Here is a 57,671-nt window from a genome sequence, read left to right as displayed (position 1 = left end):
CTGCCTTTAGTACTGAAACAATAAAATTTTTCGCTAAGTCTGTAGCTTTTGTTAAATATTTAGCTGCCATCATAAACACCTCTGATCCTATGACTTGTTTGATCTGCAGGCCTTTAAGAAAAAGTCAGGCAGTTTTGCTGTAAAAATAGAATCCTCTTTAGAAAAATGATTTATAACGGAGTCGGGTTCTGCTTCCATTATATTTTCATAGGATACCTCTTCAAAGCCTACACTTTGAAAAAAATGGGGTATTGCTGTTCCTTTTACATATACCCGTTTTATACCTTTCTTATCAGCAAAATTCAGCAATGCCTTTAGGATGCCATCCCCAAGATATTCTTTTTGTCTTTTTTTTCGAACTACTACATACTGTATGACTGCTGAATTGCCATCGACGGAAAACCCAGCAGCTGCCACTGCTTCTTCACCATCATAGGCAATCATGCTATTTAAGATAATTTTGTCCAAAGAATTCAGATTAAGCCTGCTCTCCTGAAGCAATTCTCGAATCTTTACTACATCCCCATCAAAGGCCGCTCTAATCTCCAACATAACAATTCCTCCTTTTTAGGATTATTCAGTATTATTTCCATAATTAAATAATGTTATGGGAAAATATATGATTAAACTATAAAAATCACCAGAGTTTTCCATACAATTAAAGAGTCTATCAAAACTGACAGACTCTTTCAAGTGGTTAAATTGATTTTAAGTAGCGAATTTCTTCCGCTGTCAGGTGACGCCATTTACCCTTTAACAGATTTCCTAACTCAATGCGCCCCATAGCAATCCGCTTTAAATGTAAAACAGGATAACCGACTGCATCAAACATTTTTCTTATTTGACGGTTTTTACCTTCATGAATAATAATCTTTATAGAAGTAAAACGACCATCACTCTTTATTTTTTCAACCTGGGCAGGCGCCGTAACGTATCCGCCGATATCTACACCCTTTTTTAAGAGGGCCAGAGTCTTTTCTTCTGGGTTTCCTTTTACCCTGGCTATATAAGTTTTTTTTACTTCGTGTTTTGGATGTGTTAGCTGATAAGTTAAATCACCGTCATTGGTCATAAGCAGCAATCCGGAGGTATCGTAGTCCAGCCTACCCACAGGAAATACCCTTTCATGAATATCGTTTAATAAGTCGATTACCTTTGGTCGGTTAAATTCATCGGAAAGTGTAGTAACATAGCCCTCCGGTTTATGCAGTAATATATACAGCTTTTTCTCCTGGGGCTTAATAATTTGATTATCAATAGCTACCAGATCCTCTGCCGTATTGATAATAACACCCATATCCCGAACAATGGTACCATTTAGCTTAACTCTACCCTGTAGAATCATCTCTTCTGCTTTTCTTCTGGAGGCTACTCCAGAAAGTGCAATATATTTTTGTAATCGCATCTATTTCAACAACCCTTTCTTATCTTCAGTATACTCATTATATTATAGTCTACACCAACTTTTCTTCAAATATATTTAATAAATCCATTCTCTTTATTTTACTTCTCAAAACTTCCCGATCAATAGTATAGAGTCCTAAGTCCTTCATGCGTTTGAAATAGTCTGCACCGGCAAAGGTATAACGGGTTCTGATCCCATCCTCTGATTTTCTGCAGTCATTTTCGTAGGCAATCAGGTCTCCAGTTGTAAGTGCTATGGGAAGCTCTAACAGCGGCATTCCTTTAAAATAACGTACAGCATTGTGCCCGGCTAAGCTGCCCGTAGTAATCGCTTCTGTATGGCCGACGAATAATCCTGATTTCTCACCTCCGCAAAACAGGTTCTCACCGCCTGTTACTTTCATGCGGTTATCTCTTGGAGAGATAGCAAGATAACGAACAGAATTACCCATTCCGCCGGAATAGGGGTCCTCAAATCTTGCATTTTCTAATCCCTTTATTTTCCTGAGCTTTTCCATAGGGTAAAAAGGCGCCATCAATTTTGCATGCCCAGTATCCAGAAGAATAATGTTTTCAGAGTATTCTTTTAGCGCATATTGCTGACATACCTTAATATTAAGTTTTTCACTGTTTATATCATCCGGTGGAACCGGTAATATCACAACACCCTCACGGTTAAGCTGTGCTGCTAATTCTTCGCTGAGGGAATCCTTGTTCAATTTGCATGATCCGCTAAAGGCACCCAAAGAACCGTCACTTCTTTTACCAACCAGATCTTCGATACCAGATTTTTGTGTGATGCTTACCCTTGGACCGAAGGATGGACAACGTAAAATACACATTGCACATCCATTTCCATATTTCGTGCAGTTTCCCATAGGGCCTGTTGCTCCCGTAGTGTCGATAAATACATCTCCTTCAACTAGTTCGCCGTTATGAAGGCGAATTCCTGTTATTGTATTTTCCTTTTTTTCTACATCTACACCCCTTGCCATAAAGTATATTTCCGTATCAAACTCTTTTAAAAGCCTACGAACCATTGGCTCAACCTTGCATATGTCGTAAAGACTGGCATGGTTATGACCTGGAAAGTCAATATTCACATGACGGGAGGCGCGGTCAGTGATATCAAATAATTCCTTAGAACCCATTAAGATACATTCCTCAGCTGCGGTGTATCTCCCATTGTTGCGCATGATTCCGCCTACATTTCCCAGGCCCAGCAAAATATCCATTCGTTCAATGATTGTAACCTTAGCACCAGCCTTTTTAGCGGTAATGGCAGCTGCAACACCTGACCAACCGCCGCCTACAATAACTACCTTAGCCATGAACAGTCCCCCCTTGCAATATTTCCTCAACGAATGTTTGAACTTTACATACCTTTAAAACTTTGCCATCCTTTGCAAAGACACTGCACGCACCACAGACTCCTTCGCCACAGCAAATTTCACGGTTATTGGTCATTGAAAAGGCAATATTCTTTTCTTGATCTTTTGCGATTTGAAGTAAATCCTGATGAAGCAGGTCTGAACCGCTGCTAAAAATCAAACTAAATTCGTTATGCTGCAATAAATTCTTCACATGAGACAATCCCGCCTCAGATCGGACATCCATGATTATAGGTTCTAAATTCCAAAGATTAATATATTTTTCAATAAAGACTGATTGAATATTGCCCGGATCCAGTATTAACATAATATTATTCTTATTCTTATGCAAATATTTTATGACTGGAACTGCCGGAGCTTGAGCGATTCCCCTTGCTATAATCAGCACCTTCTTATTTTTAAGATTTTTCAAGTGCTCAAGGCCTATGATTCCGTTCCAATAAGGACCTTTAAGCAATACTTCCTTTTCAGATGCCAATAATGATTTTGTTTTTGCTCCGATCTCTTGCAAAATAACCGTTATTTGTGATTTTTCTTCACTGACCTCCATCACAGAAATAGGCGTATCGAAGTAGGATGGTTTTTCTGGGTTACGAAGGATAACATATGAACCTGGCTGAATTAATGCTCTACACATACTCTGCGGCACTTGCAGCGTGAGCAATATCAGATCTCGGTGAATGAATTGATGATCTACGATACGGGACAGTATTGAACCTCTACTCTTTTTCATCTGTAGGCCGTTCCAATAAAATTCATTAAATATACAGGTTCCACACCAATTGCAATCACAAAAATCATTACCATGGAGATGTGAGCACACAATACAATCCCCTGTCTCAGATAAAAAGCAGGGGCAGTACTCACTTCCCGCATCTATACATCGAATATGACTGTCCAACAGCACTACCTCCTTAATTAAGAACAAAATAAAAAACCCTATGCTAATAGGGTATTTTTATCGATAAAAAAGTGTTCCAACTCTAAAGGACTCACATATATTTTATTGTTTTTTTTGAACAAAATTTGAAATACGGTCTAAAATATTCTTTGTTTCAATATCTTCTCTGGCAACTAAAATACTTGTATATAACAGCTTATTATCTACATAGATTTTTACCCTGCCTAACTTTGTCCCGCGGGAAATAGGGGCATTTATTGATTCTGCAACCTCTAATACGGTAATAATTTTACCCTTCTCATCTTCCGCTACAGGAACGATAATGTCTTCGGGGCATACTATTTTTGTAGTTTCCTTTTTACCATTGGGAACGGAGACTGTTTTTAGAGGAATCTCACGGTCTATTACCTTCCAAGACTGATACTGATTAAAGCAATGATCCAGCAGAAGGTAAGAATCCTGAAACCAGTTCGGTGCATTCAGCACTACACAAACTAATTGCATTCCATTTCTGGTGGCTGAAGTAACTAAACACCGTCCGGCAGCCTTAGTAAATCCTGTCTTAACTCCGTCCCCACCATCAAACTCACTGAGGGTTTTGTTTTTATTATGAAAATATTTAAAGCCGTCCCTTTGGGCAACCCAGACCTTGGTTTTTGCAATCTCATTGAATTCCTGATTTAATAAGGCTTCTCTGGAAATCAACCCCAAATCGTATGCTGTCGTATAATGTTCTTTATGATGAAGACCATGGGGATTCATAAAGCTTGTATTTAAGGCACCAATCTCCTTAGCCTTCTTATTCATGAGCCGTGCAAAATTCTCAGTAGATCCGGAGATCTGATGGGCAATTGCCACTGCAGCATCATTGCCGGAGCGCAGCATAAGACCATAAACTAAGTCCTGCATTTTAAGTTCTTCATCAGCTTGCAGGTATATAGAAGAGCCTTCTACGCCTACTGCATTCCGATGAATCTTTACCAGATCATCAGGCTTGCTGTTTTCAAGGGCCAATAATGCAGTCATAATTTTGGTCGTACTGGCCATTGGCTTTTTGTCATTCATATTCTTAGAATATAGAATTCTACCTGTTTTCACATCCATTACAATTGCACTGGCTGCCGATATGTCCGGAATACTGGCATACCCGGTATTTGTGGTAATTCCAATCAATACAAGGATAGAAAGTACTCCTGCAATGATCTTTTTCCTTTTCAATGATATCACTCCAATGATTGTTTTCATAATTTTATTATCTTCCCTTTAGCGGGAAAAAATACAGAATATATACAATCATTAAAGTCAATATCCTTAAGGCAACTCTCTTATAATTTCACAACCGAATTCTTTGGCCAGCTTTTCAGCTTCTTTTAAGTCTTCCTCGCTCCAGATGGACCAGCCGCCTTTTAGTATACCATTATAGAAAATTTCTACTTTATCTTTTTTGATGATCATAACCTTGTCATTTTTTTTCTGCATCTGATCGATTTGATGATATATAGCTTCTTCAATATCTACATTCATAACCTTAAGGGCTATAAACAGGCAAGATAAAGCATCCTCCAATTCTCTTTTTGCTTCACTTTCGTCACCCTTCATAAGGGCTTTTAGTGATTCTGCTACTTCTTCATTTAAATGACTAATCGCTTTTTTAGCATCATCAGTGATATACTTTCTATTATTCCAGATCAGCTCAACAGCTTCCCGAATCTCCATGAATAGACCTCCTCAAGAATGTATGTATAATGTATATTCTATATAGGAAAAACTTTCCCTGCAAGAACAAAATTGACTCCCTCAATTATTGTTTTCCCTAGGGCGACTGTTCGACGACTGCAAGGCAGTCTGAGCACCTCTCTTACTGCGGAAGGGGATTTCATCCCCTACAACCCCTGCTTTTTTATTGTCTTAAAATGTTATAAAATTCCTTAAGCCTCGAAATTACTTTTACTGAATCTCCAGCAAATTTATACTTCCCTAGACACTAAAAAAGGACGAGATTTTTCGTCCTTTTTTAGTCATCTATTACTTCCGTCTGTATCACCGTTTTATTGCTTTTTTTTTCGCCTCTTTTTTCTGACATCGATTGAATTTTATCCAGCAGTTTTGGTGTGAAATTTATGATATTATCAATCATATTGGCATTTTGATCAACAGGAAGTAGTTTCATCTGTCCATTTCCTACTACCATAAAAGCAACTGGCTGTACCGATACACCAGCACCTGTACCCCCGGCAAATGGCATTTTATCACCAGCTTCTGTATCTTCTCCCGTTCTTCTGTTGGATTTACTAGCATGATATTCCCCGCCCCCTGAAGCAAAACCAAAAGATACTTGGGATATTGGTATTATAACCGTTCCATCAGGTGTTTCAACTGGATCTCCTACAATTGTATTAACATCTACCATATCTTTTAGGCTTTCCATTGTTGTCTTCATTAACGCTTCAATTGGATGATTTCCCATTTCCTTCACCACCTTTTTTTATAAATGATAAACCTAATTTTAATGCTGCAATTATAATATGGCCTGTTTTAATTTGAATTATACTATTAAAGTAAGTCATAAACCGTTGCTCCCGGAAGTTTGGCTGTACGAATATATCTGCTTCTTCACAGGTAACGTGGTTTTGCAGTATAGAAATAAGCATTCCCTTCATAGCCCATATCACGCCGATGAGTGTTCCTGTAATTGCAGCATCACCAGTTCCCAATATTGTTTTCCATTGGAGTGTTTTTACGGAAATTTTTTCGCCTATATAATATAAGACTTTGAAATGTCTTTCCACAAAGCCCCCGATCTTATTTTGATAATTACCAATTTCTTTAGGATCAAATAAATTTCTTTTCTTTGGCTTCTGCTGGGGTTTATCATTTTTATTAATTTTTGCATCCACTTCTAAGACGGGTTCTTTTTGCAAAGAAATAATCCAGTTTATCATTGGGAATTCCATTTTATATTTAATGAATCCAAACAGCGTTTTAAAGCTAATAGCAATACGATCATCCCGCTCATCTTTTGTTATATGAATATGAATAACTATAGGCATAAAAAAAACAGCCAGAGATATTAAAAATATAAAAAAAAGAATCCATAGATAAATCGGCAAAAAAACCACCTCAAATTTCCAATAATAAGTATATTTTTTCCAAGTGATTATGAAATTAAACCTAGGCAGAGCAGACAAAAAGCTACTAAAAGTATTGACTTTTTTTATATTTCGTTTATATTTAATATGTGTAAACAAAAAGTTTAATAAAACTAAATATAGGGAATAGTAAACTACCGGTTTATTAGAATCCTATGCCTTTTGTATGAATATTTTGGCTTTATAGAAGCTGGGGTGATGAGTATGGATATTGGAGAGAAAATTAAAAGGCTAAGAATATTGAATGAGTTAACTCAGGACGAACTGGCACAGCGCTGTGATCTGACAAAGGGATTCATATCACAGATTGAAAGAGATTTGACTTCCCCTTCCATTGCAACCCTAATGGATATTCTAGAGGCCCTTGGTACAGATATAAAAAACTTTTTTAATGAGGAGTTGGAGGTCAAAATCGTATTTACTGAGGAAGATATCTATTCTACAGAGAATGAGGATTTAGGATACAAAATATCATGGTTGATTCCCAATGCACAAAAAAACACTATGGAACCAATACTTATTACGCTTAATCCCAACAGCACCAGCAATATTGAATCTCCTCATAAGGGAGAAGAATTCGGATATGTGTTGAAAGGAACCATTAATCTATGCATTGGTAAGCAAAAATATAAGGTGAAAAAAGGTGAAAGCTTTTCCTTTAAATCCAGCAAAATTCACTATTTAGAAAACGCAACGAATAAACCGGCAGAAGTTCTTTGGGTAGCCAGTCCTCCATCCTTCTAGCAGATTAGTGGATGCACAGTTCTTAAATAGCTTGAATATACCATTGCTTTCACGGATAAAAAAAAGAATCTTGGAAATGATAGATAAAAAGAAGTCATCATGCAGCCTACTATGGCTGTTTAATAATGAAATTGAATAAAAAGGTGGGGTTATGCTCCCGCCTTTATTTATGGAAATTAAGGAGGAATAAAAATGGATTTATGGTACACTGAGAGTCACACAGATCATGTCAGATTTTCCCTTCAGGTAAAAGAACACTTATTTACCGGAGAAAGTGCATTTCAAAAGCTGGATATTCTTGATACATACGAGTATGGAAAGCTTATGACCTTAGATGGTCTTGTTATGGTTACAGAAAAGGATGAATTTGTCTACCACGATATGATCGTACATGTTTCCATGGCAGTAAATCCAGACATAAAAAATGTTTTGGTTATTGGCGGTGGAGATGGCGGAACCGTAAGAGAATTGATGAAATATCCAAATATCGTACATGTAGATATGGTAGAAATTGATAAGCTGGTTGTGGATGCTGCGAGAAAGTACTTTCCTGCTGTATCCTGTGAGGTAGATAACCCAAGAGTTACCGTTTTATATGAAGATGGCATCAAATTCATAAAAGGAAAAGAAGCTGTTTATGATTTGATTCTGATCGACTCTACAGATCCAATCGGTCCCGGTGAAGGATTATTTACAACGGAATTTTACAGCGACTGCTACGCTGCACTTACTGAAAATGGAATTCTTATCAATCAGAACGAGACCCCGGTTTATGAAAAGTTTTTTGAAGTGGGCATTAGTTCTAATAAAAAATTAAAGAAAATGTTCCCTTCCGTACATGTTTATCAAGCCAATATACCAACTTATCCAGGTGGCTACTGGCTCTTTAATTTTGCATCAAAGAAGTATCATCCAATAAATGATCTTAAGGAAGATCAATGGAACGGCTTAAATATCAAAACTAAATACTATAATACGGATCTTCATAAAGGTTGCTTTGCATTACCGAATTATGTGAAGGAGAAGATAGAGCATGGAACTTTTTAACCGTTATTGCTTTATTGGCTGCGAGAAAAGCTTTGAGGAAAGTGACGTTATCATCTTTGGTGCCCCTTTTGACGGAACATGCTCTTTTCGTCCAGGCTCAAGGTTTGCACCCAATAAAATAAGAATTGATTCTTATGGGTTAGAGACCTACAGTCCCTATTTAGATAGAGATCTATTGGATAGAAAAATCCATGACGCCGGAGATATTGATTTGATCTTTGGTAACAAGTATGCGGTGTTGGATACCATTAAAGAATATGCACAGCATATTATGAATCATCAAAAGAAGCCACTGATGATTGGGGGAGAACATTTGGTAACCCTACCTGTCGTATCTGCTCTGTTTGAAAAACACCCAGACCTGGTATTGCTGCACTTTGATGCGCATACAGACCTTCGTGGGGATTATATGGGCGAAGAACTATCCCATGCTACTGTCATTAAGCAGATTTGGGACTTTTTAGGTGATGGAAGGATATATCAATTTGGTATTCGGTCTGGTCTTAAGGAAGAATTTTATTGGGCTGAAAAAGAAGGCCATACCTTTATGAATAAATATGGATATGATCGTTTAGATGAGGCTGTGCAGAAAATTAAAGACAAACCGGTTTATGTAACCATAGATTTAGATATTCTAGATCCTTCTATTTTTCCGGGAACCGGTACGCCGGAACCGGGAGGCATTACCTTCAAGGATATGTTAGATATTTTACAAAAGCTGGATGGGCTGAATATTGTTGGCGCCGATGTTGTAGAACTGGCTCCTGACTATGATCCAACAGGCGTATCTACTGCAGTTGCATCAAAAATTCTAAGAGAACTAATGCTCATATTATAAAGAAATCACCCCAGTTGCAGAAGCCTAGCTTTCGGTTCCTGGGGTGATTATTTCTTGAAAATCTAATTTATCAAACTCACTTATTTCAGGCAAGTCCTTTAATGAACTTAGGCCAAAGGATTTCAAAAAATTGTCTGTAGTACCATATAAAATCGGCCTTCCGGTTTTTTCCAACCTTCCGCTTTCGGTAATCAATCCTTTTTCGAAAAGCGTATTGATAGCTTTATCGCTTTTAACACCACGAATGGCTTCAATCTCATGTCTGGTAATGGGTTGCTTGTAAGCTATAATGGCTAGCACCTCTAAGGCAGCTTGTGTCAATCCTTTATTTTGCACTGGTGTACACAGAGCTTGTATAGCTTCATAATGCTTGCCATTTGTACACATTTGAAAGCTATTGTTGATTTCTATGATCTGAATCCCTCTATCCTCTTTCTCCAGATCTCTTTTTAGCTCCAGTACACACTTCCTTATATACTCCGTAGGAAGGTTGAGTGCATCTGCCATATTTTTTGCCGATAACGGATCACCCCATATAAACAGCATTGACTCAATCATAGATTTTATCTGTCGTTCCTTCTCTTTTTCTTCCACCTACTGCACCTCATTCATACATATTCTTCTTTTTACCCATATATCACCAAAAATGTTATTTTGCTGTACTACGATAAAATTCAATTTCATCAGCTCCAGTAAAGCAATAAAGGTTGCGATGATCTCACGCTTATTTAAAGCATCTTGGAATAACTCATCGAAACGCACTGAAGCTTTTAGCATAAGATAGTCTCTTATTTCTTTCATTTTCATCTCAATAGAGATTTCTTCCCGTTTAATCTCATTAACAAAAAATTTTGTTACATGGATGTTTTTTCTTTTTTGGAAAATATTATTCACAGCATTTATCAGGTCAGTGATATTCATATCCTGTACCTCATTGGATTCATATTTAATAAACTCATCCAGTTGTTCCTGAGGCTTATAAAATATTTTTCGACACTCTTCTTCCCGCTTTTTCAATTCCAGGGCAATATTTTTATACTTCTTATATTCAATCAATCGGGTAATCAAATCCTGTCTCGGATCAATATCGTCCATATCTAAAGCCAATTGCTCATCCTTGGTATTTGGTAACAGCATTTTAGACTTGATTTCTATCAAAGTAGCAGCCATCAGCAAAAACTCGCTGGCTACATCCAAATCCACCCGCTGCATTTCTTCAATATAGCCTAGATATTGAGCGGTAATCTTAGAGATAGGAATATCATAGATATCTACTTCTTCTTTTTCAATTAAGTGAAACAGTAGATCAAAGGGACCTTCAAAGGTCTCAAGTTTTACATTATAAGACAAGACATCCACCTACTCCTTTATTCAGACAAATCTTGATAGAACTTATTTTCCAATAAAGAACGGACATACGCTATTTCATCCTCATAAGTAACAATTTTATGATCGAGCTTGGCTGCTAAAACTTGCTTGAGAATAATGCCGTAAATCTCACCAGGCTTTATTCCCAGGTTTAACAGATCTTTTCCAGTGACATGCAGCTTTATATGCTGTGAATCCAGCAAGAACATCATGCAATAACGCTCAATCTGAAGATGATCGCAGGCTAGCAGCAAACACAGAATCACCTCTGTATACAGAGGTCGTAGCAGTTGATATACCTCTGCAGGGCTCAAATGTGACTGCTGAAGCGTATCCATAAATTTCTCTCTATATTCTATCATTTGTAAGACACAATGACTATATTTTTTGTCAAAGGATAATACACGCTTTATTGACTGCCAATCGGATAAACTACATGGAAAGAAGAATAATAACAGTTTTAAAAGCACTGGATCACAGGAAATGCCGGGGGACTCAAAAAGTACATTATACCTGATGATTTTATCGTCATCCATCTTTCTCAATTCATTTATTGAAAAGGATCCCTGTAAAAAAATCTCAGCCAGTACTCCCAGACGGTTTAATTCTTCCATGCATATGGCTGTTTTCTCTTCAGAGAGCACGGATAAAAAGCTGTTAGACAGCCGCTCACTGCTTAGGCTTGCCACTGCTTTCTCTGCAAGCGCTTTTGCTATAAGAGATTTCGTGTGCTTTTCTATCTTAAAATCAAGACGTACTGCATATCTAACTGCACGAAAAATACGGGTAGGATCATCCAAAAAACTGTCATCGTGTAGAATACGGATTTTTTTATCCTTTAGATCCTGAAGTCCACCGAACAAGTCATAAAATCTTCCTTTATCCCTGCCATTTAACTGAATTGCTAAACTATTTATTGAAAAATCGCGACGCTTCAAGTCTTCAATCAATCCAGCCGGAATAATGATTGGCAATGCAGCAGGCTTCAGATATACCTCTTTCCTGCTGGTGATAAAATCAATCTTTTGACCTGAAGGAAGCTGCATCGTTGCTGTTAAAAATGGTTCATAGGTTTTTACGATATAGTTAAGCTTCTCTCCAAGGCTTTTGGCAAAGATCATTCCATTGCCTTCTATGACGATATCCATATCACAGCTATCCATCCTTAGAAAGTAGTCTCGCACCGCACCACCTACAATATAGGCATTACAGCCTGCAGATTGACAAAGCGCATCTATTTCTGAGAGCAATTGTACATATTCATCCTTTTTAATATAGCTTAAAAAAAGGTTCCAATCAATACGTCTTTGGCACTGTTTGTCTGTATTAACCATCTAAATCTCTCCTGCTTATTGATATGTAACTGAGAATCCTAATGCATATTTGGAACGACGAGGGCGTCGATCCCTACATTTCTATTGAGGTTTATGTAGGGAACGGCCTCTGTGCCGTTCCGCTGAATGTTAAATTTATTAATCACATATCTATGTTAATAAAGCTCAGCTAAAGCATTATTTTGATTATATATTATACCATAACCTGCTTATAAACAAAAAGAAAGCAATTGTCTGGACAATTGCTTTCATAAACACCTTTTATTTACTGGGTTTTGAAACGCGCTTTACCATCTTTCCAAATATATCAATTAAGGATGCCTTCGGTACTTCAACATCTGTTACAATATCCATGCGCCCGATTTCCTGACCATCCTTTGTAGCGATTACTTCACCAATTTTTTCGCCTGCGGCAAAGGGTGCTTTGATTTGCTTTGGTAGAATAATTTCTTTTTGCACATTATTCTCTTCACCCTTCTTTACCAAAGCATTTAAATGATCCTTCGCAATAGCTTTTACAGTATATGCTTTACCCTTTTCAACCTGAAGTTCATCAATAACTTCTCCCTTACGGACGATAGGAACTGCGCTAAAGGAGGCAAAACCATAGTTAAGCAGTTTCTTTGCCTCAGCAAATCGAATATCTGAGGTTGGACTGCCTAAAATCACTGCTATGAGCGTCAGGTTATTTTTTACAGCAGAAGCAGAGAGACAATATCTGGCCTCAGAGGTATACCCGGTTTTGATTCCATGAGCACCTGGATAGGTTCGAATCAATTTATTTGTATTTACCAATTCAATCGTTGTCTGGCGCTTGTTGGGCAGTCCAACTTTTATATTGGACATCCAGATCGTTAACCAATCATGCACTTTAGGATACTTCAGAAGTTCCTTAGACATAATGGCGATATCATAGGCACTGGTGTAATGACCATCCTGGGGCAGCCCATTGGTATTCATAAATTGGGTATCATTCATGCCCAGCTCCTTAGCCCGCTCATTCATTCTCTTTACAAACATTTCTTCAGTTCCACTGATATGCTCTGCAATTGCAACGCAGCCATCATTGGCGGAGGCGAGGGCGATTCCTTTCATCAATTCTTCCACTGTCTTCTCTTCATTAGGCTCAAGATATAGCTGGCTTCCCCCCATTTTAGAGGCTCTCTCACTGATGATGACTTTATCCTCCAGTGAAATTTGCTTTATCTCTAAGGCTTCCATCGCCAGCAGCATGGTCATAATCTTTGTTACGCTGGCTGGAGGCAATTTATCATGAATATTCTTTTCATATAGTATTTTTCCGGTAGATGCATCCATAAGAATGGCAGACTTCGCATCTACATCAAATTCTTCACCATAGACTGGAAAAAAGACCGAGTTTAAAACAATCGTCACAGCAACAAATATAAACAATATTCTATGTAGTTTACACCTCATCACATGTCCTCCTTGCATTATCTTTTAATCTTAGCTTAACCAGTCAAGATTCCAGTTATGCAAGGAACACAATTCAATTGATGAATGTATCTGTTATAATTCCTGAATTCCCTTTTTCGTTACAACTGCCTTGATCAATTTAGGTTTTTCGACTTTTTGATCCGTGTAGGCTATAGCACTGTTCAGAATGCCCATAGCTGATTCCAGCTTACTTTCATCATTCGTGTACAATTCGGCTATAACGTCACCCATAGAAACAGGATCACCCACTTTTTTCAACATCATCACACCGGCAGCCAAGTCAATGACTGAATCCTTTGTTTCCCTTCCAGCTCCCAGGTTCAATGCAGCCAGACCAACATCATCGGCTTTAACCGCTTCAATATAGCCATCCATTGCAGCTAATACATTCTTCTTATATTTTGCTTGAGGTAGAAGCTGGGGATTGTCAATTACTGCAAGTTCTCCGCCCTGAGCTTGAATAAAGGCTTTGAATTTTTCCAATGCAGCACCAGATTCAAGCTTTTCCACAACCATTGCCTCAGCTTCAGAAAGCGTATTCGTCTTTCTAGCAAGAAGCACCATATAGCTTGCCAATTTTATACAAAGTGCCCGAAGATCCTCCGGACCCCGGTTATGCAGCACATGAATAGCCTCAAGAACCTCTAGGCTGTTTCCTACAGCGTTTCCTAAGGGTTGATCCATATCTGTCAACACAGCAATGGTTTCCCTGCCCATTGTGCTGCCGATTTCAACCATTTCTAGGGCTAAACTGGCGGCATTTTCAAAATCCTTCATGAAGGCCCCGCTTCCCACTTTAACATCCAATAAAATAGCATTTGCACCTGCAGCTAACTTTTTACTCATGATACTGCTGGCAATAAGAGAAATATTATCTACAGTTGCAGTAACATCACGCAGGGCGTACAGCTTTTTATCTGCAGGAGCTAAATCTCCTGACTGACCGATGACAGCCAGCTTGATTTCGTTTACATTACGAAAAAATTCCTCGCTGGAAATCTCCACATGAAAGCCACGGATAGACTCCAGCTTGTCGATGGTACCCCCAGTATGTCCTAGTCCTCTCCCGGACATTTTAGCAACAGGAACACCACAGGCAGCTACCAGGGGACCTACAATCAGTGTGGTGGTATCCCCTACTCCTCCGGTGCTATGCTTATCAACCTTAATACCTTCGATTTGGGATAAATCAATTTGGTCTCCCGAGCGCATCATTGCATCTGTGAGATAGAAGGTTTCTTCCTTGGACATTTTATTAAAATAGATAGCCATCATTAAAGCAGAGGCCTGGTAATCCGGAATACTCCCCTCTGTATAGCCTTTCACAAAAAATTCGATTTCTTCTTTGCTTAAGGATAAGCCCTGGCGTTTCTTATAAATAATATCATACATTCTCATGTTAACGTCACCCCTTATGATCCATCAATGGAAATTCTAAATGATAAGGTCCTTAAAGCTGACACCCACGGCGGGCTTCTCTAAATCCAGCAAATCTGCCACAGTTGCAGCGATATCTGCAAAAGAGCTCCTCGTTCCGATATTTACATTTTGCTTTACTTTTTTACCGTAAACCACAATAGGAATATATTCCCGTGTATGATCTGTTCCCATATAGGTAGGATCATTTCCATGATCTGCAGTTAATATAATAATATCATCTTCACCCAGATTCTCTAATAATTCCGGGAGCCGCTGATCAAAGGCTTCAAGTGCCAGCCGATATCCTTCAGGGTCTCTTCGATGACCATATTTAGCGTCAAAATCTACTAAATTGGTAAAAATGATGCCCCTATTTTCTTTTTTTAGATAAGCAATGGTTTGATCAACACCATCCATATTATCCTTTGTATGAACGGCCTCCGTAATACCCTGTCCGTTGAAAATATCTTCAATTTTTCCCACTGCAATTACATCAAGTCCCTTATCCTTTGCAGTGTCCAGCAATGTAGGGGCAAAGGGACTCACGGAGTAATCTCTTCGGTTGGAAGTTCTTTCAAACTTTCCGGGAGATCCAGTAAATGGACGGGCGATTACCCTTGCCACTTGAACTTCACCTACCAGCATTTCTCTTGCAATCTCACAAATCCGGTACAATTCGTCTATCGGTATTATTTCTTCATGAGCAGCGATCTGAAATACGCTGTCCGCTGAAGTATAGATAATAGGAGAACCTGTTTGCATATGCTCCTCACCCAGTCTTTCGATAATCTCGGTACCGGAAGCCGGAATATTTCCAAGGGTTTTTCTACCGATTTTTTCTTCGAATGCATCCATAATAAATTTTGGGAAACCATCAGGGTAGGTTTGAAAAGGCTGTTCAATATGAAGTCCTGCAATCTCCCAATGACCTGTTGTAGTATCCTTGCCATTAGATATTTCAGCAGCTCTGCCATAAGCTCCTAATGGAGATTCTGAGGCCTCTACCCCTTCTACCCCTTCAATATTTCCAAAACCCAGCTTTAAAAGGTTTGGAATATGAATACCACCACAGGCCTTTACAAGGTTGCCGAAGGTATTTACACCATTATCACCAAAGGCTGGAGAATCTGGCAGCTCTCCAATCCCTACACTATCTAATACAAGAATATTCACCCGTTGAATCATATGAAAACCTCCTCAATGATTTAAATAACAAGCATATTATACCCCGAGAAATGGAAAAATAACAGATTTGTTCCAAATAGAAAGAGCCCTTTAGGCTCTAGGATGGGCTTTATTATAGACTTCCTTAATCTTGTTTTTGGATAATTGTGTATAGATTTGCGTAGTAGAGATATCGGAATGTCCCAACATTTCCTGTACAGATCGGAGATCTGCCCCGTTTTGAATCAGGTGGATTGCAAAAGAGTGTCTTAAAGTATGGGGTGTAATCTTCTTGTTGATTTTCGCTTTTTGTGTATACATTTTAATGATCTTCCAAAACCCCTGTCTTGTCAAACGGGAACCATGATAATTGACAAATAAAGAGCTTTCTTCCTGATCTCGAACTAGGTTTTGTCTGCATTGGGAAACGTATTTTTCAATTGCATCTCTAGCCATACTTCCAATGGGAATAATTCGTTCTTTTGTACCGCTGCAGCATTTTATGTAGCCCATATCCAGATTAAGATGGCAGTAATCTAAGGACACCAACTCTGTGACCCGAATTCCGGTTGCATATAGCAGTTCCAGCATTGCTTTATCCCTAATCCCCTTTTCGCTCTTTTCATCAGGCTGAGCCAGGAGCAATTCTACCTCTTTTAAGCTCAATACATTAGGAAGCTTTTTTTCTGACTTTGGAGATTCCAGATTAATCGTAGGATCCTTTTCAATCATTTTTTCATTCAATAAAAACTGATATAAGGACCGGATTGAAGCTAGGCTTCTAGATATTGTGGCAGTAGCTTTACCCATTTTTTGCAGATGAAGCAGATATGTAATAACTGTTGTTTTATTGGTATCTTTAAAACTCATCACGGATTTATTCTGTAAAAAATCAATATACTGGGCAATATCTCTTTTATAGGATTCCAAAGTATTTTTCGACAGCTCTTTTTCGTGAGTAAGGTAGTGGATAAAATCATTCAATAGCATATTCATTCTACTTGTCCCCTTCGTTCCCAAATACATCTTATAACTACTAATTATTCAACATACTTATAAAAATTCCTTCATGTTTTATTAAATTAGAAAAAGAATTTACTAAATTATAACAATAGAGTAAAGAACTGTAGCAGAAAAATAACTACATATATTGAGAGATAAAACGCATAAATATTGGCGTAATATAGGCTTCGATAAATGAACCAAGGAGAATCACCAAAAAAACTGCAGCAACGATAGTACTGTAGAGTACGAATTGCCGCACCATGTCTACCTGGTAGTTTTTATTCAGCTTGCTCTTGATAAGCATTACCGAGAAGCTGACAGCAATCACAGCAATAATGATAATACCCGGTATTATAAAAAGATTTTGTGGGAGGATGGCAAAAACGCAGAAAAGGAATCCTTTTATGCCCATTTGTTCAATTAAGAATCCTACAGTAAAACCAATGATAAATCCTCTAATGACGATGATCAACAGGATCAAGGGAATACCAATAATCGTTACACCAAGAATCCAGGTAAGGATTCCCGTCTGCAGATTATTTACCAATGACTGTTTTAGAACAGAAAAAGCATCAAAGGTGCTCTGGTTTAATACTTGAAAAAAGTTCTGCATATAGCTGATCAGTTCTCCCTTATGCTGATCGCTAAGGGCTTTGACAGTAAAAGCACCTGAAGATATACCGACGACGAAAAACAGGATCACAATAAAATAAATAACAACATTGCCCTGAATATGTTTTAATAATAATTCGCGTAATTTCCTAAACAAGACAAGCTCCCCCTTCCCTGTCCACCTATACCATGTTTATGCAGATTGGATTAGGAATATGACTTGTCTTTTTTTGTTTGCAAGGGCTTTTGATCCATAGGAATATTATTGGACAAACCATCATAAGATAGAAAAAAATCTATAAGGATGTGATCAATTTGCTTAGAATTATTACTAAAAATCAAATGTTCTTTATCGGTAAAATATCTGATTTACTGGAGGTTTTAGTAGATCTGGGAAAGCAGTATACCACGGTGGAAGCGGCTATTCAAGACCAGCTGAGCATGAAATAGCTATCTGGGCAGCAGCTGCTGCAGTGATAAAGAATTCCCTGTCTTCTTCCAGTCCTCTGCCCATAGTGCTGAATTTCATTCCAGAGTGCTTTAAGATATGAAATAGAGTATCCGGTTCGATCCAATGAATATAATGCTTTTGGTGAATCCTAGCGGCTTTAACTTGTTTGCTGAGGATTTCTTTTTTTTGTCCATCAAAACTGGGAATTCCTAAATGTACTTTTGTTTTTACAATCTTCTCTAATACGGTGATTGAATGATGACTGATTCCTTGATGCCTTTCCCTGGCATCTGCAAAGCTGATCCTCGGAACAGCTATGGCACAGCCAGACAAATCATTTACAGCATCAAGGATGTGTCCCTGTTCGATACCTGTAAAGCCATATTTTGTTCCTGTTCCTACGATTCCTGGGCCCATGGCTACTACTGCAGCGTCACACTTCATGATTTCTTTGGCCGCTATCAGACCATTATAAATATTGACACAATCCAAATCACCGCCAAAAGCATTGCCTATTGTTATCGTTCCTTCAATCATTGATTCTTTTTTTAGACTTCGCACCAGATTGCTTAAGGGTGCCGGCAGTGCGGCTCCATCCGTCATGATATAAACAATTTTCAGCTGAGGATTAAGATGCTTTAGAACAGAAACTACTGGCGCCAACATACTGTGGAGTGTTCCTACGATAACAGGCATTTGCCCTAAAGTGTCAAAAGCATTAAATACTTCATGATAGGGGCTCTCCTGTTCCTCTGCAGCAAATACCTTTAATTGATATGGAGTATATCTTAGCTTCATGATATGTCCTCCCGGTACGATTTGCTGCTCCGGATGCTCAAGGTTACTGATTACAAAATGGTAGCCTCCTGTACCCAACTGGAGATCTACTGCGGTGGTATTGAGCAAAACCTTATCTCCCTCTTCTATGACTCCACTTAATTGATTATAGTTCAATGCCTTAAATTCATGCTGATCTATATTCACCAGAATTTCTGTGAGTTCCGGGTCTTCTTTCAGTACTTTAACAACCTTGCCGATTTTTACACTTAGCATGATGTTCCCTCATTTCCATATAATATCATTCTTATTATACAACTGTTTTATCTTTTATAGCCATATATAGCCATAAAAATCCCCTGGGGGAAATTGCCCAGGGGATGATACTATTTCTTTCCGTCCTTGATTGCGATCGTTAAGGTAGTTGCCAAACCACCCCATAATACGACAGCACCAAATAGGAAAAATATGATTGAGGTTGCAGACATCTACTTCACCTCCTTTGTATTGGGGATAATCAATGCTCCTTCTTTCCAAGGCTTTGCACTGATTGCAAATGAGATTAAGACAATTACACCTACTACACCCCATCCTAACAACAGCAATGCAGACATTGGGTAACCTTCATAAGGTGCTTTGATCTCGGCAATCAGGTTTTGCACAAGCATGTAGGCCAATATTGCCGGTGTAACATACTTGATCATCCTATCCCACCACTTGCCGATTGGGTAAATGGAAATTGGGTTAACGTGCTCTCTGATCTTATGTGTACCAAACAACCAACCAACGATGGCTGCTTCTGCAAGACCGATCACTACAATGCCATAGGAGTTGATAAAATGATCTACAATATCAAGAATATACAATCCAGATCCTGTTGCAAATACTGTACCTACCAGGTATCCGCAAATAGCTGTTACCGTGACAACCTTCTTACGATTTGCACCGGTCTTATCGATGACTGCTGAAGAAAAGGCCTCAACCATGGATACAGAAGATGTCAGTCCGGCGAATACAAGACAGACAAAGAATAAGATGCCAAAGATTTTACCTAAAGGTCCCATCAGTGTAAATACTTTTGGGAATACTACGAAGGCCAGACCTACACCTTGCTTTGCTACTTCTTCTATTGCTACTCCCTGGCTGGTTGCCATAAAGCCTAAGATTCCAAATACACCAAGAGCTGCCATAAATTCAAAACCGCAGTTGGCAAAAGCAGTCATAAAAGCACTATTGTTAATATCTGTTTTTTCAGGCAGGTAACTGGAGTAAGTAATCATTACCCCCATTGCTAAACTCAAAGAGAAGAAAATTTGTCCGTAAGCAGCAATCCAAACCTTTGGATCTAATACCCTAGACCAATCCGGCGTAAACAGCTTGTTTAAGCCAACTGCTGCTCCGGGAAGCGTGACACCACGCAGGGTAATGACTACCATTATACCGATTAATGTTGGCAATAATACCCTGTTTAGTTTCTCAATACCACCGGATACACCACGATAGCAAATAAACCAGTTGCAGAGCCAGATCACTGACATTCCGGCAAATATGGCTGGTCTAAATCCACCAAAGTTAAATACGCTGTCTGAGAGATTTAAGAATTCACCAAAAAAGAATGCATTTGGATCAGCACCCCAAGATTGGGTAAAAGAAAAAACAAGATAATTGATTGCCCATCCAAGAATTGCAGAATAATAAGTTAAAATGACTAATGAGTTCAAACTTGGCCACCATCCAAGCCATTCCCACTTTTTGTTTGCTCTTGCTAAAGACATAGGGGTAGAGCCTTTAAATTTATGACCAAACCCGTATTCTAATATCATAAGCGGGATACCAGCAGTTAACAAAGCAAAAAAATACGGAACTAAGAATGCACCGCCTCCGCTTGAATACAATAAATAAGGATACCTCCAGATATTCCCCAATCCAACGGCTGAACCTACTGCAGCCAGTATAAATCCAAGTTTTGATCCCCATTGATCTCTGTTCTGTGCCATTGATTTTCCTCCTTAAAAATTTTTTTAAAACTGAATTACGAAAGAACCTCCCTCCTGTAATTAAATCACCCCCATAAAACGAGCAAACTTAATGATTAAATTTGTTATTTATTTATCAAATGCTTCAATTTTCTGACATTTTTTGTGAAAAAAAATTGATCCTGAAATCAATTTAAAAAGTACCTATGAAACGGATAAATAAAAAAAACTATGGGGTTTTCGACAAGATATTACAATTATAACAACGCCATAAGAACCTGTCAATAAAATCTAATAAATTTTTGTAACAATATTAAATTTTTTTAATTGTTTGAAACAATTTGAAATAGGAAGATACTATCTCCCTATTTGATCAACATAATTTAAAAACTTATTTCCCTCAATAATCTGTGTAAGAGAATATTTCTCCGTAATAACATGGATGAGAATCAAAAAACATAGTGTCCCCAGCCGAAATGCAAAGGAGCCGTTCATGTATAAGATTCCTAAGGATATTCCTAATACATTGGAACCTGAATCTCCAAGCATGGCTTTAGCTTTCAAGTCGTATGGAAAATAAGCAAGTACCACCCCTAATAGCCCAAGCAAGGATGCCCGAAGGACCAGAGGGACTGGCAGCCAGACCAAGGGAACGAGACAAAACAGATATCCTTTGATAGATCTGCCAGGCCTAAGGTCCAGCAGATTATTAAAGTTTGTAAATAGAGCAATCATCAGGGTGTTCATAACAATGTTCAGTAAACCATTTGAGAAAAAAATGCTGATCAACATAGCTATAAAACCGCCCAATATGGCTTTAAAGCCGCCAGTAGTCAAATGTCCCTTGAAAAAGAGCCGAATATGACCCTTTAAACCGGTAACATTCCTATTCCCTAATAAATCATCCAGCATACCGGCAAAGCACATTGCAAAGGTGCCTATTAAAAATATAATGGCTGGTAACAGATCATAGGAACCTTCTAGCAGGGCTATGAGTATGCTGTTGAGAAGCAGTGCCGGTACAAAAATTAACCCCATGCTTACAGGAATAACTTCCCCCCGATAATTACTCTTTATGCTGCTGCCCTCTTCGAGCAGGTGGGTAAACATCGGGATCATTAGTTTGCCAAGCAGGAAGCATAACAAGAAGCTTAGGATAGATATTAGCATGATCTCACCACTCCTTTAGACTTTTGTATCAAGGTAGCCAGTATTTGGCAGAACTGCTTTCCGCGATGGATAAACCCTTTTAAATCTCTACCGGTTTCCCGGTGCGTCATATTTACGTCTACCTCCAGAATATGGTAGCCCATCCGCAGCAAATCAATCGTCATGCCTACTTCCACTCCATAATGAACAGGCATTTTGCCTATGGCTGCTAATACCTCCGATTTGAAAGCCCGCTGACCGGAAAGGGAAGCAGTAAGTGTTTTTCCTGTATAAAATTTAACACCATACTTTGCCAGGTTTTTCACCAAGCCGAAGCCGCCCTTTTTCTTCGCAGCAGGAAAGCGGGCTATGGTAACATCTGCTTCCTCAAGATCAATGGGTGCAATCAGCTTATCTATCTCGGAAGCGCCTTCTCCAATATCTGCATCCAAAAAAACTAAAATATCACTATCATGAACAGTCTTTTCTACGCCTTGCTGCATTGCATATCCCTTGCCGGCATTTGCAGGCAGTCGATATACTTCTGCTCCTGCAGCTTCTGCTACTCTAGCAGTTTCATCCTTGGAACCGTCATCCACTACAAGAATACGGTTCACATAATTTGACTTCTGTAAACCAGCAATTGTATGAGCAATACGATCTTCTTCATTATAAGCTGGCAGTATTACGGTAATTCTCTTTCTCACGAGCTCATCTCCTAATCAATCGTTATAAATCCTTCCGGCATATAGTCTTCAGCCGTATCTTTCTCTCCAAAATGCCCGGATCTTCCACTAACCACCATTAGAATAGACACTTTTCCTGCAATGGTATCTGCATTATCTACTGTGGATATCCTCAGCTTTTTGTACTCACCAATATTGGATACGCCTACATTAGATTTTTCTACAGCCATTACAGGGATATTGCTGTTTTTTGAATAATTGATTAAAGGAATGTCGATTCTGTTTAAAATCTCTTTATTGGAGTCCATGCTGCCTCCTGCAATAAGCACATAGTCAGGCGGAAAAGTCAGGTTGCCGGAATAGTCTATGATTTTCTTTTCCTTTAAATACCGGATCAGTTCAAAATTGTTGCCTTTTATTAGGGCATCATGAAACTCCTTCAATAACTGTTTTTCTATATCAGTTGGGGTTTTACCCTTCAACTTTAAATCGCTGGCAATTTGTTTCGCAAAAGCTTCGTCATTCAGCAACATGGTATTTTTAATCAAAATATTTGATACACTGTGTACTCCTGCTTTTTGAAAAGCATCGATTAAGCCAGAATAGGCATAATCTTCGCTGGTTTCGATAATGACAACATCCAGATCTTTCAGCTTGTTCTGAATTGCTTCCGGATAAACAATATCGATGAACTTCAGATTCTTTTCTCTTTCAGCAATTAATAAATCATTTCTAGTCTGAAGCTCGTCCTGTTTATGCTTAAACTCATCGAATTTGCTCTCTAACTGTTTCACAAGCTGCTGCTGTTGCTCAACAATCATTTCTTGTCCATCCAGCATGACACCAATAAATATGCCTACACCAAGGGCCAAAAAGATGGCAACAAAGGAAAGTACATAATACTTTAAATTTACTACCATAAAATCCAATCCCCCTTCTACAATCCAAAAATGAATTTGAGGCGAATCTGTAGCAGCTTTAGGAGCTGTTGTACCGGTGGCGACATTAGTCCAACAATAAAAACTGGTATCAAAGCTCCAAAAACTAGACCCACCAAGTATTTAAACTTAATGCTTTCCCGCTGTAATTTGTTAACACCCTTGGCATCAATCAGCTTCGATCCTACCTTAAGACGTACAAGAAAGGTGCTGGCCATTCCTTTTCGTCCCTTTTCCAAAAAGTCAATCATGTTGGAGTGGGTGCCTACTGCTACGATTAAATCGGCATTTTTATCGAAGGCCATTAGCATAGCAATATCTTCGCTGGTTCCCGGTGCTGGGAATATGATCCCCTTTAAACCCAGCTGTTCAACCCGCTCTAAGCCGGGTGCACGTCCGTCTGGATAGGCATGGACGATAATTTCCTTGCAGCTTAACAGGCATTGATCGGACACACTATCCATATCCCCTACGATTAAGTCCGGTATATATCCGAACTCTAAAAGAGCATCGCCACCGCCATCCACACCTATTAATATCGGATTGAATTCCTCTATATAGGGCTTAATCGCCATCAAGTCTTCTTTATAGTCTTGTCCACGAACTACTACTAAAACATGTCTGCCTTTAAATTCAGTATTGACATCTGGAATCTTTAAATTACCTAAGATGAAATTTTTCTCTTTTTTTGCATATTCCAGGGTGTTTTCAATAAATTTATCCAATTCAACAGCGAAGTTTTTTTCTGTCTCCTCCAGCTTGCTTTGGATCACTTCCTCAGTAAGCAAAGTACCAGCGCCCAGCCATTCTCCATTCCTATAGATGTCATTTTCAATGATTTCAAGGATATCATCCTCCTGTATTGCCTGAAAAACATCCAATCCAACGTGATCCAAAACAGGTAAATCCGCCTTAACAAGGATCCCTGGACCTAGGTTAGGATATCGGCCGCTCATAGATTGATCCGCATTTATGATTAGTTTAGGTCTGCAAGCAACCAGTGAGTTTGCGGCTACTTCATCGATATCACGATGATTAATAACGGCGATCTCATTGGCTTGCAGCCTTTTTACCAGCTCTTTAGTCTTTCTGTCAACTCTAGCAACGGATTTGATAATCATAACTTACCTCCCATCCGCTTTCATCCTTCCTAAAAATTAAGGTTATAAAACAACCTTATCATTATAACATAAAAAAGTACAATAACCTACAATTACTGTAATTATTTGAAAACTATAGGGAATTCTATACATTTATAAAAATAGTAAAGCGATGTCAAATGGTAGGTTAAATGAGGAAAGTGAGGAATATATTGGAGAATATAATAGGTACTAAAAATAGCCTGGGATCACGCATACTATCTCGAAAGGACAGGTGATATCATGAGTGTTTTTGTTTTCAAAGTTAGGTTAGCTGTACTTCGGGATTTTGTAGATCGACTAAATACAAACCAGGTTCAGTTTATAATGAAAAAAACCATGTTAAAACAATATGCACAGGATCTCAATTTAAAGCTAACTGAAAAAATGGTTTTAGAACTGTTATTGTAAGGTTATTTAATAAAAAGAGCAGAATCTCTTCTGCTCTTTAAAACACTTTTTTCTAATCTCATGTAAAATTACGGTGGATATTCTTGTTCAAAAAAATCAACATTTTGATGAAATGGAAATCATGGTTGATCTAATAACAAATAGTTAGTTGGTTTAGGAGATAATTAGTTGGATTTTAATAAGCGTAAGTTAAATTATTCCAAACCTCACATCTATTGCTATAACAAGACTAAACAGCTCTTTGCTCTAATCTTAACTTGTCTGCCACCATGGCAATGAATTCACTATTTGTTGGTTTACCTTTATCATTGTGCACTGTGTAACCAAATAACTTATTAATCGTATCTACTTTGCCCCTGCTCCAGGCTACCTCTATGGCATGACGAATGGCTCTTTCTACACGGCTCGGTGTAGTATTAAACTTTTTGGCGATAGATGGGTATAATTCCTTTGTAACGGCGCTGAGCAGTTCTATATTTTCAACGACCATTGTGATTGCTTCCCTTAAATACAAATAACCTTTGATATGAGCCGGTACGCCAATTTCATGAATGATGTTGGTAATTTCGGCTTCAAGACTCTTGCTCTTACCAGAACTGTTAGATGTACTCTGAATCATCACATCATTATAATTCTTTCTTCTTTCAGAGGATGCAATGGTATTTCCGGTAAGCTGACGAATACGCTTAATAAATATTTCAAAATCAAAGGGCTTCACTACATAGTAATCCGCACCAAGACTAATGGCACGCTGTGTAATTTTGTCTTGTCCCACTGCAGACAACACAATTACCTTTGGAAATTTTTCGAGATTCATGTTGCTCAATCTTTCAAGAACGCCCAAACCATCCAAATGCGGCATGATTATATCTAATACCAATACATCCGGTGACTTTTGAGATACCAAATCGATTGCTTCTAAACCGTCCTTTGCAACACCGACAATTTCTAAATCCTCTTGCTTTCCCAGATACTCACTTAAGATTTCACAAAAATCTTTGTTATCATCTGCAATCAAAACACTAATACTTTTCACTAAATTACCCCCCTGAAATCTTTCTTTTTTCTATATATTGTTTTACAAAAAGAAATTCGACAAAGATATAAGATTTCCTTCTTAAATGGAAAAGATTAGCATATTTTTTTAAAGTTTTTCTTTTAAAGTAATATGTAAGAGAGTACTTTTAATCAAAAGCTTTAAAAGCACTCTCTTTAGTAGAATTTTACTCATTGTTTGCAATTTTACTGTTATTATAGGCTTGAATATCTGCCTCTTGTATCATCCATTCGATGAATAACCCATACCCCTTTGTCGGGTCATTTACAAAAACATGGGTGACAGCACCGACTAATTTATTGTTCTGGATAATGGGGCTGCCGCTCATTCCCTGCACGATACCCCCGCTTTTCTCCAGCAGGCGCTGATCTATAATACGAATGATCATACTTTTTGTATTGGGATTTCTCTGGCGGTTAACTTTTTCGATATATATTTCATATTCCTTTATTTCATCGTTGTCTAAAGTCGTTAAAATTGTAGCTTTTCCTTCATGTATTTCATGTTGAAAAGCAATTTCCATCGGTTTATCATAAATAGCATTGGTCATGGATTCGTAGGCTTTCCCGTAGATTCCAAATTGAGTATTCTTTTCCAGATTTCCAATCGGTTTTAAGGTGTCATAGAATATTCCCTTGATTTCACCTGGTTTTCCTCTTTTTCCTTGTTCAACAGAAGCTACTCTGGATTTTACTACTTCTCCATTTTCTACTGTTAATAGAAGTCCAGTATCTATGTCTGTGATAGCATGTCCCAATGCACCAAACTTCATAGAATCCGGATGAAGGAAGGTTAGTGTCCCAACTCCTGCAGTCTTATCTCTCACCCAAAGTCCTAAACGGAATTCTCCTTCTTCCTTAGACTTAACAGGTTGAATAGCCATTTGTATTACTTTGTCTCCTCTTTTTACGGTTAGATCAACCGGCTGATCTTTGATGCTGAGATTGTTTATGATTGTGGTTACATGATTTGCATCTCGAACTTTTTGATGATTGATTTCTAAAATACTATCGCCAATAGACAATCCCGCCGTGTAACCGGGATTATACTTTTTTCCATCTACACCTTCAATTTCTTCTAAACCTACTACCAAAACACCCTTTGTATTCAGTCTAACACCTACTGATTGTCCTCCGGGTATGACTTTAATTTTAGGAATGACATCAACGGTCATACTGCGATAAGGCATAAATCCAAATAACTTTAAATCTAAATGGGTGCTGCCTATTTGCAGTGAGTTCAAAAAAATTTTATCATTATTTTTACTGCCTTCTTTGACAAGCTGTATAATATTATGATCCGTTTGTTTTTCACTAAGCCTTAAAGGAAATCTTATTTCTATGCTCTGCGATTCACCTTCAAATATCTTTAAATGATTGGGATAAGCCGTGTATTCCTTTATTAAAAGCACATAAAAAGCAGTTAATAAAACTGCAAAGAAAAACACTGAAAGAACGGATCTTCTTCTATTACCAATCAATAATGATCACACTCCCATTTTCCCCAAAGAGTTTTGATACACCTCCTCAAAATTTACAATGGCTATACATTTAATTTAGCCTGAATCAAAAGGTATTATGCTACGTAAATATTGTAATTAACACCTTAATCAGAAAAGAATGATTTTCACTATTGAAAGGAAAATTCTGAAATATAATCAAAAAAATAAGTTTGCATGTCTACAAACTTATTGTTCTTAAGATATAATTGATTTTTTATAATCGATGCTGGAATCCAGCATTTCCTTTGCATGCTTTAAGGTTAAATCCGTAATCTTTGTACCGCCCAATAATCTTCCTAATTCTGAAATACGTTCCTTTTTCTGAAGCTCTCGAACACTGGTTAGTGTTTGATCCTCCTTAGAAATCTTTTCGATATAAAAATGTGTATCGGCCATTCGTGCAATTTGTGGAAGATGAGTAATACACAATATCTGGTGGGTCTGTGATATATTAGCCAGTTTTTCACCAACAATATTTGCAGTACGTCCACTAATTCCTGTATCAATCTCATCAAATATCAAAGTAGGAATATTATCATTTTTTGCTAAAATTGTTTTCAGTGCCAGCATGATTCTAGACATTTCTCCCCCAGAGGCTATTTTAGAGAGTGGTTTAAGGGGCTCCCCCGCATTGGCAGAAATCAAGAATTCAACCCGATCGATACCCTTTGCTGTCAATTGCACCTGTCCATGCTTATCGACGCTCTCAATAAAATCAATGCGAAAGGCTGCTTTCTCCATATTGAGGCTGACTAATTCTTCTGTGATTCTCTTCTCTAATATTTTCCCGATCTTCATCCTATTTTTTCTAAGAGAAAGAGATAAATCCATTAGCTCCTTTTGCAAAACTTGGATTTGCTGGTTTAGTTCAGCTGCAATGGCCTCACTATTCCTGATTTCCTCCAGTTCCTCAAAGATGATTTGACGATAGGAAAGAATTTCTTCGATATCCTTTCCATACTTTCGCTTTAGGCTATTGATTTGATCCAGCCTTTTTTCTACCTGTTCTAGGGCCTGGGGATCAAACTCAATATGATCGCGATAGCTGCGAATATCTCTTGATACATCTTCAATCTTATATTGACATTCCTGTAATACTAAAAATATATTTGCAATGTGCTTATCTAAGTCTTTAAAATGCTCTATTTCACTGACTATATTCCCAATGCCATCCAATACAGAGTGATATTCCTCTGCACCATTGTAGAGAATTTCGTAAGCCTTGGCCATTGTGTGATGAATTTTTTCACTATTAGCTAACAGCAATTGTTCAGCCGTTAATTGCTCTACTTCGTCCTTCCTAAGCTTTGCCTGATCAATTTCATTGATCTGAAAGGAAAGTAAATCAACCTTACGTTCCCGTTCCAAATCATTGCCGCATAGATTTTTCAATTTTTCATTTAATTTCCTTAAAATGTAATATTTTTCCGCAATACGTTTTCTTAAGGGGATAATTTCCTGATCACCAAAGGAATCAAGTATTTCAATATGATTTTCTGGGTAGAGTAAGGATTGATGTTCATGTTGTCCGTGAATATCAATAAGATACTTACTAACCTCTTTGAGGGTAGACAAAGTCACGGCCCGGTCATTTATTCTGCAGACACTTCTGCCGTTGCTATAGATTTCCCGGGTCAAAATCAGTGTATCACAATCCTCCAGTTCGATATCCTGGTCGGCAAGGACCGACTTTAATTCCGGATTAGTGCACTGAAATAAAATTTGGATGGTTGCTTTGTCTGTACCTGTACGAATATAGTTTTTGTCAGCCCTTTCCCCGATAGCCATATTTACTGCATCAATAATGATGGATTTACCTGCACCGGTTTCCCCAGTTAAAATATTTAACCCCTCATTAAAACGCACGGTCAGTTTATCTATTAATGCAAAATTTTGTACAGCCAACTCTAAGAGCATTCCAAAACCTCCAGCCTTATCTCATTAATTTCTTAAACCTTTCTACCAATTCCCCTACCATTTCCGGATCCCTGGCTAAAATAAAGATCGTATCGTCTCCAGCGATTGTTCCAACCAATTCTTTGACATCAAGAGCATCGATGGCAGCACAGGCAGCATTGGCAGCACCGGAAAGTGTTTTTAATACGATGATATTACCGGCATAATCAATGGATAAAATAGAGTCCTTGAATATTTTGACCAATCTATCAGAGATAGCGCTTTCCTGCTGCTTCATAGAAGCATATTTATAACGCCCGTTTTTTGCCAATACCTTGATCAAACGCAACTCTTTAATATCTCTTGAAACCGTAGCCTGCGTCACGTTAATACCGCTTCTTTTCAGAAACTCCGCCAATTCCTCCTGAGTTTCGATCTCGTTGTTTTCGATGATCTCTAATATTTTGGCATGCCTGGAATACTTCATAAATAACCTCCTAACCGATTTTACTTTCCTCTAGGGCTGTCCTTAGAGAGCCATAAAGAGGAAAAAAACTTATCATGCTAACATTTATTACACTATTCTACATATTTCTATCGATTCCTTTAATACGGAAAAATTTTTTTATGTAGATTTCTAAATATTACCAGGATCAACATTTTTACAGGGAGCGATGGGCTTGTTCAACAATCTTTTGCAGCTCCTCTTCCGGCATGTGCTGATTATCGTCAGGAGCTTGATTTAAAAAGTATGACAAGTATTCAATATTTCCCTCAGGACCCTTAATAGGAGAAAAGGAAATGCCTTTTATCTGGAGACCTAGGTTGATTGCAAAATTCACAACCTGCCGAATGACCTCAAGATGTACATGTTTATCCCTTACAACCCCTTTTTTACCCACCTTTTCTCTTCCTGCTTCAAATTGGGGCTTAATCAGCGCTACGATTTCTCCACCGCTGCGTATGAGCCCTTTAACCACTGGAAGAACCAGTCTTAAGGAAATAAAGGACACATCAATGGAGGCAAAGTCAATTTCCTCTTGAAATACATCCTTTGAAACATGACGAATATTGGTTCTCTCCATTGACACAACCCGTTCATCCTGCCGCAGCTCCCAGGCAAGCTGACCGTAGCCCACATCAATTGCATACACCTTTTTTGCACCATTTTTCAGCATGCAGTCAGTAAAGCCTCCTGTAGAAGCGCCGATGTCCATAGCTGTCTTATCCTGCAAAACGAGCTGAAAACTTTGAATAGCTTTTTCCAGTTTGAGTCCGCCTCTGCTCACATAAGGCATCGCATTTCCCTTTACCATGATATTACTATCCTTATTTACTTTTGTACCGGACTTGTCTACACGGTGCTGATCTACAAAAACAAGACCTGCCATAATAGAAGTTCTTGCTTTCTCGCGACTATCGAAAAAACCCTTCTCAACCAATAATACATCTATTCTTTCTTTTTCTCCCATAAAAACAACTCCTATTTGCCTAACAGTTTTCTAATACAGCTTATTAGTCCCTCTACATTTAAGCCATACTGCTCCATTAACTCCTCAACATCCCCATGCTCAATAAAGGCTTCGGGGAGTCCCAGGTTTCTTATCTGTTTTTCTTTTATATCCTGTTTACGGTTAAATAAATTTAACACCAATGAGCCAAAACCTCCGGTAACTACGTGATCCTCCAAGGTTATAATATGTTCGATCCCCTCACAGGCTTGCAATAGGGTTTCTTGATCCAGCGGTTTAATTGCCCGGGCATTGACTACCTTGCAGTGGATGTCCTGAGAACGAAGTGCTTCAGCAGCATCATAGGCTGTACGTACCATGTTGCCTATGGCAATAATGCATAGATCATTACCCTCTGTCAATATTTCCGCCTTCAGCGGATTGACTTCCGGGTCTACAGTTATGGTAGCAAAGTTATCACTTTCGCCTCTGGGGTATCGAATGGCAATGGGACCCTGGTAAGCAGCAGCAAAGGAAAGCATACGCTCAAATTCTTTTCCGTCCTTTGGCGCCAATAACGTCATATTGGGTATGTGGGAAAGGAAGGAAATATCAAAAACCCCATGATGGGTTTCTCCGTCATTTCCTACCAGACCACTGCGGTCGATACAAAATACCACCGGCAGATTCTGCAGGCATATATCGTGAACAATCTGATCATAGGCCCGCTGGAGGAATGTAGAGTAAACGGGAAAAAATGGCCTCATTCCATTGAGGGCCAGACCTGCTGCAAAGGTTACTGCATGCTGTTCCGCAATACCTACATCAAAAAAACGGCGTGGATATGTTTTTGCAAATTCATTGAGTCCTGTACCGGAAGGCATGGCTGCAGTAATGGCCACTATAGACGGATCATTCTTTGCCAGATCCACCAGGCTTTTGCCAAAAACAGCCGAATAGCTGGGACGGCCGCTGCCCGAAGGAACTACGCTGCCGGTTTCAATATCAAAGGGAGAAATTCCGTGAAATTTATCGGGGTTTTCTTCTGCGTAGGAATATCCTTTACCCTTTTTCGTCAATACATGAATCAATACAGGTCCCTTAATATTTTTTGCTCTTTTAAATACCATTTTTAATTCCTTGATAGTATGTCCATCTACCGGACCCAGATAGGTGAAGCCAAGTTCCTCAAAAAGAATCCCTGGAACCAAAAAATATTTGATACTATCCTTTGCCTTTTCTGCTGTTTTAAAAACAGCTTTACCAATGGCAGGAATTTTTGTCAGCAGACTTTCTACATCTACCTTCATCTTAAAGTAGGCAGGATCTGTACGCAATCTATTCAGATAGCTGGACAAACCTCCTACATTTTGTGAAATAGACATTTCATTATCATTTAAGATTACAATAAAATTGGTATTAGAATGTCCTGCATGATTTAAAGCTTCAAAGGCCATTCCCCCTGTCAATGCACCATCACCGATAATAGAGATCACAGAATAATCTCCTCCCTGTAAATCTCTAGCACAAGCCATGCCGTAGCCAGCAGATATAGATGTGCTGCTGTGCCCTGTATCGATGATATCATGCTCACTTTCGGAGCGTTTGGGAAAGCCGCTTAAACCTTTGTATTTTCTAAGGGTATGAAACAAATGCTTACGACCTGTCAGGATCTTATGTACGTAGGCTTGATGCCCTACATCCCAGATCATCTTATCCTTAGGGCTGTCAAAAACACTATGGAGGGCCAGTGTCATCTCTACCACTCCCAGATTTGAAGCAAGATGACCACCGGTTTTAGAAATATGCTCTATTAAAAAGGAACGAATTTCATCAGCTAACAGATGTAATTCCTGATCACTTAGTTTTTTCACATCCGATACGGAAGAGATACTTGAAAGATAACTGGTCAATGGATTCATCTCCCTTTCCTGCTATTTTTTGGAAGAAACAAACTAAAGCCTAGATGCTTATGCAGATGATGTAAAATCACACCTACAAAAAGTACGATTTCTCTGGATTTTCTCAAAGCAATTTCTTTTCCGATTGCCTTACCGCCTACAGTCAGCGAGGCTACAAAGCCGCTTAAAAGTATGCTTAAGGAAGGCAAATTGACCTGATAGAGGCTGCGGATTTGCAGTATAATGATTGCAGCAGCTGCACCGCTTATAATTCCACAGATATCTCCAATTACGTCATTGCAAAAATTTGATACAGGCCCCGCATTCCGAACCAGCTTTACGGCATAATTGGCTCCAAGAAGCTTGTTTGAGGCCATAGAATGAAAGGGCTTCTCCCGAGAAGAAGCGACTGCGATGCCAATTAAATCAAAAACGATACCAATAACGATAATAAAAATCAAAACGATAAATGCAATCATCAGGCCAGTATTGCGCAACAGGGTTTCCGAAATAAAACTCATTCCCGTACCTAAAAAAAAGGTCCATATAGTTATGAGTATTACCCATTTTGTATTGGATAATCTTTTCTTTGTCTTTTGCGTTTTCTTTTTTTTAACGGCTTCTTTTCTCGAATCACTTTCCATATTACCATTACACCTCTTTATATTGTAGGAAATACATGTCAATCCATGTAAAAATTTCATAGATTTAGGACTATAGAATAGCTGATGGAAGACCATCAGCTAATTAGGTTTGCTATAAACAATGGGTGGTGGCCTACTGAGTAAATCTTGCGGCTTAGGTCTAGTTGGCTTTCCCAAACGGCTACTGGTCTGTCGCCAAATCAGCGGTTTCCCTTCAATTCCGTTTTTACCCTGTCGCCAAAGGTAAGACTAGATTACCACTTAGTCCGCACTGTAATCCTCAGTATGCCTCGATTAGAACAGTCTAGGAGATTTCCTCTACAGTCACACCGGGCCTTAGCCTCTTTTGCAGCATAGGTTTCGAATAGCAGTAATAAGACTGCCATGGGCCCTTTCAGCAATCATATCTGAAACCTATTATCCACCATATCCCACTCAAGGCAGGCTACGCTGCATGCAGCCCGAAGTTGCACCGAACCGCTCTGCAGGTTTATCCTATTAGCACAATGAACTTGGCTGATAGGTCTCCACGGAGAGAGGGTCATCGCCCACATGCCATTGTGGATCGCCCCCTGTTCCTTACTCCCAGCATCGACCCCCGACTGGGCGTCAGCAGCCGATACCAGGAACTTCATCGATGTGCCCTTCGACGGATTTTTAGCCCCGCCCTCAGAACCGGTAGCACCGACTAGAATACTGCACCACCCATAAAAGCAAATATCATTATAACATATGTCTTTTGATATATCAAATCATCAGGTTGGCAATTACAATACCCAATATAGCCCCGGCAAAAACTTCAAAAGGGGTATGTCCAATCAATTCCTTTAGCCGCTGCTCTCCTATAGGTTTATGATGTTGACGGTCTTCAATCATTTTATTTAAAATGATAGCCTGTTTTCCAACTGCTCTTCTCACTCCTGAAGCGTCGTACATCACAATCAGGGCGAAGGATAGAGCAATAGCGTATTCCATAGAATTCCATCCACTCTTTAGGCCTACAGCTGTAGATAAGCCCATAACAAGGGATGAATGGGAACTGGGCATACCGCCGGAGCCCACAAATCTATATAAATTTAGTCTTTTTTCCTTAATCAGTGTAAATACTACCTTCAATGTCTGTGCAATAAACCATGATACAATGGTAACATTTAATACATCGTTTTTCCCTATTGCCTGATAAAAAGTCACTTCTTTTCCTCCTAAATCAATATTCCCGCTTGACGAGATAATGAGCCATATCCATAAAGAATTGAGCTTTTTCTCCATAGTGTTCAATGGCTGCAAGACCTTTTTGAAACAGATCATTTACCCTTTCAAAAGAGTGATTCAAGCCATGAAATGCAGGATATGTGGCTTTTTGATTCTCCTGATCGCTTCCTACCTTTTTACCTAGCTTTTTTTCATCACCGATGATATCTAGAATATCGTCGGTGATTTGAAAACCTAAACCTATATTTTCTGCGTAGCTTGTCAAATGCTTCAATGTTTCTGGTTCTGTGCCGGCCAAGATAGCTCCTGATCTAATGGCAGCGATAAATAATGCGCCTGTTTTATAGTTATGAATAAAATCTAAGGTAATGCTATCAATCTGCTTTTTTTCACTATCAAGATCTACAACTTGCCCGCCAATCATCCCATAAACCCCAGATGCCCTTGCGATTTCGTACATGGCTGCAGTTGCATTTTGGCTTTGGGAAGGATGCTGGAGTATAGACTGGAGCATTAACTCGTAGGCATAATTTAGCAATCCATCTCCTGCCAATATAGCTATACCTTCGCCAAAAACCTTGTGATTGGTCAGCTTTCCTCTACGATAATCGTCATTGTCCATTGCAGGAAGATCATCATGTATCAGTGAGTAGGTGTGGATCATCTCTATGGCACAGGCAAAGGGTAGAACCCTTTCCGTCTCTCCACCTGCAAATTCGCAGGCTGCCAGCATCAGAATGGGCCGTAACCTTTTGCCCCCAGCAAACACACTATATCGCATGGCCTCGAATATATTATTTTGAGGAGAAGGCTCCTTTGGAAGATATTTGTCCAGGGCTTCATCTATTATCTGCTGCTTTACTTTTAATGTCGTCTGAAAATCCATGTTCATCCCCCTTACTCTGCAATCTCTTTGAGTATAAACTTCCCTTCATCTGCCTTTGTCAAGATACTGATTTTTTGTTCCGCATGATCCAATACATGGTTGCAGTGTCTATATAAAAGAATTGCTTCCTCGTAGAGCTTTAAGGTTTCTTCTAGGGTCAGCTTACCTGCTTCCAAGGCGGAAACAATTTCCTCTAAGCGAAGAACCGATGTTTCAAAGCTTTCATTTTCATTATTTTTTAGTTCCGTATTCATTTAAAAAACCTTCCCCCTTTTGGATCTGGTCTACAGTACAGGCCACAGAACCATCACTCAACATAATATTTATATTGTCTCCTAGCTGGACCTCTTCTACCGAAACCAATGCCCTGTTCTTTTGCCCATCCATGGTGATAGAATAGCCACGGCGAAGTATTGCCAAGGGATTTAAGGCTTCCAGCTTGTATGCAGCGGCTTCTAATACCCTTCTTTTATCCTGCTGAATATCCTGAAGGTTATCCTGTAAATCTTCAAAAATAGTATCCAGCAACTGATGACGATCCTGTATGCTTCTGAGCACCATCTGGTGCAATCGTTCTGGATCAAAGGATTGGAGCTTGTTTCGTTTATTATACAACACATATTGCAAATTCTTTTGAATTCTGCTGTACAGCATGTCCATTCTGCTCTTGACTTCTATGATGTTAGGAACGGCCAATTCTGCCGCTGCCGAAGGTGTTGGCGCTCTCAGGTCTGCCACAAAGTCTGCAATGGTAAAATCCGTCTCATGGCCAACCGCTGAAATCACAGGAATCTGCGATGAAAAAATACTTCTCGCTACAACCTCTTCATTAAAGGCCCAAAGCTCTTCGATGGAACCTCCGCCCCTTCCTACAATAATGGTATCAATCCCATCTATTTGATTCAGATGCTCTAATGCTTCTGCAATTTGACAGCCAGCACCCTCTCCCTGAACCAGCACGGGATACAGAAGGATTTCAACATAGGAATTTCTTCGCTTGATTACTGATAAAATATCCTGTATTGCAGCACCGGTTGGAGATGTAACCACAGCAATTCTCTTTGGAAAAGAGGGAATTCTTCTTTTACGGTCTAAGCGAAAGAGTCCTTCCTGCTCCAGCTTTTCCTTTAATTGTTCAAAGGCGATATACAAGGCTCCTACCCCTTCCGGTTCCATCTCATGGATATAGAGCTGGTACTGACCGTCTCTTTCAAAGACTGATACATAGCCCTTTACAATGACATTTAAGCCGTTATAGGGTTCAAATTTGATCTTCATACAGTTTTCTCTAAACATAACACAGTTGATTTTGCTGGTCTCATCCTTTAAAGAAAAATAAAGGTGACCGCTGCCATGATTTTTAAAATTGGATATCTCACCACGAAGATAGATTTGATTCAAAATAGGATCCATGGTTAACAGTTTTTTTAAGTAACGGTTTAGCTCTGATACAGTGAGGGTTCTTAATCGCATGGTGCTGCCTCCTTTCCTATGGTTGAGCCAAATACTTCTTTAACCCTAAAAAAGCAGTACCAACTGCGTGATCAGTGCAATATTCAGGCTTACCAAAATAATATCGGATTTTTTTTTCATTCTGATTTTCTATCAAAAATTTTTTAACCACTTGACTTGAGGCAACACCACCCATCATGAGTACATCTTGCAGGTTATACTGCTTGCAGCAGTGGGCGATGGCTTTTTCTAAGGACCTGGCTACGCAGACCAGCAATGCCTTTGCATAGGAGTCATTGTATTCCTGCTGTTCCCCTATCATGCGCAAAACCTTGGTTTCGACACCAGAAAAATTGATCCATCCATTTTTGACAGAGACTGGCAGCTGAAGGCTTGTTCCTTCTTTAAGAAGTGCTGCGGCATCCATATGCCTGCCTGCTGGGAAAGGTAGTCCCATGGCAACACCAATTCTGTCGATCAGCTGACCTGCACTTATATCTGCAGTTCCTCCCACAATCAATGTATCATAGCCTACAGGTCGGGGTTGTACATAAAGAATTTCTGTAGTACCTCCGGAGATATGCACAGCCAGAAAGGGACGGTTAAAATTTATCTGAATGGACCATAGGGCTGCCTCCAAATGATTTTCCTGATGACTTGTCCTATAACAGGGAACGCCCAATAAACTGGCAATGGTCTCACCATAGGAAGTACCGGCAAGAAAAACCGGCATATAAGAATCTTCTACGGGCCTTGGCTTGCTGCTGAAAGAAACGCCATGAATAGGATAGATTTTATAATGTGCCTTTAACTCCTTAAATAAGGATGGCATATTCTTTACATGCTGAAAAAGGGCATCTGATTGTCTTAATCCCCTTTCCCCTATTTTTACATCTAAAAGGATACGTTCTTGATAAATAAGAGATCCTTCAAGATCGACTATAGCTGCAGAAGTAGTGTAGTTGCTTGTATCTAAGCCTAAAATACAGCCTTTTATCATTATTCTTGAGTCCCTACGATATTGCCCAGAACACCGTTTACAAAGCTTCCCGATTCATCTGTGCTATAGTTTTTAGCCATTTCTACTGCCTCATTAATAGAAACGCTGTGGGGAATGTCCTCAACATAAAGGATTTCAACCACTGCCAAACGGAGGATAGACAAATCTACCTTTGCGATTCTATCTATCTTCCAATCTTTAGCATGGCGGGCGATGACCTCATCGACCTCCTGCTGATGCTGCATATATTTATAGAGCACATCTCTTATGTAATCATGATCCTTTGGTTCATCAGGATACTCTTCGATGGCCCTTTCGATAGCCTCTTTTGAAACATCGCGCTGTATTTCCATTTGATAAATCAGCTTCATGGCTGTTTCTCTTGCTAATTTTCTACTCATGCTTATCCTCCTAAAATTCACTGTCTGTAAAAGCTTCTAAAGATATTTTGTCTAAAAAGCAGATATGTATGTAGCCCTATTTCAAAGTGCCTGGCGGGAGAATCCTATCCAGCAGTTCCCATATGTTTTCTTTTTTGTCCACTTTATTTCCAAAAAAATATCCGATATAAACACAGATGGAAATAAATATGGTTTTGATAAACCCTAAGGTAATGACCAGAATGCTGACCAACAAACCTAAGAAAACGCCGATAATCTTTCCATAATGCTTAAGTAAAACTTCAAGGATCTGTTCTTTGCTCATCATGATCCTCCTCGTATCTATTCTACTCTACCTTTACTCACGGTTGAGATGTCTTGAATGGTTACCTTAACCTCTTGAACGGAGATCCCTGTAAATTCTTCAATATAGTCTTTGATAGATTGCTGGGCCTTTACAGTAGCCTCTGGAATATTGGTATCACTGACAGCCAAGCCTAGAATTTCAATGACAACCCCTTCCGCTACCTGGTGGACAGATGCCCGGATTTCCCGAAGGCCGGGGATCGTTTTTGCTGCCTTTTGAGCCATACCTTCCAAGGTGTTAAGTGTAATCTTCACCTCGCCAAAGGCGGTATGCCGCACCACGGCGTGCTGTCTTGACCGATTTGACCAAAGGCCGGAGACTAGAAAGCGAATGCTGACACCTAAGAAAAAAAGTGGAAATAGAATGTTCTGCCAGTTGCCTCGAAGATTCTCCAATAATACCCTTGTCCACTCATAAGCTGGCCGATAAAAGGGTACAGCCAACAACAGGATAGAAAGCACTCCAATGGAAAAGCTGTACAATGCAAGAATAATTCGATCCAATAATTTCATCTTTTGTTCTCCTCTCCTTAAACATTGAAAGTAACCCCCTGAGGCTTCAGAGGGTTACTTTTGATGGTGGTTATTTTACTCTATGAGGAAACTCTTCTTCTTTATTGTCTTTGTCAATGTTGACTCCCTGAATGTGAATATTCACTTCAACAACCTTCAGTCCCGTCATTGTTTCAATAGCTTTTTTCACACTCTCTTGGATTTGCCAGGATACATCCGGTATCTTTGCACCATATTCAACAATGATGAATAAATCTACTGCTGCCTCTCTCTCACCAACCTCTACTTTAACACCTTTAGAGAGATTTTTTCTGCCAAGGATCTCGGCAATCCCACCAGCCAAGCCGCCGCTCATCCCCGCAACACCCGGCACCTCAGTAGCTGCGAGACCAGCAATAATCCCAACGACCTCATCTGCAATTTTTATTTGACCATAATCTGGACTATCTATATGATTATCCAACAATGACACCCCCTGCTAATATGTAGCGATCTCTAAAGAATATTATACCAAAATCTATTTTCATTTACAAATCTATCTAAAATTTATTTAGTACTTTAACATTATCAATGGGCACATTGGTTTCTCTTAAAACAATATCCAGTATTTTTGCCATATCAGAATCTGTTAGCTTTTCAATCTCAACAATCACATTCACTGAATTATCCGTAATGAATACCAGTGCATCCTCAAAACCCTTTGCTTTAATTAGGTTTTCAATAATTTTTTCCTTGTTCATGGTGTCGATCAGTTTCATTTTTGCATCGCCGGCAGCTTTCCGGTTGGTTTCATCCGTCATCTGATTATTGATGATTTCATTTAATAAAGAAATCATTTTTTCCCGCTCAATACCGGTATTGAGACGAGCTTCTATAAAATAATTGACTCGTTTAATATTTTTTTGCTGCATGATATTGCTTTGGATCGTAGCAGCAGTCTCTTGAACCACTTCCTTGACTGCATTGCCCGAGCTATCCACCACCGCTGTTTCCTCATCCCCGGCACTGCCCTGATCTAAAACGGGAAAAGCCATTTCCTCGCTGTTGTTTTCCTCAAGGGCTGTATCACCGCTCATAACTTCTTCCAGATCAATTTCAGCCAGCTTATTGACTTCATATTTTTCAAACTCCGTAGAGGTTTCCAATAGAGAGTATTTATTAATAGCGTAGTTAAGATAACTGATAAAGCATAATACCAAAACCAGTGAACCAATCAAAGCGTTTCTCCTTTTTATTTTGAACATGAAAGCTCCCCCCTAATCAACTTTTTTCTCGTAAACCATAACTTTATGTGCCGGTATCTGGAATATGGTTTTAACAGCTTCAATCAGTTCTGTTTTTACCATAATATCTCCCGCACCCTCAGCTACTACTACTACCCCTCGAATCTGCGGTTTGATTTCTTTGATGACCATAAGTCCTGTGCTGCCTGTACTGCTGTTGGTTACAATATTTTGTGTCAACTCCTCCTGAGTTGTGGTTCTGGTGCCGCCCTGAGCATCTTTTTCCTGGGTTTGCTGCTGGGATTTGGTGGTGTTGGAGGCGGGTACTACCTCTACGCTGCTTTCATAGGTTACCATTACCTCTACTTGACCGACGCCCTTAATGTGACTCAATATATTTTTCAATTGTGTTTCCAGGCTGTCTCTATAGTTTTCTACCGAGAAGTTTTCACCCTGCTGTACTTGCTTTGCCGCGGTTCCCATTTGATTTCCCTTCAAATCCCCAGGGAAAAATGTATCCCATGTAATCAGCGCAATCACACAAATGATGACAATAGCAATCAAGTTATATATCATTTTTTTATGCCCCATTTTCTGGAGCAGTTCATTAAACTTTTCGTTGATTTTCATTATCCTCCAACCTTTCTCCTAGTTTTTTGATTCTACTTGTTCTATGCTGATGGAACGGGGATCGATTTCGTATAAGGATGCAAGCTCTGATTTTAATTTGTATGATAATCCCGCATCCAAAGCTGCTGCTTTGACCGTCTCTCCCCCCTTACCGATCTCTATGAATATATTTGAAACAGGTTTGATTTCTGTTGAAGATGCTGGGAGATTCTTCTGAAGGGCTATTATTAAATGGATGTTTTTCAGCTTGCCAAAATCCTTATGGGATTTGTCTCCTTCAATCTCTACATCCATTGAAATTACCTGAAGGTCATTTTCTCGTTCTATTTTTGTGCGCACATGATTTTCAATCTTCGATTTATACAGGGCTACTAGCTGCTGATCCTGTTCTACCTGTAGCCGTTCCAAATCGTAGGATAGGGTTTTTTGATCCATGACTGATGAGGTTTTAAAGATTTCTTCCTCCAGATTGATTTTTCCGGCAGCCAGCTCCAGCAGAGGATTTAAAACTACCAGCATGACCAAAAGACCTATAATCATTTTGATATATTTTTTCATATCGCTGTTGGGGAGGAGAATCTCTAGAAAAGTAATAAAAATAATCACCGTCACAATGTTTAAGACCCAGGTTCTCAAAAATGCCATCATATCCTTCACCTACCTCATCATTAGCGTTAGATTGCCCGCGCCAACGATAACAGTAACCGCCATAAAGAACATGACAGCAACTGATAATACAGTGGCAAAGATCAGTACCAAAGAACCGCTCATATCATTTAGACAGCTTACCAACTGACTATCGGTAATCGGCTCTATGATCGCTGCAGCAATCTTATAAATTACGATTAAGGAGAATATTTTCAAAAGGGGCATCAGCACAATAAAAGCCAGGGCAAATAGCCCAAGAGCACCAATCGCATTTTTTAACAACAGGGAGCAGCCTACGATAGCATCCACCGCTTCAGAAATAAACCCTCCTACCACCGGTATAAACCGATCCACTGCAAACTTGGCTGTACGAATTGTCACGCCATCGGTAGTAGAGGCAGCTACACCCTGAATGGTAATGATGCCGATAAAAACTGTCAGCGTAAAGCCCAATAAAACTACACAGGCTTGCTTTAACAAGGATGCCAGCTTTGAAACATGGATTCTTGAGGATAAATTATTTACTATAGATAATATGGCAGAGAAAAATATGATCGGCATAACAATATCCTTCATCAGGGTACTGATGGTACTAACTGCGGCAATAATAACGGGTTGAAACAAAGCCGATGAGGTAATCCCCCCCATAGCCATCAGTAGTGTCAGCAACAGAGGCAGCAGAGCCTGCATAAACAACACCATATCATTGATCACTGCGATTCCCACTGCAGTGGCAATGGAAAAACTCTGTATGGCGATGGCGATGATCACCAGATAGCACACCATATAAGCCAGCTTTCCTACAGCGTTGCTTTCAAAGGCATTGGAAAGATTGGACAGGAAAGCACAGATGATAGCTAGGACAATGAGCCGAATTAAGAGCATGGAGTTGGCAACAATCTCCTTAAACAGATATTTAAACAACCCATTTAAGGTATCCCTTAGGGTTAAACTGCTTTCGCCACGGATCAGTGAACGTATCCCTTCCCGTAAATCGATCTTTGGAAAATAGTTTTCTGTCTCTCCATTGATTTGATTGATAATCCTTTCCAAATCTCCCGTATTCATATTTTGCAGCTGACCCAGAATCATATCTTCCGTAATAAGATTTCCATTATCTTGATCCATCCCATAAGCACTGATACTCATAAAGAGCATAAATATAAAAATCAAAGATAGGCGTTTCACTTTTATCACATCCTAGGGCATTAATCTTACGATCAAATTCAATAATGCTACCAGAATCGGAATGGCCAGCACCATAATAAGAATCTTGCCGGCAAATTCGATTTTGGACGCGATGGCACCCTCACCTGCATCTCTGCAAACCTGAGCACCGAATTCTGAAACGTATGCAATTCCCACTATTTTAAAAATAGTGGTGATATAGACCAAATCAATATCAATCTTGCTGGCTACCATGTTTAATACTTCCAGCACAACGGTCAGCCTGGTTGCAATGAAAATAAATATGATTACTCCGGTAGCGATGCTGATTTGCACCGCAATTTCCGGTTTTTGATGCTTTAAAACAATTGCCAGTATGGTGGCTACTAGGCCGATGCCAACAATTCTAAATATCTCCATAACGTACCACACCTTTTATGTATTAATAAAGCTGAAACATTGTCTTAACAGTATTAAACAAATTACTGATTAGGTTGATTACCATTAATAGTACAACAACCAGGCCGGCTAATGTCGTCATCATAGCCTGTTCCTCTCTGCCGGAGCGGGTGAGTACTAAATTAAGCACAGCTACCAATATCCCCACAGCAGCAATTTTAAAGATTAGATCCACATTGACATTCATTGACAATCCCCCTTAAAAGATCTTGATGCTTATATTTATTTAAATAAAAACAATCACAATGGCCAATCCAGCTAGAATACCAAGACTTCTGCACATCTTTTCATTCTTGCTGCGCTCTTCCTCTGCGAATAGCTGCTGCTTTTGCAGTTCTAAGGTAACCATATGAAAGTTTTTCTTCTGATTATCCTTATCCGATGTGCCAAGCTGTTTCCCAAAATCCATCAAAACCTCCTGATCAATATCTTGAAGCGGGCCATGGGCAGCATGCTTCTCTACTGCATTGTTCCATGCCTCTGACAGGCTGAGACCCTTTCTGCTGTAAAGACATTGAGCGGTATCGAGAAAAATCCCCGATACAGAGGGATGACTTCTCTCTCCCGCCCTTTTCATGGCTTCGGGCAGTGGGTTGGAGGAATATAGCACTTCTGTTTCCAACAGCTGTATTCCATGAAGAATATGGCGCAGCTGCTGTACTCTGTGATTGTAGCGGGATGCATAAATATATCCGATGGAGGAGGTAGCGATGAGAATAACTAATGAAAAAACAACTTTAATCACCAATAAATTCACCCTCCCTTACCGCAGCGTACTTGTATATCGGTTCCTGTCGGGAACCATCCAATATTGCCTGTATGGTACCTACCCTTGGCAGATTGGAAAGCAATATGATCCTTTCGAAAACACCCATTTCCAAAATTCCTCTCAGATATGGACGCTTTCTGATTTCCTCTAAGCTGCTTCCGTGGACAGTGGTCAACAACTTGATCCCCGCATGAAGGGCTTCTTCTACTGCATTGACATCCTCGTGCTTCCCTACTTCATCGGTGGCGATGACCTGGGGTGACATGGAACGAATCAGCATCATGATGCCATCTGCCTTTGGACAGGCGTCCAATACATCAGTACGAATACCGACGTCATTTTGCGGTATGCCCTGATATGAACCGCAGATTTCAGAACGTTCATCTACTACCCCTACCTTCAATCCTTGAAAATTCAGGGATTCCATACCGTTGCTAACATTGCGGATGATATCCCTCAAAAGCGTGGTTTTCCCGCACTGAGGCGGAGAAACAATCAAGGTATGGTAGACTTGACGGGTTCCTTGTACAAGGTATTTCATGATAGGATCCGAAACTCCCAGTTTTTGCTTAGAGATACGTATATTTAAACCGGATATTTCTTTCATGGTCCTGATGCTTGAGCCATTGAGTACTACTCTGCCACTAAGACCTACCCGATGACCACCCTTGATGGTAATAAAACCGTTTCGTATTTCCTCTTCTAATGCATACACAGAGTAATCCGTTAGAAGGTGAAAGGCCTTTTCGATATCTTCTTTTTTCACCTGATAAGCACCGGCGGGATGGGATAAAGGCATGCCCCGTCCATCGATATAATAATCGCGGTTCCGCATGGATACACATAAAGGCCGTTCTCCACGCAAACGTATCTCTTCCACCGCATCCGCATATTCCGGTGGAAATTGCTCAAAAATTCCCCGCAAGTGGATGGGCAGGATATCCAGCACTTCTTTGCGGAGTTGTTTATGCTCTCTTCTGCTTACAAAATTCTTATCTTTCGCATGATTCATAACCTGTCCCTCCTTTATATCATTAATATTTAGAAAAGCCCAATATTATGCTTAAAATTTCAGGACAAAAAACAAAAAACCTGATACGTGGGTATCAGGTTTTTTTATAAACTAACTATTCGTGGTGATGGTGTCCGCAGCAGCCGTGATCATGATCACTGTCGCAGCAGTCTTCTATATAAATCTTTTCATGGCAGTTAGGGCAAATCACTTCATTGTCTTCTTCGTCATATACTAAATCTTCGTCAAGATAAATGACTTCCTGACAATTTGGACACTTTACCTCAACAAAGTCAATATCTTCATCTTCTTCCTCATCTTCGTCTTCCTCTAACTCACCAAAAACTTCATCCTCAACATCAGCCAAATCTTCGTCTAAGGTTTCAACATACTCATCTAGATCTGTAACCTCTTCCTTGAGCTCATCGATTGCATCTGCAAAGTCCTCAAGGATATCGATGATGTTTAATAGAAGCTTACCTTCTTTTGATTCATCACTTACTTCCATACCTTCTGCCAGGCCCCTTAAATAGGCTACTCTCTCATACAGATAATTCATTACGAAACCCTCCTTTGTATTAAATATACTCTACTAGTATTGCCTAAGCTCTTGATAAATACTCACCAGTTCTCGTATCTATTTTAATTCTGTCGCCTTCATTAATGAAGATCGGAACATGAATCGTAGCACCGGTTTCAACCGTTGCGGGCTTCGTTACATTCGTCGCAGTATCTCCTTTAACCCCTGGCTCTGTATAGGTTACCAGAAGCTCAACAAAGTTTGGCGGATCTACTTGAAATGCCTTACCTTTAAAGAACTTCACTGTAGCAGTATCATTTTCTCTAAGATAGATAATGGCATCTTCAACTTGCTCTTGTGTCAATGGGATTTGTTCGAAGGTCTCATTATCCATGAAGTAGTATAAATCACCATCATTGTACAAATACTGCATGCTCTTTGTTTCGATATGGGCCTTTGGAAACTTGTCATTTGGGTTAAAAGCTTCCTCACGAATAGATCCAGTAGTTACGCTTTTATACTTCGTTCTTACGAAAGCTGCTCCCTTACCAGGTTTAACGTGTTGGAAATCAACTACAACAAAAGGTTCACCATTTATTTCAAATGTAACACCTTTCCTAAAATCTGAAGCTGAAATCATGTATATCCCTCCATATATTAATAAATTGAATTTATATATCTACCGATTCTATAGTTGTGTGCCTAAGAAATTTAGCATCCCGCGGAACGGCACAGAGACCATTCACTACATACATCTCAATAGAAATGTAGGGATCGACGCCCTCGTCCTTCCGAATATTTATTAGGATTCTCAGTCACATTTTTATATTAGAATCAATAGTCTTTTTTTATTGTCATCCTGAGTGATAAGGAACAATCTAACATTATAACTCTATCAATTCCTTTGTTGACTTGGACAATCTACGGTGTCCCGTCTCCGTAACCAACACCAAATCCTCTATCCGCACACCGCCAAAATCAGGAAGATAAATTCCCGGTTCATCGGTTACAATCATCCCGGGTTGCAGCACATCCTTGCCTAAGGGAGACAATCGAGGCGACTCATGGATTTCCAAGCCTACCCCGTGACCTAAACCATGGCCAAAATAGGCTCCATAGCCCTTTGATGAGATGATATCCCGGGCAACCTTATCCACTTCAATACCCGTTACACCGGGTCTGATAGATTCCAATGCTCTTATCTGGGCATCCAGAACAATTTCATAAATCTCACGCTGCTTTTCTGTGGCTTTCCCTACCACTACGGTGCGGGTCATATCAGAGCAATAGCCCTGATAAATACAGCCAAAATCTAGGGTTACAAAATCCCCTGCCTCGATCAGTTTATCAGAAGCAACTCCATGGGGAAGGGAAGACCGCTTCCCGGAAGCCACAATACTATCAAAGGAAGTTGCACTGGCGCCCTGTTTCTTCATGAAGCTTTCCAGTTCTAGTGCGATTTCCCATTCACTTACTCCGGGCTTTATGTATCGGCAAATATGTGTGAAAGCCTTATCGGCAATCTCTGCTGCCTTCTCTATACATGCGATTTCCTGGTCATCCTTGATGATTCGAAGCTTGCTTAAAGCATCCTCTAGGGATTCTAAGTGCACCTCAGGCAGCTTCTCCGTTAATTCTTTATGCTCCTGATATGTGACAAAGTCTCCTTCAAAGCCCATGCAATGAACGGGAATATTTTCTAAGATCTGATATAGCGTTTTTTCATTGGAATGTTGAAGAATCTCATAGCCTTCGCACTGGGCTGCAGCCTGTTCTGCATAGCGAAAATCTGTGATGAAATAGGCCTTGTCCATGGTTATGAAGACATACCCGGAAGAGCCGGTAAAGCCGCTCATATATCTTCTGTTTTCGGGCTTATAGATTAATGCACTGTCTAGTTTCATATCCTGCAGCAGTTCTCGAAGCCTAACAATCCTTCTTTCCATTGTGAACCCCCTATTCAGAAAGTATTCATATCTTTTCCAACGATGCTAAAGAATTCCTCTGCTGAATCCTATAATATGATAACACAATTTTATTTGTTTGAACACAGTTTTTCAAGGATTACTACATATTATAACCAACTATCAGAGAAATTTACAAAACATACGGAGATTTAACCATGCCGCTTATTATTTGAAACAATATCAATGGCATCAATGATGGCTTTCATTACATCGGTTTGAAACTGGAGATGCATTTCATTGATTCGGCTGTAAACCTCACCTTTTTGCGTTACTACATAATGAGGCTTAAGATGGTTAAGCGTTATAGCTTTAATATCAAGGATACACTGTTCACAGGTGCAGATATCGGGAAAAGCTCTTAGCATTGCAGGTAAAATATGATCTACTACGTCTTCCATATAATTTTTCAACATAAATGTACCTCCTTCATTGGCTTTTTTGAAGAATTCCATAAAAAAAAGAAAAATCCTTTCTTTTCATCAGGATTTTGTAGATTTAGGCCTTTTTTGCTATCCGTTGTACTCGATTTATCATCCTGAGTGCAGTAAAACGAAGTCGAAGGATCTTATGAGGTAAGGGGAAGTTCCTTTACGAAGTGAAGGCACGTCCTCTTATCTCAGGCCTTAGGATGACTACCTCATTTCCCTTATTCCCTATCATAATTTCGGAAAAACACTACATTTTCCCCTTCAAAGACTTCACTGCCCCTGCTCCCTCTCAGAATAATTTTTATCCCTCTGCAATTTTGGTAGGTCCCTTCGATGGGCTCTACAAAAAAATAGGTGATGTCATTGGCAAAGATCACGTTGGCATCATTGCCATAGCCATACCATAGGCTCTTAACAGCCTGTCTATGTTCAATGACCAGCTTTTTCTTTACGTGATCTCCCTGGGCACTATTGTCAAAAACGATCTTTCTCACATGGGTACGGCTGGCATCATAAAACTGTACACTCTGAATCCCCTTCGCAAAAACTAGCTTATCCACCAAGGTCTCCATAGCAATCTGCATATGATATTGTACCTCCAGCTGGTCCTCCGCCTTTATGAAGCACTGATAATGATAAATGAAATAGGTACAAAGAGGCAGTAAAAGAAAACAAGCTAGAACCAAAGTGATCAATAGCTCTAAGGCAGAATAACCTTTTTCATTTAGAACGCTGAATTTCATCTTTGAGTAACACTCTCCCACTGGAAGGCACAATGGTGACCTCATAGTATTTCCCTGATTTTTTATCCCGGATGGATATCGTGTCAGAATTGGATGGGGCACCATAGCTGGTAAAGCTGATATGTTGTCGAGTATAAAGGATCACTACGTTTTTGGGTGCCTTTACGGTTTTTAATTCTTTAGTACCATTCAGAACCTTATAAAACTGCTCATATAATGTTATTTGATAATTTTCCCCTTCTGTCATTTTCATCAATCGAATATATCGTAGGTCAGCACAGAGCTGGCGGCTGTAAACCTTCATATCAAAAGGTGTTCTATCAATGTGTGGTACCGCCATGGCGGCGAGAATCCCTATAAGACTGATGACCAATACCACTTCGATTAAGGTATATCCCTTGGGGCTTGATTTCATTGCCAACACCTGCCTATTCTTGCGGGAGATAACTCATGCGGGTCAGACTGTTAGGGTTTATAGCGTGAGCTTGGGGGGGATTGTTGGGGATGTCAATCTCAATCCGTGCCTTTTGCTTATAAAAGACATTGTTAAATTTAGCGTTGGATTCAAGCAAGATTTGGCAGGTTTCGTTATGGCTGCTGAAAGGAACAAAGGATAGGATGGTGACTACCGGTGGTAATGGTAACCGCAGATCATCTAAATTTGCATATGTATGGTTTTGCAGCTGTGATACCAAACTTTCATTGAGCCGGGTAAGGTACTGCTGCTTCCACTGCTGGGGGTTTAATCCATCGGCAGGTATGGTATATATCGTAGTTTCAACTTCTTTTGAAATTAACGCATAGGCTTCTTCTAAGGCTGATTCAGCTAAATAAAAGGCGTTTTTTTGGCGCTGGGTAACCAGCTTCATCTTATAATTTAAGGTGCTTAGCCCCAGCAGTGCCATACCTAGAGTACTTAGGACAGCAAAGATGACCAATACAGATATCAAAACTGAACCCTGATTGGAAGATTTGGATATAGGCTTCACAGGCGGCTCCTCCTCAATCGCATCTTCTAAGTCCTACCAATCGCATAAGCTCCCGATTATCTTCTAAACCCTTCAAAACGATCTCAACTTTTTGCAGCCGGCCAGATAAGGCAGCATCGGGATGGGGTTCAAGAGTGCGCAAGATCTTGATATTTTTATCCGGCAGGATGACCTCTATAGGCGTCATGTCAATATTTCTTTCCAACTTGGCATATTCCATATGCTGCTGTACGAGATGGGTATAGGTCATAATCGTCCTGGACTGCTGGTTTATACGGTAGGTTGTGACAAACAATGTGGTGATGGGTATCAACAAAATACCGATAAGTGCAAACCCAATAATGACCTCTATGAGCATTAATCCTCTTTTATTCACGAACACCCCACCTTAACTTTCAGAGAAAAAACGATTTAGCAGGGGCTAACCATTGTGTCTACCCGTAACCCAATATACCTACATACACATATGCTGTCCACATCTATCTTTTTACGATTATCACATGCTAATGTATTCTATATTTACCAAAAAAATCCTTTTCTCTATGCAAAAAAAATTAAATATTTTGAAATAAATTGTAAAAATCCCTCATAAGCAAATCTATATGATTATCCCAAAATATTCTGTAAGCAAAATGTATCATGGTAGTTTGCTCATCTGTATCACATAAAGAAGATCAAAAAATTAATGACAATTGGCCGAGCAAAAGTGAACGTAAAGTCCCTAAACAATTGGACATGCTAGTAAAGGATAGTTGATATCAAATATCTTATATGCTTACAGAGAAAAACAGAGAGGACATGGGAAAGTGAATAATTTGATTTAGAGTCCTTACCATAAAAAAGATCACCTCAAATATTTGTTTGAGATGATTTTATCATAGTTTTTCTAGATGTATTATGTGCAGTTGAGTTTAAGCATACAATCCTTCTCTTTATTTAGTATGATATAACAAATACACGGCTTCTGCCCTTGTCAAATAGGCGTTCTTGTTTTCCAATCCGTTGGAAACTATATTTTTCTCTACCAGTAACTTTTGGCCCATCTCATTCCAGCTAAAATCCGGTTTTGACAGTACAGAACCCATGATAAATTCTACTTCTTCATAGGTGATCGGCGCCCGAGGCCGTAATGTATTGTCCTGATAGCCTGCCACATAACCGCCTAAATATCCCTTAAAGATCGCTTTAGCCATAGAGTTCTCGTAGCTGCCCAATGTGCCATAATCCTCAAACTTGGTGAGATCTATTTGACTTTCAGGCATTGGCCATTGATAGATCTTATCCAGCATGATGACAAATTCTCCTCTGGACATAGGTTCATCGGGCTTGAAGTTATTCTCCAAATCTCCTCTTACATAAAACTTGCTGCCAAAATCATTGATCTCTGTCTGTGCCCAATGGCCTGCGATATCTGCAAAAGGCTTATAGGTTGCATTGACAAGCTTCGTAGGGTCTCCCCCTATAAAAAGGTAGTTAATTTTTAGCCCGCCCTGAGGTGCCATGGCCGAAAATGGATTTTCTTTGAAGAAATCCTCATCTATGTACCAGCGGAACAAATCATCCTTTAAATCAGGACTGTTCTGAAGTCTATAAAAGGACAACTGTATATTCCCGGTTAGGCTTCCGTCTTCTTTACTGGTCATATTAATGTTTTTGACGATGATCTTCTTCTGAAACTTCCAAAATGTCTGCAGATGATTCATCAGTGCAGGATAGCTGCCTTCATAGGATAAATTTATAGAAGAAGCTTCGATCTCAATCTCCCCTAGCTTTTCCATAGCAGGAGGTGTAAAAGCGATATTCAGGACTTTAAAGCTGGGATCCTGAAAAAATTCGTTAAAGAGAAGAATAAACTCCTCCTGCTCTGTATCTGTAAAATACTTTCCTGTAATTTTTCGAATCTGTTCATTGGTTTCGAAAATACTATCATCCAGCTGTTTTTCCACAGCAGCCGCATTTTCCAACCGAGTCATCTCTGCTTTCATTTTTTGGTTTTCCTGCTTTAAGCCCTCTACCCAAAGCAATTGGGGTGTAATAAGAAACTGATAATAACCCCACAAAAAAACCACAACACCTAACAAGGTAACTAAAGTTCTTTCTCGTCTTGTCAGCTTCATACTAATTCACATCCTTTACTGTGAATTGCAGAGCAAAGTCATATATACCTTCTTTGAAAGCTATATTTGATACGAATATATCTGTAAAATATTTACTGATGCGCAGGTTATATTCCAACTCTGCAATAGCCGATTTATCCCTTGCCTTTCCAGAAACTGTTGCCTGGGTGTCCGAAAGCATAAAGCTTGAAAATTGCAGATCCTTTGGTATGGCATCGACTATCGTTTGCACGATCTGCTCATCCAAAATATCTATTTTTTGTATTTCTTTATCACTGTTTTCCACAATGGGCAGTATTTTCTTAATCTCATCCAGCTTAGCCTGCTTTGCTTCTATCCTTTGCAATCTTTCCTTAGCCTCTGCGGAAGCCAGCGTATTCTTCATATCCTGAATGTCCCTTTTCATCTGATAACCATAAACCAGATTAAATACTGGGAAAGCAATCACAGCAACAAGCGATATCACTGCAGTAACCATAAAAAGCCTTTGCTTTTTTTCCCTGCCCTGATGCTGTAGTACATAGGGTTCAAAAAAGTTTAAGTCTCTCATGCTTCTCCCCCTTTACCTTCTGATCATTGCGCCAAGGGCATTGATATAGCGGGTGATATCTATATTTCCCTTGATATTTGAAGTATTGATATTGCTGATGCTCTTTATTGTACGGGTAGGAATGTTGAATGCTTCTTCCATGTACTGCTCTATACCCGCTTGATTAGTGCTTCCGCCATACAAGTAGATGGTGTCTATCTTATTCCCTGTATGCCTTGTCATATGATATTTAAATACCCGCTCAATTTCATCAATCCATGTGTCAATGCTGGATTTGATGATGTTGAGCATCCTGGATTCATCTGAATAGTCGCCCACTCCTGCTGAGATGTCCTTGGCCTCAAGCTTTTTGATCCTTGCCTGCTCTAATGAAATATCTAAAAAGTTTATCAGGTTTTGCTCTATATCCTTTCCGCCCATATTCAACAGCCGGTTGAATTTAAAATTCCCGTTGTCTATAAGGGTTACGTTCATCTGTTGATGACCGATGTCGATGACTGCTATGGTCTTGTTTGCAATGGTCTCTCCCTTATTGATCTGGTGGGCAGGGTCTAGCAGCTTTGTGACTGCATTGGAGTGTATGTCCAATGCAACAGGCTTCATATTTAAGCTTTCTATAAGAGCAAGATACTTCTCTACGATCAGCCGGGGCAATGCAGCCACCAGGATGTTGGCATGTTTGGTATCCCCTTCTTTCAACTCCTCCAACAGCTTATACTGAATTATGTATTGATCCAGTTCTATAGGAAGATACTGCTGGATTTCATAACCGATCATTTCTTTAAGCTCTTGGGCTTTTACCAACGGCAAAACAATTTCGCGTGTGATGATGCTGCTGCTCTCCAATGTACACACCACGGACTTTGTACGGATTTTATTTGTTTGCAGGGCGACTTCAATGATATCCTTTAGCTTTTGCATATCCTGAATCTGTCCGTCCTGATAAACATCAGCAGGTATCGGTACAGTGAAGGCTTTATCCAGCAAAATCATATCTTTGTCTCTCTTTCCCACAAGGATCTTCATGCTATGGGTGCCAATGTCTAAAGACAATAGTTCTTTTTCGTTTATGGACATAGAATTCCTTTTCAAGCTGCTACCCCCTCATATTTATTGCATAAACCTTTGCAGGTACAAAATCCATAAGTCATCTTGAAAGCATATAGTAATCAATGCAGCGATGGCGATAAAAGGACCGAAGGGGATCGCTTCCTTGCGGCTTTTCAGCTTTGCTGCCAACAAAAATACAGATAAAACTGCACCAAGGATAAAAGAAAAAAACATGGTCATCAATATTCCCCGGATGCCCAGCCAAAGCCCCAGCATCCCCATGAGCTTGATATCTCCCCCACCCATGCCGCCGTTGGAAACCACGGCGATCAATAAGAAGACTCCCCCACCTATGAGCAGCCCGCCTAAATGACTGAGCAAGCTGAGCGGTGCTTTAAGTACAAAATGATTGTAAGCTATGTATGCAAAGCCAGCGATTGTGCCCAGCAGCACAATCCCATCGGGTATAATCTGATGATCATAATCAATCCCCGTGATGATAATCAATAAACTGGCTAGAAAGCCAAAAAAGAAAAACTCGAACGTTAATCCAAAAACACTATATAACAATAAAAAAATAATAGCTGTCAATAACTCGAAAAAAGGATACCGTATAGAAATCCTGCTTCTGCAATATCGACATTTTCCCCTATGCAGCCCATAACTGATAACAGGTATGAGGTCTAGTACCTTTAATGACCTCTGACAGCTTGGACAATGGGAAGAGGGAAAAATGATGGATTTCTCTATAGGAATGCGGTAAATACATACATTTAAAAAAGATCCGATGAGTAGTCCAAAAATAAATATAATGATCGCCACAATCCTCTTCCCCCCATAAAAAGTAGTTGAATATTTCTAGAAAATTATACCATCATACTGAAAAATACACAGTTTTAGGGAAAACAATAAAATTAGCTAGAATTCGAAATAACGAAAATGAGTCAAAAAGAACTGATTCTTCTGACTCACTTATGTATTAATATTTCTAAGTAGTCAATAATTTCACAAATCAAATGCTCTTTGCTGCTATGGTCAGACCAACCGCTTGATCAATAGTAGATGCTTAGCTCAGAAAATAATAATCACAATCGCTAACATTTGCAAAAATGTAAATTCCTGACATATATAATAGACAAAGTATTATAAGCTTATTAACTATCAAATTAGTTTTGTATATACTTTAGCCCTAAGTTATCAGAACCTATTATACTATTTCCATCCGCCTTCAAGTTTAATAAGCTGATTTCGGTTTGTCCATTATATGCTTTATTCATATGTTCACTTAATATTTTAAGTTTCAAGGTTGTAGGGTTAATTTTACTAAAAATACTTGAAGCAGTATTTATATGACTACCGTAAGTGAAAGTATGGTAAAGATTTGACGTTTTATCATATTTAACATGAAAAAGTTTACCATCAGATAAATAAAAGTAACTGAATCCACTTTCATGAAGATTAGTATCACAGGCTTCGGATACATTTATTAGTTCTAGATAGGAAGCAAAACGAACCTCTTTAATAATTATATCCATGGCTAAGCGTACCTCGCTTTGGAGATCATATTGGCTGCTGCTTATAATGAATGTGTTGTTTCCATAGAAGAATAGAGAAAATAACACAGTAAAAACAATACTTACCAAGGCAATAGCAATCAGAAGCTCAATTAGTGTTACCCCTTTTGCACTCCATTGAGTAAACCTGTTCATAAATGTAACCACCTTATCTTATTCTATAGCTTGATGCTTATAAACCTGATAAGTTCGCTTTGAAATAACCAATTGTGGCTTTGCTACCATTTTTGTCGTACTCATCTTCAACTTTGAATACATCAACATTAATGTCAAGACTCCTACGATCAAATGTAATGGTTATATTCTAGCTTGAAAGATTCAAAGCAGAATTGCTTTCGATAGTCTTCTGATTATCATATAAGGCTTCTGTTCTGCGTCCTGAACGATTTATATGAATAAACTGATTGGTTAATATCGGAATTAAGCTTACTGAGATAAGTCCGAATAAGGTTATACCTATTATGATCTCAATCAATAAATATCCTTTCTTATTATGATAATATCCCATATTTAATTCACAGCCTTTCAAAAAGAATTCCTCAGAGTATGGTTTATCTCCATGGATTTTGGTCATAACGAATGACAATATTACTCGCAGATGTACCAAAGAATTCGCCTGGAATAGAAAAAGAAGTTGGTGCAAAAATAATTCCAGCATTCGAACCACCTGAACGTTTGAAAGTTTCTGCTATGACTGAGCCCTTTATTTGTGCACTTCCAGACATATTGACAAGAGCCCTCGGTGCATAAAGTATCATACCATGAGCAGATGAACCACCTGCAATATTTACATATGTCCCAAGAGTTACAATATTCCCTTTCATATTTGCCCCTGCAGTAAAATTGATATCAGCGTTTTTAACAAATAAGTTTCCAGAAAATTTAGACGATCCGTCAATTTGAACTGTTTGACTTCCTGCATAATATATATATACATTATCAGGTATGCCATTTTCGTTTAATGACCTGCTTGAACCTAAAGCAAATGAGTTGTCAACATAAAGAAACAGTTTGCCATTCTCACCTACATTCTTTAATTCAATATTTCCTCCAGTTAAATTTAGATTATTAACTCGTATAATACGATTGCCTCCCGCTAGATCAATGGTTATTGTCCGAGAGCTGCTAGGCTGTATTGAATTATAGTAACCATCTTCTGTTATTGGATAATATAAGCTTTCAACCCAAGGGGTTGTAAAATTAGGATTTGCCGGCTGAGGCAATTCGTCTATATTTGGAAAACTTGGAAAAACTGGTTCTGGATATTTTGATGACGGATAAGATGGCATAGAAGAAAACTTGACCCCATTTTCGATATTTTTCCAGAAAGCCCAATTGTTATACCATTGTCCATTGGGGACACCCGGAACTTTATACTCAGGCGGAGCTTCTCCGTTAGTTGAACCCCTGTCAGTGGATATGACAATCTTTGGATCAGTACCAGGTTTTAAATAAAGAGAACCATTTCTGATATTATAATTGCTTCCTCCAGAAAATTTGATAGAGTTTTCTTTTGTTGAGTTAATTGCTACATCTCCTTGTATGAAAGCTCCGCTGGATAACTCTAACGCAATGTTAGAATCTTCTGATAAGGCTACCAAAGCGTTTTCTTCTGAAGATGGGTTATAAGCTCCACCGCCAGATTCAGTTGATACTACCAACGTAACTGTAACGCTGTCCGATACCCCTCTATAATTTCCTGTTGAAATAATATCGAGCTTTTCTTTACTGCCAACAGTTTTTCTTACAGTTTTTATAGTGAAATTACCATCAAGAAAACTTGTAGCATTACTTGTTTTATTGGAGATATCATCAAGTAAATTATTCATGTTTGTAAAACTTTCACGATAGGATTTTTCTATCAGATAGGCAGCCATGGTTTCAGCTCCTGATCTTGCTATGTAATGAGCTTGCATTTTATTGTTTTGATAAATGCTATACCGATTATCTGCAATGCTGATAGACATTGTTGCAGCGGTGAGTATTATAAGAACCGTAAAAACCATTAAAGACAATGGAATAATTGCACCCTGATTATTATAAATGTGTTTTCTCAACATCACAATCTCCCTTCAAGCACAGGTGAAAATAAAAGTATCAAACAAAAAAAGTAGAATTGTTGTATTATTAAAACAAATTTTCTGTAATTTTATTATAAAGTCAGATCCTAAAATAGTCAAATACAAGCATAAGCCTTGGCATAAT

The 57,671-nt window shown here is 39.1% G+C and carries 67 protein-coding genes (1 of these 67 only partly in view); 5 read left to right on the top strand and 62 right to left on the bottom strand.

The annotated features are described in order from the left end of the window. From BUB56_RS00920 to BUB56_RS00880, 9 genes are all read right to left on the bottom strand, one after another. A protein-coding gene (locus tag BUB56_RS00920; protein WP_330392524.1) for a tRNA 5-(aminomethyl)-2-thiouridylate-methyltransferase MnmM crosses the window boundary here: on the bottom strand, nucleotides 1-70 show its beginning. 500 nt of this gene lie to the left of the window's left edge; only the first 70 of its 570 coding nucleotides appear in the window; its start codon is at nucleotides 68-70; the stop codon falls past the left edge of the window. A 17-nt stretch (nucleotides 71-87) separates the two neighbouring features. Continuing rightward, the gene (locus tag BUB56_RS00915; protein ID WP_110939497.1) at nucleotides 88-552 is read right to left on the bottom strand and encodes a GNAT family N-acetyltransferase; all 465 of its coding nucleotides are present in this window, start codon (nucleotides 550-552) and stop codon (nucleotides 88-90) included. Nucleotides 553-697: 145 nt separating this feature from the next. Continuing rightward, a complete protein-coding gene (locus BUB56_RS00910) occupies nucleotides 698-1,405 on the bottom strand; it encodes a pseudouridine synthase (protein WP_110939496.1) in 708 nt (235 codons plus the stop codon). A 49-nt stretch (nucleotides 1,406-1,454) separates the two neighbouring features. Beyond that, complete coding sequence (locus tag BUB56_RS00905; RefSeq protein ID WP_110939495.1) at nucleotides 1,455-2,735, bottom strand: FAD-dependent oxidoreductase; 1,281 nt, start codon at nucleotides 2,733-2,735, stop codon at nucleotides 1,455-1,457. Continuing rightward, nucleotides 2,728-3,696, bottom strand: a complete 969-nt coding sequence (locus tag BUB56_RS00900; RefSeq protein ID WP_190014012.1) for a sulfide/dihydroorotate dehydrogenase-like FAD/NAD-binding protein — start codon at nucleotides 3,694-3,696, stop codon at nucleotides 2,728-2,730. Before BUB56_RS00900 ends, BUB56_RS00905 begins: the two co-directional genes overlap by 8 nt. 102 nt (nucleotides 3,697-3,798) lie before the next feature. Next, nucleotides 3,799-4,914 carry a D-alanyl-D-alanine carboxypeptidase family protein gene (locus tag BUB56_RS00895; protein WP_110939508.1) on the bottom strand — a complete coding sequence of 372 codons (1,116 nt, stop codon included), beginning with the start codon at nucleotides 4,912-4,914 and terminating at the stop codon, nucleotides 3,799-3,801. Nucleotides 4,915-5,007: 93 nt separating this feature from the next. Next, nucleotides 5,008-5,412 (bottom strand): pyrophosphohydrolase domain-containing protein, encoded by a 405-nt coding sequence (locus tag BUB56_RS00890; protein WP_110939493.1) that lies wholly within the window; start codon nucleotides 5,410-5,412, stop codon nucleotides 5,008-5,010. A 298-nt stretch (nucleotides 5,413-5,710) separates the two neighbouring features. After that, nucleotides 5,711-6,163: a GerW family sporulation protein gene (gene ytfJ, locus BUB56_RS00885; RefSeq protein ID WP_110939492.1), complete on the bottom strand. Its 453-nt coding sequence runs from the start codon at nucleotides 6,161-6,163 to the stop codon at nucleotides 5,711-5,713. Next, nucleotides 6,144-6,806, bottom strand: a complete 663-nt coding sequence (locus BUB56_RS00880; protein WP_110939491.1) for a DUF2953 domain-containing protein — start codon at nucleotides 6,804-6,806, stop codon at nucleotides 6,144-6,146. Before BUB56_RS00880 ends, ytfJ begins: the two co-directional genes overlap by 20 nt. Before the next feature lie 243 nt (nucleotides 6,807-7,049). Here BUB56_RS00880 and BUB56_RS00875 point away from each other — a divergent pair, with 243 nt between their 5' ends. The 3 genes from BUB56_RS00875 to speB all read left to right on the top strand — a co-directional run bounded on the left by BUB56_RS00875 (nucleotide 7,050) and on the right by speB (nucleotide 9,474). Beyond that, the gene (locus BUB56_RS00875; protein WP_110939490.1) at nucleotides 7,050-7,589 is read left to right on the top strand and encodes a helix-turn-helix domain-containing protein; all 540 of its coding nucleotides are present in this window, start codon (nucleotides 7,050-7,052) and stop codon (nucleotides 7,587-7,589) included. A 192-nt stretch (nucleotides 7,590-7,781) separates the two neighbouring features. Then, nucleotides 7,782-8,636 (top strand): polyamine aminopropyltransferase, encoded by an 855-nt coding sequence (gene speE, locus BUB56_RS00870; RefSeq protein WP_110939489.1) that lies wholly within the window; start codon nucleotides 7,782-7,784, stop codon nucleotides 8,634-8,636. Further along, entirely contained in the window at nucleotides 8,623-9,474 is an 852-nt protein-coding gene (gene speB / locus BUB56_RS00865; RefSeq protein ID WP_110939488.1) for an agmatinase, read from the top strand. The genes speE and speB overlap by 14 nt, the downstream gene beginning before the upstream one ends. A gap of 24 nt (nucleotides 9,475-9,498) precedes the next feature. Here the strand turns inward: speB and scpB are convergent, their stop codons facing one another. The 8 genes from scpB to spoIIM all read right to left on the bottom strand — a co-directional run bounded on the left by scpB (nucleotide 9,499) and on the right by spoIIM (nucleotide 17,991). After that, on the bottom strand, nucleotides 9,499-10,068 hold the full coding sequence (gene scpB, locus BUB56_RS00860; RefSeq protein WP_278319431.1) for an SMC-Scp complex subunit ScpB: 570 nt from the start codon (nucleotides 10,066-10,068) through the stop codon (nucleotides 9,499-9,501). Beyond that, nucleotides 10,069-10,824: a segregation and condensation protein A gene (locus BUB56_RS00855; protein WP_110939487.1), complete on the bottom strand. Its 756-nt coding sequence runs from the start codon at nucleotides 10,822-10,824 to the stop codon at nucleotides 10,069-10,071. Nucleotides 10,825-10,841: 17 nt separating this feature from the next. Then, nucleotides 10,842-12,176, bottom strand: a complete 1,335-nt coding sequence (locus BUB56_RS00850) for a CCA tRNA nucleotidyltransferase (protein ID WP_110939486.1) — start codon at nucleotides 12,174-12,176, stop codon at nucleotides 10,842-10,844. Between the two features lie 261 nt (nucleotides 12,177-12,437). Then, nucleotides 12,438-13,613 (bottom strand): D-alanyl-D-alanine carboxypeptidase family protein, encoded by a 1,176-nt coding sequence (locus BUB56_RS00845; protein ID WP_110939485.1) that lies wholly within the window; start codon nucleotides 13,611-13,613, stop codon nucleotides 12,438-12,440. Between the two features lie 93 nt (nucleotides 13,614-13,706). Beyond that, a complete protein-coding gene (locus BUB56_RS00840; RefSeq protein WP_110939484.1) occupies nucleotides 13,707-15,032 on the bottom strand; it encodes a pyrimidine-nucleoside phosphorylase in 1,326 nt (441 codons plus the stop codon). Between the two features lie 36 nt (nucleotides 15,033-15,068). After that, nucleotides 15,069-16,238 (bottom strand): phosphopentomutase, encoded by a 1,170-nt coding sequence (locus BUB56_RS00835; protein WP_110939483.1) that lies wholly within the window; start codon nucleotides 16,236-16,238, stop codon nucleotides 15,069-15,071. Between the two features lie 90 nt (nucleotides 16,239-16,328). Beyond that, entirely contained in the window at nucleotides 16,329-17,213 is an 885-nt protein-coding gene (xerD, locus tag BUB56_RS00830) for a site-specific tyrosine recombinase XerD (RefSeq protein ID WP_110939482.1), read from the bottom strand. A gap of 145 nt (nucleotides 17,214-17,358) precedes the next feature. Beyond that, nucleotides 17,359-17,991: a stage II sporulation protein M gene (spoIIM, locus tag BUB56_RS00825; RefSeq protein WP_110939481.1), complete on the bottom strand. Its 633-nt coding sequence runs from the start codon at nucleotides 17,989-17,991 to the stop codon at nucleotides 17,359-17,361. Between the two features lie 158 nt (nucleotides 17,992-18,149). On the opposite strand from spoIIM, the gene BUB56_RS20065 reads away from it, so the two are divergent. Continuing rightward, a complete protein-coding gene (locus BUB56_RS20065) occupies nucleotides 18,150-18,284 on the top strand; it encodes a hypothetical protein (RefSeq protein WP_278319430.1) in 135 nt (44 codons plus the stop codon). Here BUB56_RS20065 and BUB56_RS00820 read toward each other — a convergent pair. The 7 genes from BUB56_RS00820 to steA all read right to left on the bottom strand — a co-directional run bounded on the left by BUB56_RS00820 (nucleotide 18,256) and on the right by steA (nucleotide 24,932). Then, nucleotides 18,256-19,338, bottom strand: a complete 1,083-nt coding sequence (locus BUB56_RS00820; RefSeq protein ID WP_110939480.1) for a DUF3866 family protein — start codon at nucleotides 19,336-19,338, stop codon at nucleotides 18,256-18,258. The two genes, BUB56_RS20065 and BUB56_RS00820, sit on opposite strands and share 29 nt — an antisense overlap. A 110-nt stretch (nucleotides 19,339-19,448) precedes the next feature. Then, entirely contained in the window at nucleotides 19,449-19,550 is a 102-nt protein-coding gene (locus BUB56_RS00815; RefSeq protein ID WP_110939479.1) for a MetS family NSS transporter small subunit, read from the bottom strand. After that, nucleotides 19,551-21,059 carry a sodium-dependent transporter gene (locus BUB56_RS00810; RefSeq protein WP_110939478.1) on the bottom strand — a complete coding sequence of 503 codons (1,509 nt, stop codon included), beginning with the start codon at nucleotides 21,057-21,059 and terminating at the stop codon, nucleotides 19,551-19,553. A gap of 336 nt (nucleotides 21,060-21,395) precedes the next feature. After that, a complete protein-coding gene (locus BUB56_RS00805) occupies nucleotides 21,396-22,208 on the bottom strand; it encodes a glycosyl transferase (RefSeq protein WP_110939477.1) in 813 nt (270 codons plus the stop codon). Further along, nucleotides 22,202-22,894, bottom strand: a complete 693-nt coding sequence (locus BUB56_RS00800) for a glycosyltransferase family 2 protein (protein WP_110939476.1) — start codon at nucleotides 22,892-22,894, stop codon at nucleotides 22,202-22,204. The genes BUB56_RS00805 and BUB56_RS00800 overlap by 7 nt, the downstream gene beginning before the upstream one ends. A gap of 11 nt (nucleotides 22,895-22,905) precedes the next feature. Further along, complete coding sequence (locus BUB56_RS00795; protein WP_110939475.1) at nucleotides 22,906-23,793, bottom strand: copper transporter; 888 nt, start codon at nucleotides 23,791-23,793, stop codon at nucleotides 22,906-22,908. Between the two features lie 17 nt (nucleotides 23,794-23,810). Beyond that, nucleotides 23,811-24,932 (bottom strand): putative cytokinetic ring protein SteA, encoded by a 1,122-nt coding sequence (steA, locus tag BUB56_RS00790; protein WP_110939474.1) that lies wholly within the window; start codon nucleotides 24,930-24,932, stop codon nucleotides 23,811-23,813. Nucleotides 24,933-25,193: 261 nt separating this feature from the next. Here steA and BUB56_RS19250 point away from each other — a divergent pair, with 261 nt between their 5' ends. After that, entirely contained in the window at nucleotides 25,194-25,361 is a 168-nt protein-coding gene (locus BUB56_RS19250; RefSeq protein WP_190014010.1) for a hypothetical protein, read from the top strand. A gap of 229 nt (nucleotides 25,362-25,590) precedes the next feature. Here the strand turns inward: BUB56_RS19250 and spo0A are convergent, their stop codons facing one another. The 38 genes from spo0A to BUB56_RS00595 form a co-directional block, all read right to left on the bottom strand. Beyond that, nucleotides 25,591-26,397, bottom strand: a complete 807-nt coding sequence (spo0A, locus tag BUB56_RS00785; RefSeq protein WP_110939473.1) for a sporulation transcription factor Spo0A — start codon at nucleotides 26,395-26,397, stop codon at nucleotides 25,591-25,593. Between the two features lie 187 nt (nucleotides 26,398-26,584). Next, on the bottom strand, nucleotides 26,585-27,898 hold the full coding sequence (spoIVB, locus tag BUB56_RS00780; protein ID WP_110939472.1) for a SpoIVB peptidase: 1,314 nt from the start codon (nucleotides 27,896-27,898) through the stop codon (nucleotides 26,585-26,587). Between the two features lie 216 nt (nucleotides 27,899-28,114). Further along, nucleotides 28,115-29,836, bottom strand: a complete 1,722-nt coding sequence (recN, locus tag BUB56_RS00775) for a DNA repair protein RecN (protein ID WP_110939471.1) — start codon at nucleotides 29,834-29,836, stop codon at nucleotides 28,115-28,117. A gap of 16 nt (nucleotides 29,837-29,852) precedes the next feature. Beyond that, a complete protein-coding gene (locus BUB56_RS00770) occupies nucleotides 29,853-30,302 on the bottom strand; it encodes an arginine repressor (protein WP_110939470.1) in 450 nt (149 codons plus the stop codon). Between the two features lie 175 nt (nucleotides 30,303-30,477). Continuing rightward, nucleotides 30,478-31,287 (bottom strand): TlyA family RNA methyltransferase, encoded by an 810-nt coding sequence (locus BUB56_RS00765; RefSeq protein ID WP_110939469.1) that lies wholly within the window; start codon nucleotides 31,285-31,287, stop codon nucleotides 30,478-30,480. Nucleotides 31,288-31,298: 11 nt separating this feature from the next. Next, entirely contained in the window at nucleotides 31,299-33,179 is a 1,881-nt protein-coding gene (dxs, locus tag BUB56_RS00760; RefSeq protein ID WP_456297981.1) for a 1-deoxy-D-xylulose-5-phosphate synthase, read from the bottom strand. 5 nt (nucleotides 33,180-33,184) lie between these two features. Continuing rightward, complete coding sequence (locus tag BUB56_RS00755; RefSeq protein WP_207650372.1) at nucleotides 33,185-33,811, bottom strand: hypothetical protein; 627 nt, start codon at nucleotides 33,809-33,811, stop codon at nucleotides 33,185-33,187. Nucleotides 33,812-34,558: 747 nt separating this feature from the next. Further along, on the bottom strand, nucleotides 34,559-35,002 hold the full coding sequence (locus BUB56_RS00750; protein WP_242946180.1) for a divergent PAP2 family protein: 444 nt from the start codon (nucleotides 35,000-35,002) through the stop codon (nucleotides 34,559-34,561). 16 nt (nucleotides 35,003-35,018) lie between these two features. After that, complete coding sequence (locus BUB56_RS00745) at nucleotides 35,019-35,909, bottom strand: polyprenyl synthetase family protein (protein WP_110939466.1); 891 nt, start codon at nucleotides 35,907-35,909, stop codon at nucleotides 35,019-35,021. A gap of 11 nt (nucleotides 35,910-35,920) precedes the next feature. Continuing rightward, complete coding sequence (locus tag BUB56_RS00740) at nucleotides 35,921-36,163, bottom strand: exodeoxyribonuclease VII small subunit (protein WP_110939465.1); 243 nt, start codon at nucleotides 36,161-36,163, stop codon at nucleotides 35,921-35,923. Further along, entirely contained in the window at nucleotides 36,141-37,382 is a 1,242-nt protein-coding gene (xseA, locus tag BUB56_RS00735) for an exodeoxyribonuclease VII large subunit (RefSeq protein ID WP_110939464.1), read from the bottom strand. Before xseA ends, BUB56_RS00740 begins: the two co-directional genes overlap by 23 nt. A 16-nt stretch (nucleotides 37,383-37,398) precedes the next feature. Continuing rightward, complete coding sequence (locus BUB56_RS00730; RefSeq protein WP_110939463.1) at nucleotides 37,399-38,361, bottom strand: tRNA (adenosine(37)-N6)-threonylcarbamoyltransferase complex transferase subunit TsaD; 963 nt, start codon at nucleotides 38,359-38,361, stop codon at nucleotides 37,399-37,401. Next, nucleotides 38,361-38,762 (bottom strand): transcription antitermination factor NusB, encoded by a 402-nt coding sequence (gene nusB / locus BUB56_RS00725; RefSeq protein WP_110939462.1) that lies wholly within the window; start codon nucleotides 38,760-38,762, stop codon nucleotides 38,361-38,363. The genes BUB56_RS00730 and nusB overlap by 1 nt, the downstream gene beginning before the upstream one ends. Before the next feature lie 76 nt (nucleotides 38,763-38,838). Continuing rightward, nucleotides 38,839-39,066: a DUF2273 domain-containing protein gene (locus BUB56_RS00720; protein WP_110939461.1), complete on the bottom strand. Its 228-nt coding sequence runs from the start codon at nucleotides 39,064-39,066 to the stop codon at nucleotides 38,839-38,841. Nucleotides 39,067-39,083: 17 nt separating this feature from the next. Then, nucleotides 39,084-39,620 carry an alkaline shock response membrane anchor protein AmaP gene (amaP, locus tag BUB56_RS00715; protein WP_110939460.1) on the bottom strand — a complete coding sequence of 179 codons (537 nt, stop codon included), beginning with the start codon at nucleotides 39,618-39,620 and terminating at the stop codon, nucleotides 39,084-39,086. A 70-nt stretch (nucleotides 39,621-39,690) separates the two neighbouring features. Next, nucleotides 39,691-40,083, bottom strand: a complete 393-nt coding sequence (locus BUB56_RS00710; RefSeq protein WP_330392519.1) for an Asp23/Gls24 family envelope stress response protein — start codon at nucleotides 40,081-40,083, stop codon at nucleotides 39,691-39,693. Between the two features lie 76 nt (nucleotides 40,084-40,159). Next, nucleotides 40,160-40,864: a SpoIIIAH-like family protein gene (locus BUB56_RS00705; protein ID WP_110939458.1), complete on the bottom strand. Its 705-nt coding sequence runs from the start codon at nucleotides 40,862-40,864 to the stop codon at nucleotides 40,160-40,162. Between the two features lie 12 nt (nucleotides 40,865-40,876). After that, on the bottom strand, nucleotides 40,877-41,473 hold the full coding sequence (spoIIIAG, locus tag BUB56_RS00700) for a stage III sporulation protein AG (RefSeq protein WP_110939457.1): 597 nt from the start codon (nucleotides 41,471-41,473) through the stop codon (nucleotides 40,877-40,879). A gap of 18 nt (nucleotides 41,474-41,491) precedes the next feature. Then, entirely contained in the window at nucleotides 41,492-42,118 is a 627-nt protein-coding gene (gene spoIIIAF / locus BUB56_RS00695) for a stage III sporulation protein AF (protein WP_190014008.1), read from the bottom strand. Between the two features lie 12 nt (nucleotides 42,119-42,130). Beyond that, nucleotides 42,131-43,309 (bottom strand): stage III sporulation protein AE, encoded by a 1,179-nt coding sequence (spoIIIAE, locus tag BUB56_RS00690; RefSeq protein WP_110939455.1) that lies wholly within the window; start codon nucleotides 43,307-43,309, stop codon nucleotides 42,131-42,133. 12 nt (nucleotides 43,310-43,321) lie between these two features. Next, a complete protein-coding gene (spoIIIAD, locus tag BUB56_RS00685; protein WP_110939454.1) occupies nucleotides 43,322-43,708 on the bottom strand; it encodes a stage III sporulation protein AD in 387 nt (128 codons plus the stop codon). A gap of 22 nt (nucleotides 43,709-43,730) precedes the next feature. Next, complete coding sequence (gene spoIIIAC / locus BUB56_RS00680; protein WP_069973715.1) at nucleotides 43,731-43,934, bottom strand: stage III sporulation protein AC; 204 nt, start codon at nucleotides 43,932-43,934, stop codon at nucleotides 43,731-43,733. A gap of 39 nt (nucleotides 43,935-43,973) precedes the next feature. After that, complete coding sequence (gene spoIIIAB, locus BUB56_RS00675) at nucleotides 43,974-44,492, bottom strand: stage III sporulation protein SpoIIIAB (protein ID WP_242946182.1); 519 nt, start codon at nucleotides 44,490-44,492, stop codon at nucleotides 43,974-43,976. Beyond that, nucleotides 44,485-45,528 carry a stage III sporulation protein AA gene (spoIIIAA, locus tag BUB56_RS00670; RefSeq protein ID WP_110939452.1) on the bottom strand — a complete coding sequence of 348 codons (1,044 nt, stop codon included), beginning with the start codon at nucleotides 45,526-45,528 and terminating at the stop codon, nucleotides 44,485-44,487. The genes spoIIIAB and spoIIIAA overlap by 8 nt, the downstream gene beginning before the upstream one ends. A gap of 115 nt (nucleotides 45,529-45,643) precedes the next feature. Beyond that, nucleotides 45,644-46,087 (bottom strand): CD1247 N-terminal domain-containing protein, encoded by a 444-nt coding sequence (locus BUB56_RS00665; RefSeq protein WP_110939451.1) that lies wholly within the window; start codon nucleotides 46,085-46,087, stop codon nucleotides 45,644-45,646. Between the two features lie 43 nt (nucleotides 46,088-46,130). Then, on the bottom strand, nucleotides 46,131-46,688 hold the full coding sequence (efp, locus tag BUB56_RS00660) for an elongation factor P (protein ID WP_110939450.1): 558 nt from the start codon (nucleotides 46,686-46,688) through the stop codon (nucleotides 46,131-46,133). A gap of 244 nt (nucleotides 46,689-46,932) precedes the next feature. Continuing rightward, entirely contained in the window at nucleotides 46,933-47,994 is a 1,062-nt protein-coding gene (locus tag BUB56_RS00655; protein ID WP_110939449.1) for a M24 family metallopeptidase, read from the bottom strand. A 170-nt stretch (nucleotides 47,995-48,164) separates the two neighbouring features. After that, complete coding sequence (locus tag BUB56_RS00650; protein WP_110939448.1) at nucleotides 48,165-48,428, bottom strand: late competence development ComFB family protein; 264 nt, start codon at nucleotides 48,426-48,428, stop codon at nucleotides 48,165-48,167. Nucleotides 48,429-48,661: 233 nt separating this feature from the next. Continuing rightward, nucleotides 48,662-49,186 (bottom strand): hypothetical protein, encoded by a 525-nt coding sequence (locus tag BUB56_RS00645; RefSeq protein ID WP_110939447.1) that lies wholly within the window; start codon nucleotides 49,184-49,186, stop codon nucleotides 48,662-48,664. Next, entirely contained in the window at nucleotides 49,164-49,601 is a 438-nt protein-coding gene (locus BUB56_RS00640; protein WP_110939446.1) for a type II secretion system protein, read from the bottom strand. The genes BUB56_RS00645 and BUB56_RS00640 overlap by 23 nt, the downstream gene beginning before the upstream one ends. 13 nt (nucleotides 49,602-49,614) lie before the next feature. Further along, nucleotides 49,615-50,175, bottom strand: a complete 561-nt coding sequence (locus BUB56_RS00635; protein ID WP_110939445.1) for a pilus assembly PilX family protein — start codon at nucleotides 50,173-50,175, stop codon at nucleotides 49,615-49,617. A 13-nt stretch (nucleotides 50,176-50,188) separates the two neighbouring features. Further along, nucleotides 50,189-50,551, bottom strand: coding sequence for a type IV pilus modification PilV family protein (locus tag BUB56_RS00630; RefSeq protein WP_110939444.1), 363 nt, complete (start codon nucleotides 50,549-50,551; stop codon nucleotides 50,189-50,191). Nucleotides 50,552-51,107: 556 nt separating this feature from the next. Further along, nucleotides 51,108-52,292, bottom strand: coding sequence for an S-layer homology domain-containing protein (locus BUB56_RS00625; RefSeq protein ID WP_110939443.1), 1,185 nt, complete (start codon nucleotides 52,290-52,292; stop codon nucleotides 51,108-51,110). Between the two features lies 1 nt (nucleotide 52,293). Continuing rightward, entirely contained in the window at nucleotides 52,294-52,842 is a 549-nt protein-coding gene (locus tag BUB56_RS00620) for a PilN domain-containing protein (RefSeq protein ID WP_110939442.1), read from the bottom strand. Nucleotides 52,843-52,854: 12 nt separating this feature from the next. Further along, nucleotides 52,855-53,934 carry a type IV pilus assembly protein PilM gene (gene pilM, locus BUB56_RS00615; RefSeq protein WP_110939441.1) on the bottom strand — a complete coding sequence of 360 codons (1,080 nt, stop codon included), beginning with the start codon at nucleotides 53,932-53,934 and terminating at the stop codon, nucleotides 52,855-52,857. Nucleotides 53,935-53,952: 18 nt separating this feature from the next. After that, nucleotides 53,953-54,714, bottom strand: a complete 762-nt coding sequence (locus tag BUB56_RS00610) for a prepilin peptidase (RefSeq protein WP_110939440.1) — start codon at nucleotides 54,712-54,714, stop codon at nucleotides 53,953-53,955. Between the two features lie 344 nt (nucleotides 54,715-55,058). Further along, on the bottom strand, nucleotides 55,059-55,601 hold the full coding sequence (locus tag BUB56_RS00605; RefSeq protein ID WP_110939439.1) for a PilW family protein: 543 nt from the start codon (nucleotides 55,599-55,601) through the stop codon (nucleotides 55,059-55,061). A gap of 416 nt (nucleotides 55,602-56,017) precedes the next feature. Continuing rightward, entirely contained in the window at nucleotides 56,018-57,523 is a 1,506-nt protein-coding gene (locus BUB56_RS00595; RefSeq protein WP_190014004.1) for a DUF7305 domain-containing protein, read from the bottom strand. Nucleotides 57,524-57,671 lie beyond the last annotated feature (148 nt).

Origin of the sequence: Geosporobacter subterraneus DSM 17957 (genome assembly GCF_900142145.1) — a bacterium.
GTDB lineage: Bacteria > Bacillota > Clostridia > Peptostreptococcales > Thermotaleaceae > Geosporobacter > Geosporobacter subterraneus.
Note: the sequence above shows the minus strand (reverse complement) of the source record. Positions and strands in the feature narration are given on the sequence as shown.

Excerpts from the sequence above, each read along its gene's own strand:
- BUB56_RS00665 (WP_110939451.1), bottom strand. The coding sequence starts at position 46,087 with ATGAATTATCTGTATGAGAGAGTAGCCTATTTAAGGGGCCTGGCAGAA.
- spoIIIAG (WP_110939457.1), bottom strand. The coding sequence starts at position 41,473 with ATGAAAATCAACGAAAAGTTTAATGAACTGCTCCAGAAAATGGGGCAT.
- BUB56_RS00655 (WP_110939449.1), bottom strand. The coding sequence starts at position 47,994 with ATGGAAAGAAGGATTGTTAGGCTTCGAGAACTGCTGCAGGATATGAAA.
- nusB (WP_110939462.1), bottom strand. The coding sequence starts at position 38,762 with ATGAGTAGAAAATTAGCAAGAGAAACAGCCATGAAGCTGATTTATCAA.
- BUB56_RS00810 (WP_110939478.1), bottom strand. The coding sequence starts at position 21,059 with ATGGCACAGAACAGAGATCAATGGGGATCAAAACTTGGATTTATACTG.
- BUB56_RS00625 (WP_110939443.1), bottom strand. The coding sequence starts at position 52,292 with ATGAAGCTGACAAGACGAGAAAGAACTTTAGTTACCTTGTTAGGTGTT.
- xseA (WP_110939464.1), bottom strand. The coding sequence starts at position 37,382 with ATGCGATTAAGAACCCTCACTGTATCAGAGCTAAACCGTTACTTAAAA.
- BUB56_RS00645 (WP_110939447.1), bottom strand. The coding sequence starts at position 49,186 with ATGAAATTCAGCGTTCTAAATGAAAAAGGTTATTCTGCCTTAGAGCTA.
- BUB56_RS00905 (WP_110939495.1), bottom strand. The coding sequence starts at position 2,735 with ATGGCTAAGGTAGTTATTGTAGGCGGCGGTTGGTCAGGTGTTGCAGCT.
- BUB56_RS00840 (WP_110939484.1), bottom strand. The coding sequence starts at position 15,032 with ATGAGAATGTATGATATTATTTATAAGAAACGCCAGGGCTTATCCTTA.
- BUB56_RS00820 (WP_110939480.1), bottom strand. The coding sequence starts at position 19,338 with ATGCTAAGTGTAAAAATCGGCAAGGTTGTTAAAGTACTGAAAGAAGAC.
- BUB56_RS00875 (WP_110939490.1), top strand. The coding sequence starts at position 7,050 with ATGGATATTGGAGAGAAAATTAAAAGGCTAAGAATATTGAATGAGTTA.
- spoIIIAA (WP_110939452.1), bottom strand. The coding sequence starts at position 45,528 with ATGAATCATGCGAAAGATAAGAATTTTGTAAGCAGAAGAGAGCATAAA.
- steA (WP_110939474.1), bottom strand. The coding sequence starts at position 24,932 with ATGATTATCAAATCCGTTGCTAGAGTTGACAGAAAGACTAAAGAGCTG.
- BUB56_RS00805 (WP_110939477.1), bottom strand. The coding sequence starts at position 22,208 with ATGCTAATATCTATCCTAAGCTTCTTGTTATGCTTCCTGCTTGGCAAA.
- spoIIIAC (WP_069973715.1), bottom strand. The coding sequence starts at position 43,934 with ATGAATGTCAATGTGGATCTAATCTTTAAAATTGCTGCTGTGGGGATA.
- BUB56_RS00620 (WP_110939442.1), bottom strand. The coding sequence starts at position 52,842 with ATGAGAGACTTAAACTTTTTTGAACCCTATGTACTACAGCATCAGGGC.
- BUB56_RS00770 (WP_110939470.1), bottom strand. The coding sequence starts at position 30,302 with ATGAAGTATTCCAGGCATGCCAAAATATTAGAGATCATCGAAAACAAC.
- BUB56_RS00845 (WP_110939485.1), bottom strand. The coding sequence starts at position 13,613 with ATGAGGTGTAAACTACATAGAATATTGTTTATATTTGTTGCTGTGACG.
- BUB56_RS00765 (WP_110939469.1), bottom strand. The coding sequence starts at position 31,287 with ATGGGAGAAAAAGAAAGAATAGATGTATTATTGGTTGAGAAGGGTTTT.
- BUB56_RS00850 (WP_110939486.1), bottom strand. The coding sequence starts at position 12,176 with ATGGTTAATACAGACAAACAGTGCCAAAGACGTATTGATTGGAACCTT.
- BUB56_RS00745 (WP_110939466.1), bottom strand. The coding sequence starts at position 35,909 with ATGGATTTTCAGACGACATTAAAAGTAAAGCAGCAGATAATAGATGAA.
- efp (WP_110939450.1), bottom strand. The coding sequence starts at position 46,688 with ATGATTTCAGCTTCAGATTTTAGGAAAGGTGTTACATTTGAAATAAAT.
- BUB56_RS00890 (WP_110939493.1), bottom strand. The coding sequence starts at position 5,412 with ATGGAGATTCGGGAAGCTGTTGAGCTGATCTGGAATAATAGAAAGTAT.
- BUB56_RS00720 (WP_110939461.1), bottom strand. The coding sequence starts at position 39,066 with ATGAGCAAAGAACAGATCCTTGAAGTTTTACTTAAGCATTATGGAAAG.
- BUB56_RS00740 (WP_110939465.1), bottom strand. The coding sequence starts at position 36,163 with ATGAATACGGAACTAAAAAATAATGAAAATGAAAGCTTTGAAACATCG.
- BUB56_RS00755 (WP_207650372.1), bottom strand. The coding sequence starts at position 33,811 with ATGGAAAGTGATTCGAGAAAAGAAGCCGTTAAAAAAAAGAAAACGCAA.
- BUB56_RS19250 (WP_190014010.1), top strand. The coding sequence starts at position 25,194 with ATGAGTGTTTTTGTTTTCAAAGTTAGGTTAGCTGTACTTCGGGATTTT.
- BUB56_RS00650 (WP_110939448.1), bottom strand. The coding sequence starts at position 48,428 with ATGTTGAAAAATTATATGGAAGACGTAGTAGATCATATTTTACCTGCA.
- xerD (WP_110939482.1), bottom strand. The coding sequence starts at position 17,213 with ATGAATATGCTATTGAATGATTTTATCCACTACCTTACTCACGAAAAA.
- BUB56_RS00705 (WP_110939458.1), bottom strand. The coding sequence starts at position 40,864 with ATGTTCAAAATAAAAAGGAGAAACGCTTTGATTGGTTCACTGGTTTTG.
- speB (WP_110939488.1), top strand. The coding sequence starts at position 8,623 with ATGGAACTTTTTAACCGTTATTGCTTTATTGGCTGCGAGAAAAGCTTT.
- BUB56_RS00605 (WP_110939439.1), bottom strand. The coding sequence starts at position 55,601 with ATGAACAGGTTTACTCAATGGAGTGCAAAAGGGGTAACACTAATTGAG.
- spoIIIAD (WP_110939454.1), bottom strand. The coding sequence starts at position 43,708 with ATGGAGATATTTAGAATTGTTGGCATCGGCCTAGTAGCCACCATACTG.
- BUB56_RS00915 (WP_110939497.1), bottom strand. The coding sequence starts at position 552 with ATGTTGGAGATTAGAGCGGCCTTTGATGGGGATGTAGTAAAGATTCGA.
- speE (WP_110939489.1), top strand. The coding sequence starts at position 7,782 with ATGGATTTATGGTACACTGAGAGTCACACAGATCATGTCAGATTTTCC.
- BUB56_RS00640 (WP_110939446.1), bottom strand. The coding sequence starts at position 49,601 with ATGAAATCAAGCCCCAAGGGATATACCTTAATCGAAGTGGTATTGGTC.
- BUB56_RS00910 (WP_110939496.1), bottom strand. The coding sequence starts at position 1,405 with ATGCGATTACAAAAATATATTGCACTTTCTGGAGTAGCCTCCAGAAGA.
- BUB56_RS00795 (WP_110939475.1), bottom strand. The coding sequence starts at position 23,793 with ATGGTAGTAAATTTAAAGTATTATGTACTTTCCTTTGTTGCCATCTTT.
- BUB56_RS00730 (WP_110939463.1), bottom strand. The coding sequence starts at position 38,361 with ATGATAAAAGGCTGTATTTTAGGCTTAGATACAAGCAACTACACTACT.
- ytfJ (WP_110939492.1), bottom strand. The coding sequence starts at position 6,163 with ATGGGAAATCATCCAATTGAAGCGTTAATGAAGACAACAATGGAAAGC.
- BUB56_RS00835 (WP_110939483.1), bottom strand. The coding sequence starts at position 16,238 with ATGATTCAACGGGTGAATATTCTTGTATTAGATAGTGTAGGGATTGGA.
- BUB56_RS00815 (WP_110939479.1), bottom strand. The coding sequence starts at position 19,550 with ATGTCTGCAACCTCAATCATATTTTTCCTATTTGGTGCTGTCGTATTA.
- spoIIIAF (WP_190014008.1), bottom strand. The coding sequence starts at position 42,118 with ATGGCATTTTTGAGAACCTGGGTCTTAAACATTGTGACGGTGATTATT.
- recN (WP_110939471.1), bottom strand. The coding sequence starts at position 29,836 with ATGCTCTTAGAGTTGGCTGTACAAAATTTTGCATTAATAGATAAACTG.
- amaP (WP_110939460.1), bottom strand. The coding sequence starts at position 39,620 with ATGAAATTATTGGATCGAATTATTCTTGCATTGTACAGCTTTTCCATT.